The sequence below is a fragment of the Paenibacillus sp. MSJ-34 genome (assembly GCF_018918005.1).
Taxonomy (GTDB): domain Bacteria; phylum Bacillota; class Bacilli; order Paenibacillales; family Paenibacillaceae; genus MSJ-34.
Window position 1 is genome coordinate 115,343 of record NZ_JAHLPR010000001.1, and the last position, 57,671, is coordinate 173,013.

The window sequence follows — 57,671 nt, forward strand, 5'->3', positions numbered from 1 at the left end:
CAACGGCTGGCTGCGGCCTATGTCCGGGAACGGGCCGTCCGCGTGATCGGAGTGACCGGCAGCAACGGAAAAACGACGACCAAAGACATGATCTATTCCGTCTTAAGCACGACCTATAACGTTCATAAAACGCAAGGAAATTACAATAATCATATCGGTCTGCCGCTCACGATCTTGGAAATGGACGAACGAACGGAAATCGCCGTGCTGGAAATGGGCATGAGCGGGCGCGGGGAAATCGAGCTTCTGTCGCGCATTGCGCGGCCGGAAGTCGCCGTTATTACAAATATCGGCGAAGCGCACTTGCTCCAACTCGGATCGCGCGAAGAAATTGCGAGAGCGAAGCTGGAAATCGTCAGCGGCTTGCGGGAAGACGGCGTGCTCATTTATAACGGCGACGAACCGTTGCTGGATCGATGTCTGGCAGAGACGGATTTCGGCCGCTCGGCTCCGCCGGCAAGGGTACGCTTCGGATTATCCGAAACGAACGATCACTATCCGACGGGAATGATGTTTCATACGAGCCGGACGATCTTTACGACGAACGGCGCAAGCGAACAAAGCTATACGATCCCGCTTATGGGACAGCATAACGTCATGAACGCGCTGGCGGCGATCGCGGTAGCCCGACATTTCGGCGTAACGGACGAGTCGATTCGATCCGGGCTCGGCCAACTCGACATGACAGGCATGCGCACGGAAGTGATTCAAGCCGCCAGCGGATTGACGATCGTCAACGACGCATACAATTCCAGTCCAACCGCCGTCCGCGCGGCGATCGACATGTTCGCGCCGATGAAAGGCTATCGCAGCAAAACGGTTGTGCTTGGAGACATGCTGGAATTAGGACAGGAAGAAGAAGAGCTTCATCGGTCGATCGGCCGTTATTTGGACGCCGGCAAAACGGATTACGTCTATACTTACGGTCCGCTCTCGCTACGGATCGCCGAAGGCGCGCTTGAGAATATGCCCGAGGGCAGGGTGTTTTCTTTTACCGATAAAGAGGAATTGATCGGCGCGCTCCTGAAGCAGTTGAGCCCGAGAGACATCGTGCTTGTGAAAGCCTCCCGTGGCATGAGACTGGAAGAAGTTGTTCATACTTTAAGAGATTACCCATTATAATAACCAATAGAAAACGAACTAATAGACATACTTACGAGGCAGTTTCTTCGCCAGGCCTGGAGGTGGCATAGAGTGGACTTTAAATTAATAATGCTTACGATCGGCGTTTCATTCATACTCGCCGTCATCGCGTGCCCGCTGTTCATTCCGCTGTTGAGAAGGATGAAATTCGGACAGCAAATTCGCGACGACGGTCCGCAGGCGCATTTGAAAAAAGCGGGAACCCCTACGATGGGCGGAATGATCATTTTGATTGCATTTACGCTTTCCTTCTTGAAATTTTCCGTCATCAATACGAATTTTGCCATTCTTTTGATTGCGACGTTAGGTTTCGGGCTCGTCGGGTTTCTGGACGATTATATCAAAATCGTATTTAAACGCTCGCTCGGTTTAACCGCCAAACAAAAGCTGATCGGTCAATTGCTGTTCGCCGTCATCATATGCGTACTGCTCGCAATGAACGACCATCCGACGACGATCTCCATTCCGGGAACGTCCGTCGTATGGGAGTTTGGCTGGTTCTACTATCCTTTCATCGTATTGATGATGCTTGCGATCAGCAATGCCGTTAATTTTACCGACGGGGTGGACGGCCTGCTGTCGGGCACGAGCGCCATCGCCTTCGGCGCATTCGCCATTATCGCGATGCAAACGACCGAACATGCGGCGGCGGTATGTGCGGCGGCCATGATCGGAGCGGTGCTCGGTTTCCTGGTGTTCAACGCGCATCCGGCCAAAGTGTTCATGGGCGATATCGGCTCGCTCGGTATCGGGGGAGCGTTCGGCGCGATCGCCATATTGACGAAGACGGAGCTGTTGTTTATTATTATCGGCGGCGTGTTCGTCGTGGAAATGCTGTCCGTCGTCTTGCAAGTCGCATCGTTCAAGACGCGCGGCAAACGTATTTTCAAGATGAGTCCGATCCATCATCATTTTGAGCTTACAGGCTGGTCCGAATGGCGGGTTGTCATCACGTTTTGGGCTGTCGGCATCATTCTTGCCGGGCTTGGACTTTACATCAACAAGGGGTTGTAATCGATGAAATTTCCTGAAGCATATCGGGATCAAGAGGTCGTAGTGCTGGGCCTCGCCATAAGCGGAGTGCAAGTTGCGAAAATATTCCATCAAGCCGGCGCCCGCGTCACCGTTAACGATAAAAAAGAGAGACAACTTTGTCCCGAAGCCGCTGAATTGGAGGCTTTGGGAATTTCTGTTATTTGCGGCGGACATCCCGATACGCTGGTTCATGCAAATATCGCGCTAGTGGTCAAAAACCCGGGCATACCTTATTCGGCCGCGCCGGTCATGCAGGCGCAATCGCTCGGCATCGAAGTCGTCACGGAGGTGGAAGTCGCCTCCTTCCTGTGCCAAGCCCCGATCATCGGCATTACCGGATCTAACGGAAAGACGACGACGACGACATGGGTCGGCAACATATTGAAACAGGCCGGCGCGAAAGCCATCGTCGCCGGCAATATCGGCATCCCGCTCAGCGAAGCGGTGCAGGCGGCGACCGCCGAACATTGGCTCGTAGCCGAATTAAGCAGTTTTCAATTGAAAGGGACGTCGCAATTCCATCCGCGCATCGCTTGTTTATTAAATGTCGGAGAGACGCATTTGGATTACCATGGGACGATGGAGGACTATATCGCTTCCAAGGCGAAGCTGTTCGCCAATCAGACGGAGGAGGATTATGCCGTTCTCAATTGGGACAATGAAGTTTGCCGTTCCTTGGCGGAACGAGTGCGCGCCACGTTGCTGCCTTTTTCCGCCAAGGAACGGCTGGACTTCGGGGTGTATGCCGAGCCGCCGTATTCGGCCGAACCGGACGAACTGCAGCGCAGCGTCGTATACCGGGACGAGCTCGGACAAGTCCATCGCATTATCGACGTCCGGGAAATCGGCATCCCCGGGCGTTACAACGTCGAGAACGCGCTGGCCGCTTCCGCCATATGCCTTGCCGCCGGGATTGATCCCGAACGGCTGCGGCAGCCTCTGGCTTCGTTTGAAGGGGTGGAGCATCGCCTGGAATATGTGCGGACGGTTGACGGAGTGCTGTATTACAACAATTCGAAGGCGACGAATGCGGTCGCGACCGCGATGGCGATCGACGCGTTCGCGGGCGGCATTGTGCTGATCGCGGGCGGGCTGGATCGCGGCTCCGATTATATGGAGCTCGTACCGATCTTCCAGGATAAGGTGAAGGCGGTCGTGACGCTCGGCGAAACGAAGGATAAGATTCGCCGCGTGGCGGAGGCGGCGGGGATACGCGCGATCAAAACCGTCGATACTGGTGAGGACGCCGCCGACACGATTCGGCAAGCGGTCCGGGAAGCGGCCGCGCTGGCCGCTCCGGGAGATATCGTCTTGTTGTCTCCCGCCTGTGCGAGCTGGGATATGTTCGCTTCCTATGAGGAGCGTGGACGAATTTTTAAAGAGGCGGCGCATAGTCTTAAGTAGGGGGGTATCCAAGCCCCGGCATGTTCGATGCCGGCAGGGCAAGCCCCTACAATCGATTGCAGAGGTGTCTCGCCATGTCAAAAGCTCGTTCCGCGCCGGATATTTGGCTTATCGTATCCATTTTGTCGTTACTGGGCATCGGAGTCGTGATGGTCTATAGCGCCGGAGCCGTTCTCGCATTTCACGATTACGGAGATTCGTTCTATTTTGTGAAACGGCAACTGCTTTTCGCCGTATTAGGTTTGGTTGCGATGTATTTTACGATGAACTTGGATTATCTTATTTGGAGAAAATATGCGAAAATTACGCTCATCGTTTGTTTCGTATTGCTGTTGATCGTTCTGATTCCGGGCATCGGCGTCGTGCGCGGCGGCGCGCGCAGCTGGCTCGGAATCAGTTCGTTCGGCATTCAGCCGTCCGAATTTATGAAATTGGCTATGATTTTGTTTCTTTCAAAGTTATTGTCCGATCAACATGCCAAAATCGACTCGTTCACGAAAGGCCTTCTTCCGCCGCTCGGCATAATGGGGGCCGCGTTCGGCCTTATTATGCTGCAGCCGGACCTTGGAACGGGCACCGTAATGGTTGGAGCGTCCTTGCTGGTCATTTACTCGGCCGGAGCGCGATTGAAGCATCTCGCTTCGCTCGCTTTGGTCGGGGTCGCCGGCTTCGTCGGATTAGTGATCGCCGCGCCGTACAGGCTGCAGCGCATTACCGCTTTTTTGGATCCGTGGCAAGACCCGCTCGGCGCAGGCTACCAATCGATCCAATCGCTGTACGCGATCGGACCGGGCGGTTTCGTCGGGCTCGGACTCGGTATGAGCCGGCAGAAGTACAGTTATGTTCCCGAGCCGCAAACGGATTTTATCTTTTCGATTTTGGCGGAGGAGCTTGGCTTTATCGGCGGGATGACGGTGTTGCTCTTATTTCTTATCTTGGTATGGCGCGGCATGAGGGTCGCGCTTACGGCTCCCGATACGTTCGGCAGCTTGCTGGCCGCGGGCATCGTCGGGATTGTCGCCGTTCAGGTCATTATCAACATCGGCGTCGTCATCGGGTTGATGCCCGTAACGGGCATTACGCTGCCGCTCATAAGCTACGGCGGCTCCTCATTGACTTTAATGCTGACCGCGCTTGGCATTCTATTGAATATATCCCGTTATGCGAGGTGATTGATATGCGCGTTGTGTTAAGCGGAGGCGGCACCGGAGGGCATATTTATCCTGCGCTCTCCATTGCCAGGCAATGCCAGGCGCAGCATAAAGATATCGAATTATTATATATTGGCACACAGAAGGGATTGGAGCATACGCTCGTCCCGAAACATAATATTCCGTTCGAATCGATCGACATTACCGGGTTTCGCCGTAAATTATCCGTCGATAATATAAAAACCGTCATGCGTTTCGTTCAAGGAGTCAAGCGATCCAAACAATTGCTGAAGCAATTTCGCGCGGACGTCGTCATCGGCACCGGAGGTTACGTTTGCGGACCTGTCGTATACGCCGCCGCCAAATTGGGCATTCCGACGGTTATTCACGAACAAAACGCGATACCGGGGCTGACAAACAAATTTTTAAGCCGTTATGCCGACACGGTCGCGGTAAGTTTCAAAGAGTCCGAACCGCATTTCAATAAAGCGAAGCGGGTGCTGTTCACGGGCAATCCGTGCGCGTCGGCGGTCGCGCTTGCGGATCGGAAGAGCGGCTACTCTTCGCTCGGCATACCCGCCGGCTCCAGAATCGTGCTTGTAGTCGGCGGGAGCCGCGGGGCCAAAGCGATCAACGAAGCGATGATCGAAATGACGCCGCTTTTGCATCGTTTGGAGGGCGTTTACTTCGTCTACGTTACGGGGGAAAGCTACTATCCCGGCACGAGCGAACGGATTGAACGGGGGAATACGAAGGCTCCGGAACGGTTGAAAGTATTGCCTTACGTTCATAACATGCCGGAAGTATTGGCTGCGACATCTTTGATCGTCAGCCGCTCGGGCGCTTCTTCCTTGGCGGAAATTACGGCGCTGGGCATTCCTTCGATTTTGATTCCGTCTCCCAATGTAACCAATAACCATCAGGAGGCGAACGCCCGCTCGCTCGCCAATGAACAAGCGGCCGAGATGATTTTGGAAAAGGATTTGAGCGGACAGGCGCTGTTCGCGCGAATCGAAGCGATCATCGGCGATGAGAAACGATGGAAGTCGATGTCGGAACGGGCGAAAACGCTCGGCATGCCGGATTCGGCCAAGCAAATTGCAGAAGAAATCGAAAGATTGATTACTTTGCCTAGATAAAGCGACTGGGCGATTGTCACACTCCCGTTCTAATCGACATAAGATACTCTATAATCGTGACAGTCTCCCGAGAGGAACCGGCATTAATGTAAAGGAGGTTCGTTAGATGCAGCAGTTTATTACGGAATTTACGGACGCCAATCTCGGCAGCATTAGCTTCGATGAACCGTTATCCAACCATACGACATGGAAAATCGGAGGGCCTGCAGACATTTTCATCGTTCCCGGCGGCAAGCGGCAGTTGGCTGATACGCTCAAGCTGCTTCGCAAACATCATGTGCCTTGGACGACCGTCGGCAGGGGCTCAAACATGCTCGTTTCAGACAAAGGAATTCGCGGCGCTGTCGTGAAAGTGGGCAAAGGTTTGGACCACCTTCATTTCGACGGGGAAACCGTTCGCGTCGGAGCGGCGTATTCCTTTATTAGACTATGCGTAATGGCGGGGAAACAGGGTCTGGCCGGGTTGGAGTTTGCCGGGGGCATACCGGGCACCGTTGGCGGCGCCGTATATATGAATGCCGGTGCCCATGGATCGGATGTGTCACGCATATTTAAGGAAGCTGAGATTGTACTGGAGACAGGGGAATTGGTTCGGTATAACGCCCAAGATATGCAGTTCCGCTATCGTCATTCCATTTTGCAAGAGCGGCCGGGAATCGTCGTGGAGGCGACATTTCAATTGGCCTACGGGGAACGGAAAGAAATCGCGGCTGCGATGGCATCTTACAAAGACCGCCGAATGCGTACCCAACCGCTGAAAATGGCTTGCGCAGGCAGCGTGTTCCGCAACCCGCCGGGCGATTACGCGGCGAGGTTGATCGAGGAAGCGGGATTGAAAGGACGCCGCGTCGGCGGAGCTCAAATATCCGAACAGCATGCCAATTTCATTGTGAACACCGGGCAAGCGACAGCTGGAGATGTTCTCACCCTGATGAAGGAAATCCAACAGACGATATCATCAAAATATGGCATTTCATTAGTGCCGGAAGTGTTGGTAGTGGGTGAGCGGTAAACTCGGAGGTGATACATTGGACAAATTGGTGATTGAGGGCGGGCGACCACTATCAGGAACCATTCGTATCCATGGAGCGAAAAATGCCGCATTGCCGATTCTTGCAGCAAGCATTCTGGCGAAAGGGAAGGTAGAGCTTCATAACGTTCCAAGACTTTTAGACATTGAAGTCATGCTGCAAATTTTGGAGGAGATCGGTTGCCGTACGGAACATGCTGATGAGAAGGTTATGATCGATACCGCTTTCACACACTCCTCGCACATTCCGGAAGCATTAATGAGACAGATGCGATCCTCGATATTTCTCATGGGTCCGCTGCTCGCACGTTTCGGCGAGGTGCAAATCTATCAGCCTGGCGGATGTGCGATCGGAGAACGGAAAATCGACCTTCATTTGCGGGGGTTAAAAATGTTGGGAGCGCAAATCGTCCAGAAGGATCAAAGGATCATTTGCCGCGCCAAACAATTGAGAGGAGCGGATATTCATCTTGACTTTCCGAGCGTAGGAGCGACGGAGAACATTATGATGGCCGCCGTGCTGGCCAAAGGGACGACGACGCTGACCAATGCCGCCAGAGAACCGGAAATCCAAGATTTGCAAAATTTCCTGAATCGCATGGGGGCGCATGTGATCGGAGCGGGAACCGACACGATTACGATCGACGGCGTCGATTCGCTCACCCCTTGCAGCTATGAAATCATTCCGGACCGGATCGTTGCGGGTACGTTAATGATCGCCGCCGCCGTTACGAAAGGGAATGTGACGCTGACGAATGCGAATCCGTCGCATTTGACTTCGCTCATTCATGTGCTTAGGCGGGCCGGTGTTCAAATCGTAACGGGCGATGATATAATACAGGTGAACTGTTCCGGCAGGCTGAAAGCCGTCGAACGCATCGTGACTTCGCCTTATCCGGCGTTTCCGACAGACCTGCAATCGCAAGTGATGGTATTGTTGTCGCTTGCGGACGGATTCAGCGTGATGAAGGAAAATATTTTCGAAGGTAGATTTAAGCACGTGGACGAATTGACGCGTATGGGAGCGGATATTCGCGTGGATCTAAGCTCGGCGTTCATCCGGGGCGTCAACCGCCTGTACGGCGCGACGGTGGAAGCGACCGATTTGCGGGCCGGCGCGGCGCTCGTTATTGCCGGGTTGGCGGCGCAAGGAAGAACGATCGTCGAACAAGTCCATCATATCGACCGCGGTTACGATCGGATCGAACAGCTGTTTCATCGCTTGGGAGCGTCCATATATCGGCAATCTCCCGTACCCAGACAACTTGATTTTGCAAACTGACCGCCTTCATCCCCTTCCTCGCCGAAGGGGATCATAGGCTTTATAGCGTATGCTTTCGAAGAAGTTTTACTTCGTAAAACTGTGCAGACGCTTTCGAAGATAGTTTTACTCCGTAAAACTTTTGAGGTGAAATGGATGCAAAAATCGATGCCGGTTTTAAAAGAGAAGAAAGTGAAGCCGAGAGGCAATCGCAAGCTTTTATTCATCTTGCTTCTCCTCTTTATTATTTTACTCGCCGTCTTATTTTTTAGATCATCAATCAGTAAAATTTCCGAAGTTCGGTTTGCAGGAAATCGCTATGTATCCAACGAAGAACTATGGAAGACGAGCGGCGTGAAGATCGGCGACCAATATTTCGGCACAAGCAAAGGAACGATTCGCGAACGGCTGCTTGCGATCCCCTCGATCGAGGACGTGAAAGTGGACAAGCATTTCCCCGGCGTCATCGACGTACAGGTGAAGGAGTTCGCCACGGTAGCGTATGAATTGTCACAGACGGACGGACATCTGTCGGCTATTCTAGCGAATGGAACGAACGTCTCGCTAACGGACAAGGACGTCATCGTGGAAAAACCGATTTTGACGCAATGGAAGGCGGACGATCCGAACAAAGCCTTGCTGTCCAAGGAGCTCGCGTTAATTCCGAACGAATTGCTCGCCGATATTTCGGAGATTATTCCGTATCCTTCCCAGTCTTATCAAGACCGCATCAAAATATATACCCGCTCGCAGTTCGAGGTCGTCACAGCCATCTCTCTTCTTCAAGATAAAGTCAGATATTTGAGCGGCATTATCGAAACGCAACAGCCCGGCATCATCACGATGCTGGCGGCCGATTCCTATATACCGTACGAAGGCGCCGCAGATGGCGCGGAGCAAGAAAAAGAGACTACTCAATAAATAGAAATAATGTTAGAATAATAATTATGGGCTGAATGTAGGTGAATTGGAAATAGATTACTAGCAAAAAAATTGTAGAAAAAAGAGGGAAAAAATAAAGTTTGTTGAATATGTAGAGAGTATATTTTCAGGATTTATTATTTTTTAGGTAGAAGTAGGAGGTGCCACGGATTGAGCAGCAATGATATCATTGTTAGTTTGGACATCGGTACATCCAAAGTTCGTGCTATTATCGGGGAAATGAATAATGGAACCCTTAATATTATTGGAGTTGGATCTGCCGACTCGGAAGGTATCCGAAAAGGTGCAATCGTAGATATTGACCAAACGGTTCAATCGATTCGCAATGCAGTCGATCATGCGGAAAGAATGGTCGGCATTCAAATAGCAGAAGTTTTTGTCGGAATTTCGGGAAATCATATCGGATTGCAATCGAGCCACGGCGTCGTCGCCGTTTCGAATGAAGATCGCGAAATCGGCGACGAAGACATCGAGCGCGTCCTCAAAGCGGCGGAAGTGGTAGCAATGCCGCCGGAGCGGGAAATTATCGATGTCGTAGCGAAGCAATATGTAGTGGACGGGCTTGAAGGAATACAAGATCCCCGCGGAATGATCGGCGTACGCCTGGAAGTGGAAGCGACGATCATTACCGGCGCCAAAACGACGATACATAATCTTTTGCGTTGCGTTGAAAAAGCGGGCTTAAAAGTGAAAGATCTGGTGCTCATGTCTTTGTCGGCAGGGCAACTCGCGCTTTCGAAAGACGAGAAAACGATGGGAGCCGTGCTGGTCGATATCGGCGCCGGCGCGACGACGATCGCCGTCTTCCAGAACGGTTCGATGATTGCGACGTCCACGCTGCCGATCGGCGGCGAGTTCGTAACGAACGATATTGCCTACGGGCTGCGCACATTGACGGATCAAGCGGAGAAAGTGAAGCTCAAATTCGGCTGCGCTACGATGCGGGACGCATCGGAGGATCAAACGTTCAAAGTCATTCGAATCGGCAGCAATGTGGAGAAAGAGTTCTCGCAAGCCGATCTTGCGGCCATTATCGAACCGCGCATCCAGGAAATATTCCAAATGGTCCGCGGGGAAGCGAAGCGGCTGGGATACGCGGAGTTGCCCGGAGGCTATGTGCTGACGGGAGGTACCGTCTCCATGCCGGGCGTGCTTGAGATCGCCCAAAGCGAGCTCGATGCAACCGTCCGCATCGCAGTGCCCGATTACATCGGCGTACGCGATCCCGCTTTCACAAGCGGCGTAGGAATTATCCATAGCGTGAGCAGAACGGTAAGAATGCGCAGCGGCGGAGGCGCCGCGAAGAAGACGGTCAATCGCAACAACAAACCGGCTAAGCCTGCAGCGGAATCCCCGGGATTTATCGAACGAGTTAAGAAATTTTTTGAAGATTTTATATAGCGGTTTGAATTGGCCATCCAGGCGCATTGAGGGGGAGATGGAAGATTATGTTGGAATTTGATTTTGAGATGGAATCACTCGCGCAGATTAAGGTCATCGGGGTTGGAGGCGGCGGAAGCAACGCCGTAAACCGGATGATCGAGAACGGCGTGAAGGGTGTCGAATTTATTACGGTGAATACGGATGCGCAAGCTTTGCATTTGGCAAAGTCCGAGCATCGTTTGCAAATCGGCGATAAATTGACGCGCGGTTTGGGAGCCGGCGCAAATCCGGAAGTCGGCAAGAAGGCGGCCGAAGAATCGCGCGAACTGATTATGAACACGCTGCGCGGCGCGGATATGGTATTCGTGACGGCCGGCATGGGCGGCGGCACCGGAACGGGAGCGGCTCCGGTCATCGCGGAGATCGCCCGCGAGTGCGGCGCGCTTACCGTTGGCGTCGTTACGCGCCCGTTCACTTTCGAAGGCCGCAAGCGCCTGTCGCAAGCCGAAGCGGGTATTGAAGCGTTGAAAGAAAAAGTGGATACGCTGATCGTCATTCCGAACGATCGGCTCCTTGAAATCGTAGACAAGAAAACGCCGATGCTGGAAGCTTTCCGCGCGGCGGACAACGTTCTGCGTCAAGCGGTGCAAGGCATCTCCGATCTGATCGCCGTACCGGGGCTAATCAATCTCGACTTCGCCGACGTGAAAACGATCATGACCGAGCGCGGATCGGCATTGATGGGAATCGGCATGGCGAACGGGGAGGATCGGGCCGCGGAAGCGGCGCGCAAAGCGATCATGAGTCCGCTGCTCGAAACGTCGATCGAAGGCGCCCGCGGCGTGATTATGAATATTACCGGCGGAGCGAATCTATCGCTTTACGAAGTGAACGAAGCGGCCGAAATCGTCATTTCGGCGTCCGACCCGGACGTGAACATGATTTTCGGCGCGATCATCGACGAAAGCTTGAAAGACGACATCAAAGTAACGGTCATCGCTACCGGGTTCGAGCATAAGTCGGCGGCGCCGCAGGCGCGCAAGCCTGCCGCCGGCACGGCGCCGGCGGAAACGACGGAGCCCAAAATCAACAATTTGCGCCCGTTCGGCAATCAATCTTCAGGCGATCAATTGGATATACCGACGTTTTTGCGCAATCGTCCGCGCAATTTCGATTAATGGATTCGCTGAATGAATTTCATACAGGCATCACGAGACCCGGCTTCGCTTCCTGTGCAAGGATGCGGAGCCGGGTTTTTGTATGGCCGGGAGATGCCTGGCTTGAACCGGGTCTCCGGGATGGGACGCACGCATGATGGGATGTTGTCCATTGGATTTTATCCAATGCTTGATCCTTGAATTTGGCGAAATACGGTTTTCCATTGGAAATCATACAACGAAATTGTGTTAAATAAGCCTCACGAGTGGAAACGGGGGAAATCCGCTGGACGGTTTCCAACAGAACTCCGATTCAATCAACCGATTAGCCGTTTCTGTTGGATATTTTCCAACGGCCGCGATCTATTTCCACATTTCAAGCGCGGCGAACTAACCTTCCACGCCGCTTCGACAAAAAAAGTACCTGGGCAACGGCGCGTTTAGACAGACTTTGGACTGAAGCTTTACTATACTAGTTTCATCCGTTGTCTAACGATAGGATGAAGACGATTTCATTCAGGCAGGCGGTGAAGTGGACTGGTTGTTTATATCGATCTTATTTTTCTAACAAATTTGCTCATTGACGGAACCGTATTGTGGACAACGGCATGGATGCGGAAAATACGGCCGAAGTTTTGGCGTATCGCCGCCGCGGCTTGCATCGGAGCTTCCTATGTCGTCATGATGTTCGTGCCGGCCCTCTCCTTTATGTTTACGTTTTTGATCAAATTTGTATTCTCCCTTGTTATGCTGTGGACGGCGTTCGGCTTTGGAAGTTTGCAAAACTATTTGCGAAATTTAGGAGCCTTCTACATCGTTAATTTCGCGGCGGCCGGCGGCATATTCGGGGTTCACTATTTGCTGCAAAGCTCGGGCGAAATTTTCAACGGAATTTGGTATTCCTATTCCGGCGGTCTCAGCTTCGAACTGAAAGTCGGTTTTTTATTTACGGCGGTCGGTTTTGCGGCAATGATTCTTTTTTATAAAACGGTCATTCGCTCGCGCGATCACCGGGAGAATATAACCCGATTTACGGCGGAAGTGGAAGTGTCCATCGAAGGAGAGACGGCGCGTTGCACCGGACTGATCGATACCGGCAATCAATTGACCGATCCGCTGACGCGAACGCCTGTCATGATTATGGAGGCGGCGACATGGGGGACAGCGTTGCCCGAGCGTTGGGCTTCCGGGCTGAAGGAGATGCAGGCGGATCAGTTTCTGCTGAAACTGGATGAAGAAGCGTGCAAGTGGAGCGACCGGTTGCGTCTTGTCCCGTATCGCGGAGTGAATCGGGGCACGCAGTTTATGTTGGCTGTCAAACCGGATAAAGTCAGCATTACCTATGAGGGCACGACGGAGGAATGTACGAAGGTTCTGATCGGATTGGACGGCGGCAAGCTGTCGTCCGACGGAACCTATCAAGCGATCATTCATCCGGCATTGCTGCAAACTTTGTCCGAGTAGAGTATAAAACATATAGGAGGAACAGTAATGCGCTTGAAATGGAAATTGATGTTGCAACTGTACTATTACCGTATTTTGTTTCGATTTGGTTTGAAGAGCGAAGAAATCTACTATATCGGCGGAAGCGAGGCCTTGCCCCCGCCGCTCACCCGGGAAGAAGAAGAATATTTGCTCGAACGGTTGTCTTCCGGCGACTCCGCCATTCGCGCGATGCTGATCGAGCGCAATTTGCGCCTTGTCGTTTACATCGCCCGCAAATTCGAAAATACCGGCATTAACATAGAAGATTTGGTGTCGATCGGCGCGATCGGTTTGATTAAAGCGGTCAATACGTTCGATCCCGAGAAAAAAATAAAACTGGCGACATACGCTTCGCGATGCATTGAGAATGAAATCTTAATGTATTTGCGCCGCAACAGTAAAATCCGGACGGAAGTTTCATTCGACGAACCGCTTAATATCGATTGGGACGGGAACGAGTTGCTGCTGTCGGACGTACTCGGCACCGAGAACGACACGATTTACCGCAACATCGAGGAACAGGTGGACCGTAAATTGCTGCATAAGGCGTTAGATAAACTGTCCGAACGGGAACGGATCATTATGGAATTGCGCTTCGGCCTGACCGACGGGGAAGAGAAGACGCAGAAGGACGTAGCCGATCTGCTCGGCATTTCCCAATCCTATATTTCCAGACTCGAGAAAAGAATTATTAAACGATTGCGCAAGGAATTCAACAAAATGGTGTGAGGATAAGATAGATAAAGGGATGTCGAATCGTGCGAATCGTGTCCGATTCGGCGTTTAGAGGAAGGAATAAAAATACAGCCCTCGGAGATAATGAACATTAATGTTTCTCCTTGGGAGGTAGTCACAGTGACCCGAAATAAAGTCGAAATATGTGGTGTTGATACCGCGAAACTGCCAGTTCTGACCAATGCGGAAATGCGCGAATTGTTCGTCGCTCTACAAGAAAATAACGAACGAGCAGCAAGAGAGAAATTAGTGAACGGCAACTTAAGGCTCGTCCTAAGTGTCATTCAAAGGTTTAACAATCGGGGAGAATTTGTCGACGATCTGTTCCAAGTCGGCTGCATCGGGCTAATGAAAGCGATCGATAATTTCGATCTTAGTCAGAACGTTAAATTTTCCACCTATGCGGTGCCGATGATTATCGGCGAGATTCGCCGCTATTTGCGGGACAACAACCCGATCCGCGTATCGCGCTCCTTGCGGGATATCGCCTATAAAGCGTTGCAAGTGCGCGACGCCTTAACGAATAAAAACTCGCGCGAACCGACGATTTTTGAAATTTCCGAAGCGCTTAACGTTCCCAAGGAAGATGTCGTGTTTGCGCTGGATGCGATCCAGGATCCCGTATCCTTGTTCGAGCCGATTTATCACGACGGAGGCGATCCGATTTATGTGATGGATCAAATTAGCGACGATAAAAACAAAGACGTGTCCTGGATCGAAGAAATTGCGCTGCGAGAAGCGATGCGCAAATTGAACGACCGCGAAAAAATGATCTTATCGATGAGGTTTTTTGAAGGGAAAACACAGATGGAAGTGGCCGACGAAATCGGCATCTCGCAAGCGCAAGTATCGCGTTTGGAGAAATCGGCCATTACGCAAATGCAAAAGCATGTGAAGTCCTGACCGGCTGCAAAGAAACAGGTCGCTAAGCGGTGTCCATGACCGCCGGGCGACCTGTGTTTGTATTTAGGTTACACGTTCCTCGCCGAACAACACGCTAATATCAAGATCCTCGGTTCTTTCGTCAAAGACGACGAACCATACGAAGCTTGAACTTGCCTGCGTTAACGAGGCTTCCTTCACGACGCCTAATTTATTAAACCGAATAGACATTTTTTCGGCAGGCCGTTCCGGCAGTCTTCCGAAGTATATCGAGTATGCTTTATTCGCTATTTCCCTCGAAGAATAATGCCATTCGGGAGCTTCGTCATCTTGACTTAAATACCCTCCAATGCCATAAATGTTGTACGTCCTCCCATTCATACTTATGAATGCTACTGCAATGTCTTGTTGGGTGAATCGTTCATAAAAAGCGATTTCGCCATGAGTGACTTCAGCCGTATGGAAGACGGCGAAATTATCGCTTGATTCATAATAGGAGATCGCTTCTTCGATACTTTTATAAGCAGGACCGGAACAAGATGTTGAAATGATTAATAAGATCGATAGAAGCAAGAGAAAAGCGAATTGTTTCATCGCGGATTCCTCCTTTGAGATTGGCTGCTAATTTCAATATTAACCTGAAACGAGAACCAAATCTTCCTTTATTGAGAAAATGGCCAAGCTGTTTTTTGCCAAGTCAGGACATTTTGGAACATTTCCACATATATTATACATGTGGGATGGTGATCGGTCTGATGAAAATTTCCGATTTTCAAACGAAAGACGTAATCAACATTATCGACGGCAAGAAGTTGGGGCAAGTGAGCGATCTGGAGCTGGATTTGCGCCAAGGGCGAATCGAAGCGATCGTAGTGCCGAGCTACAATAAATTTTTCGGCTTGTTCGGCAGCGGGAGCGAAATGATTATTCCTTGGCGCAATATCGTCAAGATCGGGGCGGACGTCGTGCTTGTGAAAATGGAAGAGGCGCGGACGGCGCGCCAAGACGATTACGACTCCATGCCCCAGGAACGATATGAAAGACAGGAGAAGCCGGATCGCAAGTATTATCAAAATTGAAAAAAAGAAAGCATGTTTATGTTACAATAAGGGTGAGGTGAACGCGAATGATGGAACCGTTCGTATTGCGGGAAAAAGCGGACGCACCCGCCCTTTTTTATTTGGAATCGTGGATGAAGCGGGTCGATGGCTTGTCGGCGGGCTTCTCGTCTCGTCTCGGCGGCGTCGGGAGCGGCGCGTGGAGCTCGCTCAACTGCGCCCTGCACGTGAACGATCGTCCCGAAGATGTGATCGAAAACCGCAAACGAATTGCGGCAACGTTGTCGTTTTCTTTCGAAAATTGGACTTGCGCGGAACAAATTCACGGAAACCGCGTATATATTGTTGGCGAATCTGATCGGGGAAGCGGGCGCGAGTCGCGGGAGACGGCGATTCAAAACGCGGATGCGTTAGTAACGAATGTGCCCGATGTTTGGTTAACGTCGTTTTATGCGGATTGCGTGCCGCTATATTTTGTCGATCCGGTAAAACGGGTTGTGGGGCTCGCGCACGCGGGCTGGAGGGGAACGGTTGCGGAGATTGCCAAGGCGACGGTGGAAACGATGCGTCATACATACGACAGCGATCCGAAGGACATACTGGCAAGTATTGGCCCCTCTATCGGGCTGTGTTGTTATGAGGTCGACGAGCGCGTAATGGAGCATGTGAAACCTTTCGCGGCCAATCTCGGCGACGCACTCGCTATGGAAGAGCCGTTCTATACGGATTGCGGAAACGGCAAATCGATGTTAAATTTGAAACAATTGAACCGACAAATGTTGCGAAAAGCAGGAATTTTGCCGACGAACATCGAATATTCAACATGGTGTACAAGTTGTCATGGCGATTATTTTTTTTCGCATCGGCGCGATCATGGGAAGACAGGCCGAATGATCAGTTGGATCGGCTTGGAAAAGAGGTGAATCTTCACTTGACTTTACAGCAAAGAATGGAGCTTGTGGAAGAGCGGGTGAAAGCCGCTTGCGCGCGAAGCGGCAGAAAGCGGGACGAAGTGGAAATGATCGCCGTCACGAAATACGTTTCGCTCGAGAAGACGGCTTCCGTGCTGCGGCACGGCTTGCTTCATATCGGCGAGAATCGTTGGCAGGATGCCGAAGCGAAGTGGAACGCGCTCGGCGATCAAGGAACATGGCATTTTCTCGGCCATTTGCAGACGAATAAAGTAAAGAACGTCATCGGGAAATTTGCATATATTCATTCTCTGGACCGCCTTTCGCTTGCGCAGGAATTGGACAAGAAGGCGGCAGCCGCCGATCTGAATATCCGCTGTTTTATTCAGGTCAACGTATCCGGGGAAGAGTCCAAGTACGGGCTTGAGCCCGAACAGCTCATACCATTTGTCAAAGCGCTGCACTCGATGCCGCGGCTGCAAGTCGTCGGATTAATGACGATGGCTCCGCTGACGAACGAAGCGGAACAAACACGACCGGTCTTTCGCGGATTGCGCACACTTCGAGACGAGCTGAACAAACTCTCGATCACGGAACAACCGATCCCCCATTTGTCGATGGGGATGTCGGGTGATTTTGAAGTGGCCGTCGAAGAAGGGGCGACATGGATTCGCCTCGGCTCAATATTGGTGGGGAAAGAGGAGGAAGTGTAATGGGGGTAATGAATAAATTCATGAATTTTCTCGGGCTGCAGGAAGAAGAGGAAGTCGTCGAACGCGAAAAAATTGTGCAAGAAGAACATGAATATGAAACCCCAAGCTTCGAGTCGCGTAAAAACTTTAAGGGCAGCAACGTCGTTAGCATACATTCGCAAAAAAACGCGAAAGTCGTCCTCAGCGAGCCGCGTTCCTACGAAGAAGCGCAGGAAATCGCCGATCATTTGCGTTCGCGCAGATCGGTCGTCGTCAATTTGCAGCGTGTACGCAACGATCAAGCTTTGCGCATTATCGATTTTTTGAGCGGAACGATCTATGCGCTAAACGGCAGCATTTCGAAATTGGGAGGCAATATTTTCCTATGTACGCCCGATACCGTGGAAATACAAGGCTCCATTACGGAAATGTTTATGGAGGATCAAGACTATAATAGAATGAGGTGACCGGGATTTGGAGCAAGTCACGGAATATGTTTGGATTTTGTATCGAATCTATTTTTACATGATTATCGTCTATGTGCTTCTTTCTTGGGTGCCTAACGCTCGGGAGAGCTTTATCGGTGATATTCTCGGCAAGCTGGTCGAACCGTATTTGACTCCGTTCCGCCGAATTATTCCGGCGATTGGAGGCATGCTGGACATTTCTCCGATCATTGCGTTGTTCGTGCTTCAATACGTTGTTCGCGGGATTCTTGCATTAATCGGTTTGATCGTGCCGTAGGATGGGGGATCTGAATTGACTATTTACGAGCATTTCCATGCGGATGAACATGCGTTTGTGGATCGCGCTTCGGAATGGGTGACGCGGGCGTCTCAGCTGCATGAAGTGCGTCGAACCGATTTTTTGGACCCGCGTCAAGCCTTTATCGTGCAATCGCTCGTTAACAGGCAATCGGATGTGATCGTCCGTTTCGAAGGCGGGTATGCGGAAGCCGAACGCAAACGCGCGCTTATTGCTCCGGAATACCGCGATTTGGACAGCGAAGACGCGGAGATTGCGGTGATCGCAATCACCTCGGACGATCATCGAATCGCTTCGCTGGATCATGGGGATTATTTAGGCTCGGTTCTAGGATTAGGCATCAAACGCGGCAAAATCGGCGACATACAAGTGTCGGATCAGGGCTGTCATTGTTTGGTGGCGGAGGATATCGCGCCTTTCGTGCATATGAATCTTGGACAAGTGCACCGGATACGGGTTCAAACCGAGATTCTTCCTGTGGAACGGTTGCAAAAGGCAAACGTTCGTCTGGAAGAATTGAACCTGACGGTGGCTTCTTTTCGTTTAGACGGCATTGCCAGCGACGTATTTCGGTTGAGCCGCGCCAAAATCGTAAATCCGATCAAAGCGGGACGCTGCCGCATCAATTGGAAAGTCGAGGAAAACCCCGGGACTCAGCTCAAAGCCGGCGATATCGTCTCGCTGCAAGGATTCGGCCGGTTTCAAGTGATCGATATGGACGGAGTGACAAAAAAAGGAAGATACCGCGTAAAAATCGGGAAATTTGTATAAGCGGATGCAGGATTTTAACGGTACTTGTCGAAATGAATAGGCTAGTGGGATACGCGATACGCATTTATGACGTTGTTGATTTTATAGGAGGTGCACCACCATGCCGTTAACACCGCTCGATATACATAATAAAGAATTCGGGCGCAAATTGCGCGGTTACGACGAAGACGAAGTGAACGAGTTTCTGGATCAAGTGATTAAGGATTATGAAGCTATTATTCGTGAGAATAAAGAATTGCACAATCAGTTGATGACGGTCCAAGAGAAGCTGGATCATTTCGCCAACATTGAGGAAACGCTCAGCAAAACGATTATCGTCGCGCAAGAAGCTGCCGATGAAGTGAAGAACAACGCGAAGAAGGAAGCGCAATTGATTATTAAAGAAGCGGAGAAAAACGCGGACCGCATCATTAACGAATCGCTTAACAAGTCGCGCAAAATTACGTTGGAAGTCGAGGAATTGAAGAAACAGGCCTCAATTTACCGCGCGCGTTTCCGCACTTTGGTCGAAGCGCAGTTGGATTTGCTGAATCAAGACGGTTGGGAAGCGCTGGAGCATCGCGAGCGCGAGAAGGAACGGGAGCGCGATCGCGAGCGGGACCGGGAATTGCGTGAAATGTATTAGGATTGACTTTTTTGCGCAAAGAGGATATATTAACTTGTAATATTGAAATTCCATGATGGGAAAAAGTAAGCTATGCGCTTGATCCGCAGAGAGTCGGCATTTGCTGCGAGCCGACGTTCGGGACGTAGCCGAAAATCATCCCGGAGAAGTAAAGCTGAAACTCAAGCGACCAGTAAGCTTTACCGGAGGTCCGCCGTTATACGGAACGCGTATGGCGCACGTACGTTGATGAGGTGCTGTTTTGCCGGTTGTAAGAGCAAGACAGAACAAGGGTGGTAACGCGAGTCGAATCTCGTCCCTTATTAGGGGCGGGTTTTTTTATTTTCTAGAGGAAGTGTCGATGAGCTGTAGGCCGCGATTTTCCGGCTAACGGATGCAGGGGACTCTATTTAAGCAAAATCGCAAATTTTCAAAACGTAACGGAAGTGAAGGACCTTATTTGCAGTCATTCGTTCCTTTTCCGCTGCAAAAACAATGAATAAGAGCGCTCATTTCCGTTACAATCCGAAAAGCCCGCTTTTTACCGCGTTAAGGTCTTCTATATCCGTTACACATTTAGCATGTCGAATTTATGTATCCGCGGTTTATCGACCGGATCATGTTCAATGCGAAGGGCTAGAGGTTATACCATATGTTGGAGGGAGTTAGCATGAGAAAAATTGATGTCAAAGAAAAAGCGCGCGAGCGCGAACTGCGCGTTCTCGCCAAATGGAACGAAGAAAGCACGTTCGCAAAATCGATCGAAAATCGCGCGGGAAAGCCGAATTTCGTGTTTTACGAAGGTCCCCCGACGGCGAACGGCGCGCCTCATATCGGGCATGTGCTCGGCCGGGTAATCAAAGATTTCATTGGCCGATATAAGACGATGGCGGGCTACCGCGTCGTGCGCAAAGCCGGTTGGGATACGCACGGCCTGCCGGTCGAACTCGGCGTCGAGAAGCAACTCGGTATTTCCGGCAAACAGGAAATCGAAAAATACGGCATCGAAGCGTTTGTGAAAAAATGTAAAGCGAGCGTATTCGAGTATGAGAAACAATGGCGCGAATTGACGGAAGCGATCGCGTACTGGACCGACCTGGATCATCCTTATATTACGCTCGATAACAATTACATCGAAAGCGTATGGAACATTCTATCCGCCATTCACGGCAAAGGGTTGCTGTACCGCGGCCATCGGGTCAGCCCATACTGCCCTTGTTGCCAAACGACGCTAAGCTCGCATGAAGTAGCCCAAGGCTACGAGACGGTGAAAGATTTGTCGGCGACCGTCAAATTCAAGCTGCATGACAGCGGCGATAACGTGCTCGCCTGGACGACGACGCCGTGGACGCTGCCCGCGCACGCGGCGCTGGCGATGAATCCGGACATGGAATATGCGCGCGTCAAGCAGGACGGGAGCGTATATATCGTAGCGAAAAATTTGGTTGAAGACGTAATGAAGGAAAACTATGAAGTTGTATCCGTTCATAAAGGATCCGAATTTATCGGGAAAACGTACGAGCCGCCTTTCGGATATGTCAAACCGGAAAAAGGCCATTTGATCGTAGGAGCCGATTTCGTCACCGATTCGAGCGGTACGGGGATCGTGCATATGGCTCCGGCGCATGGGGAAGACGACTACAAAGCTTGCCGCGAGCATGGCATCAGCTTCATTAGCGTCGTTAACCAGCAAGGCCGTTATACCGAAGAAGTAACGGATTTCGCCGGCCGGTTCGTAAAAGATTGCGATATCGATATCGTCAAGAAGCTGTCCGAGCAAGCAACGCTATACAGCAAAGAAAAATACGAGCATAGCTATCCGTTCTGCTGGCGCTGCAAATCGCCGCTGCTCTATTACGCGACCGAAAGCTGGTTTATTCAAACGACGGCGGTCAAAGATCAGCTCATCGCCAACAACAATCAAGTGAATTGGTATCCGTCCCATATCCGCGAAGGACGCTTCGGCAAGTTTCTCGAGGATCTCGTCGATTGGAACATTAGCCGCAACCGGTATTGGGGAACGCCGCTCAATGTGTGGGTGTGCAATTCGTGCCGCGGCGAATATGCGCCGGGCAGCATCGCCGACCTGCGCGCGAAATCGATTCATCCGATTTCCGAAGATTTGGAATTGCATAAACCGTACGTAGACGAAGTGAAGCTTCATTGTCCGCATTGCGAGGGCGGCGTCATGGAACGCACCTCCGAAGTGATCGATGTATGGTTCGACAGCGGCTCGATGCCGTTCGCGCAGTACCATCATCCTTTCGGAGACGAGCGGGAATTTGCGGAGCAATATCCGGCCGATATCATTTGCGAAGGTATCGATCAAACGCGGGGCTGGTTCTTCAGCTTGCTCGCCGTTTCGACGCTATATAACGGAAAAGCTCCGTACAAGGCGGTTATTTCGACCGGTCATATTCTCGATGAAAACGGCCAGAAGATGTCCAAGAGCAAAGGGAATGTGATCGACCCGTGGGAAATCATTAACGAATACGGCACCGACGCGTTCCGTTGGGCATTGCTGTCCGACAGCGCCCCATGGAACAGCAAGCGCTTCTCGAAACAAATCGTCGCCGAGGCAAAATCGAAAGTGATCGATACGATCGTCAATACGCATGCGTTTCTTGCCCTTTACGCCAATATCGACGGCTACGATCCGCAGGCGCATCCGGCGCGTCCGTCGGCCAACAAGCTTGACCGTTGGATTTTGTCGCGGCTGAACAGCTTGATCCAAACCGTAACGAAAGGGCTCGAAGCGAATGATTTCCTCAATCCTGCCAAAGCGATCGAAACGTTCGTCGACGAACTGAGCAACTGGTATATCCGCCGTTCGCGCGACCGCTTCTGGGGCAGTGACATGTCCGAGGATAAGGTGTCCGCTTACCAAACGCTGCGCAGCGTATTGCTTAACCTGTCGAAATTGATCGCTCCGTTCGCTCCGATGCTGGCGGAGGATGTTTACGGCAACTTGGGCGGCGAGGAAGGCGTGCCGAGCGTTCATTTGGCCGATTATCCGGTGGCGGATGCTTCGTTGATCGACGAGTCCTTGGAACAAGACATGGAGACGGCGCGGCAAATCGTGGAGCTGGCGCGCAACGTGCGCAACGAAACCGGAATCAAGACGCGGCAGCCGTTGTCCGAATTAATCGTCTCGATGGACCGCAGCTTCGATCTGGCGGGTTACGACTCGATCATTAAAGATGAAATTAACGTGAAGCGTATTCGAATCGAAACGAGCGACAGCGATTTTGTCGATTTCGCCTTGAAGCTCAATTTGAAAGTGGCGGGCAAGAAATACGGCAAGCATGTCGGGGCGATTCAAGCGCATTTGAAAGCTCTGTCGCCGGATCAAACGCGGGCAGCGGTAGAACAAGGCATGCTCACGTTCACGACCCCGGAACAAGAAACGCTTGAAATTGCGAAGGACGAGCTGCTGATCGACAAATTAGCGAAATCCGGCTTTGCCTCCGCATCGGGATATCAAATTACAGTCGCATTAAATACGGACATCACTTCGGAACTTGAACAAGAAGGCTGGGTCCGGGAAGTTGTACGCGCGATTCAAGATTACCGCAAAAAACTGGATTTGCCGATCGAGAAACGGGTGGATTTGACGCTGGATGCGGATGCGGAACTGCAGGCGGCCATTCAAGCGTTCGAATCCGTATTGCGCGATAACGTGCTTGTGTCGGGATTGGCTTTTGAAGCCGGCGACGGCATGGAACGAGTGGAGATCGGCGGCAAAACGATCGGCATTCGCATTGAATAGGAAGCGATGGAGAATGGCGGCAGCCATTTCAGGGCATAACTAAATAGCAAGCATGTACTCCGCAAACGAGCTCAAGTCGGCGACCAAGAAGGGCCATTCCTTCCCTTCGCGCTTGGGCTCGTTTTGTTATAGACGTAAGGAGAGAGCAATGGTCGACAAGGAAAAGGAAGCGGCGCGAGCGGGCAGAGACAGCGAACCGGCCGGATCGGGAGCGGCGAATCCGCATGAATTGGAACGGACGCTGCAATCCGATCTGACGACAATGGAAAAAATGGTGCGGCATATTCATGACCTGACGGTAAAAGTCGCTCAGGACATGGAAAAAGCCCGGATTGCGGAATATACGGAGCTGCTGTTCAAGCCGTGGAAGCTGATTTGGGTCAATATTTTGGCCGGAACGGCGCGCGGCGTCGGCATCGCGATCGGTTTTACCTTTTTCGCCGCGACCATTTTGTATATTTTGCAAGGGCTCGGAGCTTTGAATTTACCGATCATCGGCGATTATATCGCCGATATTGTGCGGATCGTGCAGCGGCAGCTGGAAGGAAAGACGTATTAATCTTCGATTTCCCGATCCGGCTCAAGCAGCGGATCTCCTTCCTTGTCGGCCAAATATTTATGGTATAGCTTATTGCGGACGACGGTAACGTTCTTGCCGAAAATATCGGTCGCCACAAAGCTTTCGAACGGTTCTACAAAGCCGTCCAGATCGTCGGCCGCTTCGATCTCGATTTCGTCGTAATCCGAAATGTTGTTTCCTTCGGCCATCGCCGGCGTATTGGATGTTCCCCAGCTTGCCACGATTTGCCAAGCGTCTTCGCCGTCGAACCGGTTGGAATCTTCATCGTTTTCGTCAAGACTCGTCCGTCCGAAAGGCGGCTGCAGAAACCGCTCTTCGACCGGCCTGCGCTTCGAAATGCTTTGTTCCGGCGCATGCTCCGCGCAATGCAGAGCGAACGGCACGGCAAGCAGCCGTTCGTATGGGATCGGCCGGCCGCATTCGGCGCATTTGCCGTAGTTGCCGCGGTCGATTTGTTCAAGCGCATGGTCGATTCGCGATAACAGCCGCTCCGTATTTTCCAGCAGCGCGATATCTTTCTGCCGCTCGAACGTTTCCGAAGCGAGGTCGCCGGGATGGTTGTCGTTAACCGACAGATCGCCGGTTTCGTCCCGCAGCGATTCGGCCATGCCGAGATGATCGTTCGCGGTCAAACGCTGCTCAATTTCTTGTTTTTGCGATATAAGGGATTGTTTCAGCGTATTCATCTGATGATCGGATAAATGCGGCATCGTGTTGTTCGCTCCTTTATGAACGGATTGATGTATTTAGGTTGTGCCGGGCCGTACTTTTTTACGACATTCATAATTTATAAATTTTCGTAACAAATGGAAATCGCCCGCCTTTTTTCATGCAAATCTATTGCGTTTGAATTGGACGTTATTCGCAAGGCTGTGCTACAATAACGAAGGACAACGCTGCATAAGAGCGAGTTCAAAAAGTCGTTCTCTTGCAGCCTGTCGACAGAATGGATCGAGGTGACATAGTCAAGGTGATATATTATTTCATCGCTCTTATTGTCTTTTTGCTGGATCAAGGCACGAAATGGATCATTGCCACGCAGATGAGGCTTGGCGAACAACGAAGCGTAATCGGAGATTTTTTCCTCATTACATCGCATCGCAATACCGGTGCCGCTTTCAGCATATTGGAGGGGCAGCGCTGGTTTTTCCTCGTCATTACGCCGATCGTCTTGATCGGAATCGTATGGTATATGCAAAAAATGAAGCAATCCGGCAGCAAAATGCTGTTTCTCGGCCTTTCGCTTATTTTAGGGGGAGCCGTCGGCAATTTTTTGGATCGCGCTTTAACCGGGGAAGTCGTCGATTTTCTGCAATTCAATTTCGGCAACTACACGTTCCCGATTTTTAATATTGCCGATTCGGGCATTGTCATTGGGGTAGGTTTGGTATTGCTGGATTCGTTGCTAAGCGCCAAAAAAGGAGAAAACAATCAAAAAAGCGAGGAATTGCAATGACAGAACATGTTGCGGCCGAAACGGAAACGATCGAATGGACCGTGGCGCCGGAATATGAGAAAGAACGGATCGATAAATATGTCAGCGAGTCGATCGGCGAAGACGTCTCGCGTACGCAAGTGCAGTCGTGGATCAAGGACGGCTGCGTGCTCGTCAACGGGCTAACGGTCAAGCCGAACTATAAATTGTCCGCAGGCGATACGGTAGCGGTAACGGTTCCGGAACCTTCCCCCGTCGATATTGCGGCGGAAGCGATTCCGCTTGACATTGCCCATGAGGACGAAGATGTCATCGTCATCAATAAGCCTCGCGGCATGGTCGTTCACCCGGCGCCCGGACATACTTCCGGAACCGTCGTCAATGCGCTGATGCATCATTGCCGCGATTTGTCCGGCATTAACGGGGAATTGCGTCCCGGCATCGTCCATCGGATCGATAAAGATACGTCGGGCTTGATGATGGCGGCCAAGCACGATAAAGCGCATCTATCGCTCGCCGAACAGCTTAAGCGGCATAGCGTAACGCGCAAATATATCGCTCTCGTTCACGGCAATATCGCACACGACCACGGCACCGTCGACGCGCCGATCGGCCGCGATATGCATGACCGCAAGATGTACACGGTCACGGAACGCAACAGCAAGCATGCGGTAACCCATTTCCTCGTGCTGGAGCGATTTGGCGATTATACGTTAGTCGAATTGAAATTGGAGACAGGCAGAACGCATCAAATTCGCGTACATATGAAATTTATCGGACATCCTTTGGTCGGGGATCCCGTATACGGACGCAACAAAGGGTTGAAAATGGACGGGCAAGCGCTCCATGCGGCGATTCTCGGCTTTGACCATCCGAAGACGGGAAATTATATGGAGTTTGCCGCGCCTTTGCCTTCCGATATGGAACATTTGCTGGCGCTTTTGCGGCAGAGGTAATGATTTGAAGTTGACAAACGAAGCATGTCATGTGATAATTCTAATAGTTGAATATGGACCTTTAAATCAGTCCCGTGAGGCTGGCAAGGTAACGTGAGAGAAGGATCGTTATATAGCGGTGCGCTGTACCGTTGTGTCCTTCCGTATCATTATGCGTGTAAGCAACTCCTTGCCGATTGGGGCAAGGAGTTTTTTCGCGTTTCGATGGTTATCACAATACCAGGCATGCTTTTCGCAAACGAATGGATCAAGCCACATTAAAGGAGGTACCGGCATGACGCAAGAAAGCCATGTCATTATGGACGAAATTGCGATCCGCCGCGCATTGACGCGAATCGCGCATGAAATTTTGGAGAAGAACAAAGGAATCGACAACTGTGTCCTGGTGGGCATTCGCACGCGGGGGATTTATTTGGCGGAACGAATTGCCGCCCGGATTCAAGAAATCGAGCAAACGGAAGTCCCGGTCGGCGAATTGGATGTCACTTCGTACCGCGACGACTTGAAAGCCGACAAAACGTCGGATGCTGCAAATAAAGCCAAAGGGGAGACGCTTTCGTTTCCGATTCAGGATAAGAAGATTATATTGTTCGACGACGTTCTATATACCGGCCGCACGATCCGCGCGGCGATGGATGCGCTGATGGACAGAGGCAGGCCGCAATTGATCCAATTGGCGGTGCTGGCCGACCGCGGCCACCGGGAATTGCCGATACGGCCCGATTATATCGGCAAGAACGTGCCTACTTCCAAATTGGAGCAAATCGACGTAATGTTGACGGAAATTGACGGAATCGATCAAGTGCGGATTATTCAGCATAGGGGGTAAACAGAAGATGACGATAACGGCGACGCAAGTAAAACATAGAAGTTTGCTCGGATTGAGAGAGATGGATAAAAGCGAGATCGAGTCGATTTTGGACCGCGCCGCGTATTGGGAGAGAGAAACGCAAAAGGTGACGCCTGTGCTCGGCGATAAATTTATCGCCAATATGTTTTTCGAGAACAGCACGAGAACCCGCTTTTCATTCGAGGTAGCGGAAAAACGGCTGGGAGCGGAAGTGTTGAATTTTACGGCCGCCGCTTCGAGCGTAGAGAAGGGCGAATCGATCTACGATACGGTGCGGACGCTGGAATCGATGGGAATCGACGCGGGAGTAATCAGACTGAAGCCGATCGGCGTACTCGCCGAATTGGCCGAGAAAATCCGCATCCCGCTTATCAATGCGGGCGACGGCAATAACGAGCATCCGACGCAGGCGCTGCTCGATCTCTACACGATGCGCAAGCAGTTCGGCACGCTCGCCGGACTCAGGGTGTCGATCATCGGCGATATTATGCACAGCAGAGTCGCGCGGTCGGATCTGTGGGCGCTCCGCAAATTCGGAGCGGACGTACGCTTCTGTGCGCCGCCGAATATGGTGGCGGCGGAGCTCTTGGAATATGCGCCGTATGTCGACATCGACGAAGCGCTGCAAGCCGACGTCGTCATGATGCTGCGCGTGCAATTGGAGCGTCATGCGTCGGGCATGATTAAATCGGCGGAGGATTACCGCGAGCGATACGGTTTGACGGAGGAACGGGCAAGCCGCATGGCGAGCCATGCGATTATTATGCACCCGGCGCCGGTCAACCGCAACGTAGAAATCGACGATGCATTGGTCGAGAGCGAACGGTCGAAGATTTTCCCGCAAATGTCCAACGGCGTTCCGATTCGAATGGCGGTTGTCGAGCGGGCTTTAGCATAAAAAGTACGAGAAGGAGCGATAACGACCATGATCGTAATTACAAACGCAAGCGTTCTAAATGCGGACGGGCAATTGGAACGAAAACATATTATGATATCGGACAATAAAGTCGAGGACATCATTGACGGCAACAGCGGATTATCGTTGTTTGCGCCCGAAGGGACGCCGCTGGAAGAAGCGGCGACGGTCGTCGACGCAAACGGCAAGCTCGTGATTCCCGGCTTGATCGACATGCATGTGCATTTGCGCGAGCCCGGCTTCGAACATAAGGAAACGATCGCGACCGGCACCCGCTCGGCGGCGAAAGGCGGCTTCACGACGATCGCCTGCATGCCGAATACGCGCCCGGTTGCCGATACGGCGGAGACGGTGCGCATGGTGCTGGACAAAGCCGAAACGGAGGGCGTCGTGCGCGTGCTGCCGTATGCGGCGATTACGAAGAATGAACTGGGCCGCGAGCTAACCGACTTCGCCGCTTTGAAGGAAGCGGGAGCGATCGGCTTTACGGACGACGGCGTCGGCGTCCAAAACGCGCAAATGATGAAAAACGCGATGGCTTTGGCGAAATCGCTCGGGATGCCGGTCATCGCCCATTGCGAAGACGACTCGCTCGTCGCAGGCGCCGCGGTGACGGAAGGCGAATTTGCGCGCAAGCACGGCTTGAAAGGAATTCCGAACGAGTCGGAAGCGATTCATGTCGGGCGCGATATTTTGCTGGCCGAAGCGACCGGCGTGCATTATCATGTATGCCATGTCAGCACCGAGCAGTCGATCCGCCTCATCCGGCAAGCGAAGCAAATCGGCATTAACGTAACGGCGGAAGTATGTCCGCATCATCTGGTGCTGTCCGACGAAGACATTCCGGGAATGGACGCCAATTGGAAAATGAATCCGCCGCTGCGGACGCCGCGGGATGTACAAGCCTGCATCGAAGGGCTTGAGGACGGCACGATCGATATGATCGTCACCGATCATGCGCCGCATAGCCAGGAGGAGAAAGCGCGCGGCATGGAGCTGGCGCCGTTCGGCATCGTCGGGTTCGAAACGGCATTCCCGCTGCTGTATACGAAATTCGTTGCAACAGGCAAATGGACGCTTCCTTTCCTCGTCGGCAAAATGACGAAGGAGCCTGCGCGGGTGTTCGGATTGCCGTACGGCACGCTGGAAGCGGGAGCGGTCGCGGATGTGACCTTAATCGATTTGGAAACGGAGAAGGCGGTCGATCCGGAGACGTTCGCATCCAAAGGCCGCAATACGCCGTTTACAGGCTGGAAGCTGAAAGGCTGGCCCGTCGCTACCGTCGTCGGCGGAAAATTGGTATGGTCGGAACAAAATGAGTGCAAATAATACTGGATTATTCGCCGAACTATTGATAAAGTATGTAGTAGTGAATATTATTACAGTATAACGAATAAATATTCAATCTTAGGACGGGAAGAAAGAGGAGTGAAATCATAACTATGCAATCATACAAGCAGGCGAGATTATTACTGGAAGACGGCACGCTGTTTACCGGCCGCGCGTTCGGAGCCGACGGGCAATCAACCGGCGAAGTCGTATTTAATACAGGAATTACCGGATATCAAGAAGTCATTTCCGACCCGTCGTATTGCGGGCAAATCGTTACGATGACGTATCCGTTGGTCGGCAATTACGGAATTACGCGCGACGATTTCGAATCGATTCGCCCTTTCATCCACGGTTTTGCGGTACGCAGATACGAACCGATTCCAAGCAACTGGCGGGCTCAATATACATTGGATCAAATGTTGAAAGAATACGGCATCCTCGGCATCAGCGATATCGATACGAGAATGCTCACGCGCATATTGCGCCATCACGGCACGATGAAAGGCATTTTGACGACCGCCTCCGCACCGGTGGAGGAATTGAAGGAAATGCTGGCGGATTCGCCGCTCATGAGAGATCAAGTAGCGCGCACATCGACGAAGTCGGTGTTCAGCTCCCCGGGCGACGGAGAACGGATCGTGCTGATCGATTACGGCGCGAAGAGCGGCATTTTGCGGGAGTTAACGAAACGCGGTTGCGATGTAGTCGTCGTGCCTCATGATACTACGGCGGAAGAGATTCGCCGCTTGGATCCGGACGGCATTCAATTGTCGAACGGGCCGGGGGATCCGAAGGATGTGCCGCATGCGGTGCAAGTGTTGAACGAACTGCTCGGCGAATACCCGATGTTCGGCATTTGCTTAGGCCATCAATTGTTCGCCTTGGCTTCCGGCGCGGATACGGTGAAGCTGAAGTTCGGACATCGCGGAGGCAACCATCCGGTAAAGGAACTGGCTACGAACCGCTGCTATATCACTTCGCAAAATCACGGCTACACCGTGCGCGAAGATTCGATTGCGGGCACCGATCTGATCGTGACGCATATCAACAATAACGACAAAACGATTGAAGGCTTGCGTCATGCCAAATACCCGGCGTTCTCCGTTCAATACCATCCGGAGGCGGCTCCCGGACCATTCGACAGCAGTTATCTGTTCGACGAATTTCTCGACATGATCCGCGATCACCGCAACAACAATCCGAAGGCGCCGCGGCAAGCCGAAATTTCAGCAGCATTGAAAGGAGAACGTTAATATGCCGAAAAACACCCAGTTGAAAAAGATACTCGTCATCGGCTCCGGTCCGATCGTCATCGGGCAGGCGGCGGAATTCGATTACGCCGGAACGCAAGCTTGTCAGGCGTTGAAGGAAGAAGGATTCGAAGTCGTTCTCATCAACAGCAATCCGGCCACCATTATGACCGATACGAACATGGCGGATAAAGTATATATCGAACCGATTACGCTCGATTTCGTGACGCAAATCATTCGCCAGGAGCGCCCCGACGGCTTGCTGCCGACGCTGGGCGGGCAGACCGGCTTGAATATGGCGGTTGAACTCGCTCGGGCGGGCGTCTTGGAAGAGGAGAACGTGAGATTGCTCGGCACGCAGCTTTCCTCGATCGAAAAAGCCGAAGACCGCGACTTGTTCCGCGAATTAATGCGCGAACTGGAACAGCCTGTGCCGGAAAGCACGATCGTCACATCCGTACAGGAAGCGATCGATTTCGCGAACGAAATCGGTTATCCGATCATCGTGCGCCCCGCTTATACGCTCGGCGGAACCGGCGGCGGCATTTGCGCCGACGAGGAAGAACTGCGCGAAGTGGTGGCTTCCGGCATTCGTTACAGCCCGATCGGCCAATGTTTGATCGAGAAGAGCATTGCCGGCATGAAAGAAATCGAATACGAAGTGATGCGCGATGCGAACGATAATTGTATCGTCGTATGTAATATGGAAAATTTCGATCCGGTCGGCGTTCATACGGGCGACAGCATCGTCGTGGCTCCGAGCCAAACGCTGTCGGACCGCGAATACCAAATGCTGCGCTCGGCATCGCTCAAAATTATTCGCGCTTTGAACATCGAGGGCGGATGCAACGTGCAATTCGCGCTCGATCCGCATAGCTTTCAATATTATGTCATCGAAGTAAATCCGCGCGTCAGCCGTTCCTCGGCGCTCGCATCCAAAGCGACCGGCTATCCGATCGCCAAGATGGCGGCGAAGATCGCGATCGGCTATACGCTGGACGAAATCGTCAACCCGGTAACGGGCCAAACGTACGCATGCTTCGAACCGACGTTGGATTATATCGTGACGAAAATTCCGCGCTGGCCGTTCGATAAATTTATCTCCGCCAACCGGAAGCTCGGCACGCAAATGAAAGCGACCGGCGAAGTGATGGCAATCGGCCGCACTTTTGAAGAGTCGCTGCAAAAAGCCGTCCGTTCGCTCGAAATCGGCGTCCATCGCTTGTACTTGAAGGATGCTCATCAGATCGACGACGAAACGCTGCAAGCGCGCCTGATCAAGCCGGACGACGAGCGTCTCTTCTTGATCGCCGAGGCGTTCCGCCGCGGTTACAAGCTGCAGCACATTCAAGATATTACGAAAATCGACTGGTGGTTCCTCGACAAAATCGAAACATTGATTCGTTTCGAGGAGACGCTGAAGCAGCAAAGCGAACTCGATTACGATACATTATACCAGGCAAAACGCTACGGTTTCACGGACCGCGCGATCGCGGAACTGCGCCGGGAAGGAAATAACGGCACACATATCGAAGAAGCGGATGTGCGCAAATTCCGTCAGGAACGCGGATTGAAGCCTGTATACAAAATGGTTGATACATGCGCCGCCGAATTTGAAGCGTCGACCCCTTATTATTACTCGACCTACGAAACGGAGAACGAAGTTATCGAATCGGCGAAACAGAAAGTTATCGTGCTCGGCTCCGGCCCGATTCGCATCGGCCAAGGGATCGAATTCGACTATTCGACCGTACACGCGGTATGGGCGATTCAAGACGCGGGTTACGAGGCGGTCATTATTAACAACAATCCGGAAACCGTATCGACGGACTTCAACACATCGGACCGGCTCTACTTCGAGCCGCTGTTCTTCGAAGATGTCATGAACGTCATCGAACAGGAGCAGCCGATCGGCGTTATCGTGCAGTTCGGCGGCCAAACGGCGATCAACCTGGCGGCGCCGCTCGCGAATGCCGGCGTGCGCATTCTGGGCACGAGCCTGCAAAGCATCGACGAGGCGGAAGACCGCAAGAAGTTCGAAGCGCTCTTATCCCGACTGGATATCGCTCAGCCGAAAGGAACGACGGTCACCTCGGTGAACGAAGCCGTGGACGCGGCCCAATCGCTCGGGTATCCGGTACTGGTTCGCCCTTCGTACGTACTGGGCGGCCGCGCGATGGAAATTGTTTATTCCGACCAAGAGCTGCTTAGCTATATGGAACAAGCGGTTAAGATCAACCCGGACCACCCCGTATTGATCGACCGGTATATGCAAGGGAAGGAAGTCGAGGTCGATGCGATCTGCGACGGCGAAACGGTGCTTATTCCGGGCATTATGGAGCATATCGAGCGAGCGGGCGTCCATTCCGGCGACTCGATCGCGGTCTATCCGCCGCAAAGCTTGGCCGACCACTTGAAGCAGCAAGTGGTGGACATTACGGTGAAAATTGCGAAAGAACTGAATACGGTCGGATTGGTTAACATCCAATTCGTTATCTTCCAGGATAACGTATACGTGATCGAGGTGAATCCGCGCTCTTCCCGTACGGTGCCTTTCCTGAGCAAAGTGACGAACTTGCCGATGGCAAACTTGGCTACGAAAGCGATTATGGGGACCAAACTGGCCGATTTGGGCTATGAAGAGGGAATGTGGCCGGAAGACGAATACGTCTCCGTGAAAGTGCCGGTATTCTCGTTCGCGAAGCTGCGCCGCGTCGAGCCTACGCTCGGACCGGAAATGAAATCGACCGGCGAAGTCATGGGACGCGACTTGCAATATGCCAAAGCGCTCTACAAAGGGCTCGTCGGCTCAGGCATGCGCATTCCGCCGACCGGCGCGATTATCGCTACCGTTGCCGATAAGGATAAGGAAGAAGCGGTGCCGATCTTGCGCGGTTTCTACGATCTCGGATACCGGATCGTCGCGACGGGCGGAACGGCGGACGCGTTGGAGCAAGCCGGGTTGAACGTGGAACGCGTCAATAAACTGAGCGAAGGCTCGCCGAACATTCTTGACTTGATTCGCAACGGAGAGGCGCACTTCGTCGTCAACACGCTCACGAAAGGCAAGACGCCGGAGCGCGACGGTTTCCGCATTCGCCGCGAAGCGGTTGAGAACGGCGTCGTCTGCATGACCTCGCTCGATACGGTTAGCGCTTTGTTAGGCATGCTGCAAACGATCAATTTCGCTTCCCGTCCGATGCCGGTCGTTCAAGCAAGCAAATGAGCCGGCGGTACGATCGGCATAGAATGGGGGCCTAGCAGAATGAATAGAAAAAATGAGATGGCGGGACGCCTGATCGTGGCGCTCGATGTACCGGGCGCCGATCATGCGCGCAAGCTGCTCACGCAGTTAAAGGGCATTCCTTGCTATATGAAAGTCGGCATGCAGTTGTTTTACGCGGCAGGCCCGCAATTTGTCCGGGAACTGAAGGAGCAAGGCTATAAAGTGTTCCTGGACGTGAAAATGCATGATATTCCGAATACGGTGAAAGGCGGCGCCAATAGCGTGACAAAGCTCGGCGTGGATATGTTCAACGTTCACGCCGGCGGCGGCGTCCAAATGATGAAGGCGGCGATGGAAGGCGTCGAAGCGGCGCTATCGGAGCATCCGGATTTGTCCAAGCCTGTCGTGATCAGCGTGACGCAATTGACCAGCACCGACCGAAGAACGTTAAACGAAGAGATTGGCATCGCTGGCGAGGTGGAAGACGCAGTTGTCCGCTACGCCGAATTGACGAAACAAGCCGGTCTGGACGGCGTGGTGGCCTCGCCGCATGAAGTTGCGCTTATTAAGCGGGCGTGCGGAGCGTCGTTCCAGACGGTCATTCCGGGCATCCGTCCGGCGGGCAGCGATCTCGGCGACCAATCCCGCGTCATGACGCCGCGCCAAGCGATGGAGCAGGGAACCGACTACATCGTGATCGGCCGTCCGATCACGGCGGCGCCGGATCCGCGCCAAGCGATCGAATCGATTTTGGAGGAGATGTCGTAACATGATTTCACTAGAACAAATCCCCGCGCAAATCGCGGGCCATCTGCTAAACATCGGGGCGGTAGCTTTACGGCCGAACGAGCCTTTTACATGGACGTCCGGCATCAAATCGCCGATCTATTGCGACAACCGGCTGACGATGTCGTATCCGGACATTCGCGAATCGATCGCGGATGCGTTCGCGGCGATCGTCCGCGAGCGGTACCCGGACGCGGAAGTGATCGCCGGAACGGCGACGGCGGGCATCCCGCATGCGGCTTGGGTCGCGCAAAAGCTGAATTTGCCGATGGCTTATATTCGCGATAAAGCGAAAGGGCATGGCAAGGAGAATCAAATCGAAGGAATCGTCAAGCCGGGGCAGAAGGTAGTCGTGATCGAAGATTTGATTTCGACCGGCGGCAGCTCGCTCAAAGCGGCGTTGGCCGTAAAAGACGCCGGAGCGGAGCCGCTCGCGGTGCTCGCCATTTTCACGTATCAGCTCGACAAGGCGACGAACGCTTTTGCGGAAGCGGGCATCCCGCTTCAAACGCTGTCGAACTACTCGGCATTGATCGACGTTGCCGTACAAACGGGCCGAATCGAGCCGCAAGATTTGGACGTATTGCAAGCTTGGCGCGCCAATCCGGCGGAGTTCGGCAAATAATTGAACGTCTCATTCGGTGATCCCGTTCCGCTCGTACAGTGGAGCGGGATTTTTTATTTTGATCCGCGGTCGGTCTGGACGCAATTCCTCTCCTGCCCGACCAGCAATGCATCCCATCGCAAGGCTGCCTACGGCGAAATGTATTCCGGCAAATGACTTTCTGATTGTAATGCATATATTTTACCGCACTAAAATATATGCACTTTGTTCAGAAGATGCAAATGGGAGAAACCTTTTGCCGGAAAGGGAGAAGCGGCCAGATCGGGGCGAGAAGCAACAACCGAGACGGCGCCGCTATTGCCTTATGGCGGAGCGTCTGGCGCCATTGTTAAAACGGTTTTTGCAGTAATTCCTTGCCGTTACGACTTCGCACCCCAATGCTTCTCGATAAATGCGTCCCGTCCCGACAAATCCCGGTCTTTCGCATAATGCTCAGGCTCTTTCTTATAGAAATCTTGATGGTACTCTTCCGCCGCGTAAAAGGCCGATGCGTCCAAAATCGGCGTAACGACGGGCTTGTCGAACCGGCCGCTGGCGTCAAGCGCCCGCTTGGACGCTTCGGCAAGCTTCCGCTGTTCCTCGTTATGCACGAATACGGCCGCGCGATAGGAATCGCCCCGATCGTGAAATTGACCGCCGTCGTCGGTCGGATCGATTTGCGCCCAGAATACTTCAAGCAGCTTGTCATACGGAAAAACGGACGGATCGAACGTAATTTGCACCGCTTCGTAATGTCCCGTCTTCTGGCTTTTGACTTGCTCGTAAGTAGGGCGTTCGACATGACCGCCGGTATAGCCGGAAACGACCCGCTGAATGCCCGGCCATTGATCGAAGGGCTTGACCATGCACCAGAAGCAGCCGCCGGCGAACGTAGCCGCTTCGTAACGGGTTGCCGCTTCGGATCGCGAGCGGTCCGGCGATTGCCGATTGCCGGATTCGAATGGATGCGTTGTCATATTTCTCTTCCTCCAGTATCGTAAAGTTCATGCATACTAGTATAAAACGCTGTTCTCTTTCCCGCAAATCGGTCTTGGGACCGATGGAAAAACATTCCACAGACCGTGTTGCGGCGAAGGGTCGTGCGGTAACATGATAGCGAAAGAGCAAGCGAGCAGGTTCGATGTAATTGTTGGGGAGGAGACGGGTATGCCGGTTTTGCAAGTGGTTGATTTGCGGAAAACGTTCGGATCGGTAACGGCCGTCGATTCGATCAGTTTCGAGGTTGAATCGGGCGAAGTATTTACGATTATCGGTCCGAACGGCGCGGGGAAAACGACGACGCTGGAAATGATTGAAGGGTTGCAGCAGCCCGACCGGGGCGAAGTAAGCATCGCGGGCATGCAATGGAACAAGCATGGAGAGAAAATCAAACAAATCATCGGCGTCCAGCCGCAATCCAGCGCGTTATTCGATTTATTGACGGTAGAGGAAAACTTGGAGGTGTTCGCCAGTTTCTACGAAAAGACTCGTGCCGTCCCGGAAATTATGGAGTTAATTAATTTGACCGAACATAAGGGGAAAAAAGTGAAAGCTTTGTCGGGAGGGCAGAAGCAGCGGCTGGCGATCGGACTTGCCTTCATTAACGATCCGGACATCATTTTTCTCGACGAGCCGACGACGGGCCTTGATCCGCAGGCGCGCCGCAATATTTGGGATATTGTGCTGACGTTGAAATCGCTCGGCAAAACGACGATTTTAACGACGCATTATATGGAAGAAGCGGAAAAGCTGAGCGACCGGGTATGCATCGTCGATCAAGGACGCATTATCGCCTTGGATACGGCTAAAAACTTGATTCATCGATTGACGGAGGAGAGGGAGATTCGTATCTCGTTCGAAGCGGGCAGCGAGACGGCTGCCGCTATGCGGGACATCGTGCGGGACGCCGAGGCGGTTGCAAGGACGGAGCTTAACGGCGACCAACTGCATATTTGGTCGGTTCGCCCGGAGGAAACGCTGTTCCATCTATTCAAATATACGACCGAGCAGCGGGTATCGGTCGAACAAGTGTCGATTAAGGAGATGAGCCTGGAAGACGTGTTTATCGCGTTTACGGGAAAGGAGTGGCGCGATTGATGAGCGGATGGAATCAATTCAAGAAGCTGTTCGGCATGCATTTCAAATCGACGTTCCGGGAAAAGCAAGTATGGTTTTGGTCTATTTTTTATCCGGTATTGTTAATGATCATTTTTATTATGATTTTCGGCGGCAACGGAAGCGATTCGTTCTCGGCCAAAATTGCGGTTGTGGAGACGAACGCGAACGCGGTTTCCGGACAATGGAAAGAAACGATTCGGCATATTCCGGTCCTGGAATGGGAGAACGAATCGCAAACGGATCGCGATCGGGCGGAACAGATGTTGAAAGATAAAGACGTCGACGCCGTCCTCATCCTGCCGGAATCCGATCAAGAGCGGAACATTACGCTCCTCTTCAACCGCGAGAAACAAAATTCGGCGACTGCGCAAGCGCTAGGGAGCATTTTCAAGGATATCGTCAATCAAGTCAATTTTGACGTCAGCGGCGTAACCCCGCAATTTCGCTTGCAAACGGATTACGTATCGGCGGGAAGCCAAAATTTAAAATATAGCGATTTTTTGCTGACTGGGTTAATCGCCCTATCGATTTCGCAATCCGGGTTGTTCGGGATGGTCGGTTTGGTTGAAATGCGCCGCAACGGTTTAATGAAACGTCTGAAAATGACGCCGATGAATATGAAGCTGTTCGGCATCGGGGATATCAGCGTGCGGTTTATTTTATCGGTTGTGCAAATCATTCTGCTTTCCGCTTTGGGGCTCATTTTCTTCCAAGCTCATTTTAATATTAATATTTTGTCCTTTTTATTGATTTTTGTGATCGGCACCCTCTCGTTCGCGGGCATCGGCTTTTTGATCGCCTCTGTCAGCAAGTCTATCGAAAGCTATATGGGGATCGCCAACCTGCTCAGCTTTTTAATGATGTTTTTGAGCGGCATCTTTTTCGATATCAATGCGCTTCCCGCTTTTATTAAACCGATCTCGACCGTGCTTCCTTTGACATATTTCGCCAATGGCGTGCGGGACGGGATGGTATTTGGCGCCGGGATTGAGGAACCGTCGCTCTGGATCAATTGCGGCGTCATGGCGGCATGGGGGCTGGCGGCGATGCTGCTCGCGTCGCGGTTGTTCCGCCGGAAAGGGGAAACGAAATAGGATTCTGTATAAGAAGAGCGCTTCGCTATGCGGCGGGCGCTTTTCTGCGTCTCTGCAAATCTAGTGCTTTTGTCTTAATTTCAAAAAAAACTGTTTTTTTCGAAAATCGATTAAAATGATTGTAACTTTTTGCGAAGATAGATCGTCTATAATTCTAGAGTGTACCGTCTCGCTATAAAACTGTAAAAATGAAAAATATTGGAGGGGGAGCGGAAAAATCGATGGCTTGGTTCCGAAAACGCAACGCAGTGAAAGACATAAAAAACGATAAGCCTGCAACGAAAGAAAAATCCGATGCCGATTACATAGCAGATGAACTTGAAACAAATCAGCCGGAGGCCATGCTCCCAGCAAGGGAATTGGATCGGGATCCGATCCTGGTCGTAAAAGATGTCGAACGTTTTTTTCCGGTAGGCGGCGGTCAACTCCATGTACTGAAAGGCATCAATATGCAGGTTCTTCCCGGACAGCTCGTCATGCTGAAGGGCAGATCCGGATCGGGGAAAACGACGCTGCTCAATATGCTGGGCGGACTCGACCAGCCTTCCAAAGGCGAAGTTTTCTTCCGCGGCAATCCGTTTCATCAATGGGACGACGATCGCCGCACTTTGACGCGCCGCAAAGATATCGGCTTTATTTTTCAGGCGTATGCGCTTATGCCGCTCATGTCGGCGTGGGAAAATGTCGAACTTTCTTTGCGCATGGCGGAATATCCGCGGGACCAGTGGAAATCGCGGGTTACTCATTGCCTGGAATTGGTCGGATTGGGGAAACGGATGTTTCACCGTCCGTTCGAAATGTCAGGGGGGGAGCAGCAGCGGGTCGCCATCGCGAAAGCGATCGCGCACAGGCCGCGGCTTTTGCTGGCTGACGAACCGACGGCGGAGCTGGATTCGCAGATGGGTGCGCAAGTAATGGCCGTATTCAAAAACATTATTCAAACAGAACAAGTCTCAATATGCATGACAACACACGATCCTACAATTTTGGAGGTAGCGGACCATGTCTATGAAATGGTTGACGGGAAATTCATCTCATGATCCCGGTCAAAGAATACGCCGCGTTGTTGCGGCATCCTTATGCGGCGCTCTGATCTTCGCCTCGGGCTGCTCGCTGTTGCCGAAGGAGGATGAAGAAGAAATATTGCCGCCGATTACGCCGCCGGTCATATCCAAAAGGCCGGAATACGAAGTGACCAAAGGCACGCTCGAGCGGACAGCGTCCGGAACGGGCAAGCTGATGTCGGCGCAGGAGGAAACGTTGTTCTTCACCGAGGACAGCAACAATCGCGTCAAGGCGATCCACGCTAAAGTCGGCGATAAAGTAACCGCCGGCCAGCTGCTGGTGGAATTGGATGTCGAAAGTCTGGAGAAGGATCTACGCAAAAAAAAGCTTGAGTTTCGCAAGCAAGAAGTAACGATGAAAGAGACGCTGCGCGAGAAAGATCAGATGGATGAGCTCGATTTCGAACAGGCGATGATCGTCTTCGAGGAAGCGCGCCAAGCCATCGTCGATTTGGAGACTCAAATCGCCAAAGGCAAGCTGGTCGCTCCGTTCGCAGGCACGCTCGTTTCGCTTAAAGTGGAAAAGGGCGGCACGATCAAAGCTTACGATCCGATCGCTACCATAGCGGACACGTCCCAATTGGTCGTCACCGCGAAGCTTAGCAAAGACGATTTGAAAAATGTGGCGGTCGGCATGGAGGCGCTGGTCGATATTAACGGCGTCGGCGCGGTAAAAGGGAAAGTTAAGGCGCTGCCATCCGTCGAGACCGAGCAGGACAACGGAGGCGGCGGCAATCAGAACAGGCCGGAACGAATCGAAGATTTCCTGATCGTTCAATTGGATAAAACGCCGGAAGGGCTGAACCGCGGCACGCCGCTGAGCGTGAAAATCATTACGCAACGGAAAACGGATGTTACCTTGATTCCGCTCGCTGCGCTGCGTTCGATCGGTTCGCGCACGTATGTGCAAGTCGTCGACGAAAACGGCAAACGCGAAGTGGACGTCGAAGTCGGACAACAATCCGCAACGCATGCAGAGATCGTCAGCGGATTGACCCCGGGGCAGAAAGTAGTGGGTCGCTAATGGGCATGCCGTTATTGCGTTTTTTATATCGTAAAATGTGGAATACGAGATGGCTTACCCTTAGCACGCTGCTCGGGCTCGTAGTGGCCGTCTCGTTTACAGTAAGCATTCCGATGTACGCTGACGGCTCATTGAAGCGCGTTGTCGCCAAATCGCTCCAGGAGAAAAGCACCGGCTTGCCTGCCGGCTCGCTGTTGATGCGTTATCAAGCGGCGGGAGGGAGCAAGACAGATCTGGGCTCGTTGGAATTGGTCGACGAGTTCATTCGGAATGGCGTTCCTGAACAGGTCGGTTTCCCGTTCGACGTATTCGTCAATAGCCGGTCGATTCGTTCGGCGCAGCTGTCGCCGGTCGATCCGACCACGGTGGATGCGAGCAAGATGAGGACGATGGCGATCTCCTCAATGACGGGCTTGCCGGACAAAGTGGAAATGAGCTTGGGCAATCCCTATTCGGATCAGGTGAAAGACGGTCTCGTCGAAGCCGTCGTTCTGGAAGAGGCGATGTACCGCAACGACTTGCATGTCGGGGATATATTCGAATACCCGGTGTCCGGCGGATCGAATCTCGTGCTAAGGGTGAAAATCGTCGGCGCGTTCAAAGCGTTGAACGAGACGGAGCCTTATTGGTACCAAGGCTTCGAAAGCATGATGAATTCGCTGTATATCAGCTCGAACGTTTTTAACGATTATTTGCTACAACAATCCAAAGTGCCGCTACATAACTCCAGTTGGTACTACGCATTCGATTTGCGCGAGGTCAAAACGAGCCAGTTGACTCCGCTAGGAAGCACTTTGGACCGGCTTCAAATCGAGCTCTTTCAACGTCTGAAAGAGACGAAAGTCGAAATTTCCTTTGCCGATACGCTCGCCGAATTCAGAAAGCAAAGCCTGCAGCTGCAAACGCTGCTGTTTACGCTCGCGATGCCTATGATCGCGATGGTGTTCTATTATATTGCGATGAATGCCCGCCAATCGCTCGACAAGCAGCGCAGCGACATCGCCGTGCTGCGCAGCCGCGGAGCGGGAACAAATCAAATCATTATGATTTATTTGCTGGAAGGCGTCTTTCTCGGTCTTGTCGCTCTGGTGATCGGGCCGTTATTGGGCTGGTTTATGGCGAAGAGCATCGGTTCGGCGAACGGATTCCTCACGTTCGTGGACCGTAAATCGATCCCGGTCGGATTGAATACGGACGCGGTGCTGTACGGTCTCATCGCCGTATTGATCGCCATTATTGCCAGCGTCATTCCGGCGGTCGTATTCGCGAAAGCTTCGATCGTCAATTATAAGCAAAAGCTCGCCCGTTCGGACCGGAAGCCGGTCTGGCAGCGTTGGTTCCTTGACGTTGCGCTGCTGGGGGTAGCGGGTTACGGTTATTATTTGTTTAACGAACGTCAAATGCTCTCGTTCCAAACCGGAATGACGACCGATCAATTGCAGGTCAATCCGTTTCTGTTTTTTGTGCCGGCACTATCCATTTTCGCGTTCGGTCTGTTCTTTTTGCGCGTCTTCCCATGGGTATTGCGGCTGATCGGATGGATCTTCAAGAAGCTGATGCCGGTACCGTTCTACTTAACGTTGACGCAATTGTCGCGTTCGTCAAGCTCCTACTATCCGCTTATGATTTTGCTGATCTTGACGTTAGGGCTTGGGGTGTATAATTCATCCGCCGCCCGTACGATCGATTTGAACTCAACGGAGCGCACGTTGTATAAATACGGCACCGACGTTCGGATCAAGACGGTATGGGAAGGCACGCCGGAGGTTAAGCCGAAAGGCAACAACAGCGGAGGCGGGGGTGGAGGCCAAAATCCGAACAATCCTGGCAATCCGGGAGGCCCCGGAGGTCCCGGCGGACCCGGGGGACCGGGAGGGCAAGCGCCGACCAAATGGTTATATTCCGAGCCGCCGTTTGAAATCTTCCGCGAATTGGACGGCGTAGAAGCCGCCGCTCGCGTCTTGTTGACGAAAGGCAGCGTGAACGTATCCGGCCGTTCGATCGGCCAAGGCATGGTGATGGGCATCGATAATGTGGACTTTGCCAAAGTGGCATGGTTCCGCAACGATTTATTTCCGCATCATCCGAATAATTACTTGAATTTGCTCGGCGCGTTCGAGCATGCGGTCATCATTCCGACGAATATCGCGGAGAAATATCAGCTTAAGCAGGGCGACTTGGTTTCCATCGCTTTGCAGGATCAAATGGTGGAGTTTGTCGTTGTCGGCATATTGCCGTATTGGCCTAGCCAATATCCGGATCAAACGCCGTTCTTCATCGCCAATCTCGATTATATTTACGATCAGGTTCCGATCATGCCTTACGAAGTATGGCTGAAGATGAAGCCGAACGCCCTTGTCAAACCGATTATGGACCAACTGACAGCGAGCGGCATCGAGATCGCGTCGATCGAAGACGTGCGCACCGACTTGGTAACCCAAAGCAAACATCCGACGCGCGGAGGCGTATTCGGAATTTTAAGCTTAGGATTCCTCGTATCCATTATCATTTCGTTGATCGGATATGTATTGTACTGGTTCTTCAATCTGTCCGGACGGGTCGTGCAATTCGGGGTGCTCCGGGCGATGGGCTTGTCGCGGAAGCAATTGACCGGCATGCTGCTGCTGGAACAAATCTTTACGGCCGGATTGTCGATTGCGCTCGGCGTACTGATCGGCAAGCTGTCGAGCAAGCTGTTCCTGCCGTTCCTGCAAACCGCCGACAACGTCAAAACGCAAGTGCCGCCGTTTCGCATCGTTTTCGAAGCGAGGGATACGTTGCAGTTATATATCGTAGTCGGAGTGATGATGCTTACCGGGGCAACGCTGCTGTTTATGCAAATTCGCAGACTTCGCGTCCATCAAGCCGTCAAAATGGGAGAGGAGCGTTAACCGATGATTCATTGCGAAGGACTTGTCAAAATTTTCAAATCGGATGAAATCGAAGTCGTGGCGCTTCAAGGACTGAATCTTTCCGTCAAGGAAGGCGAAATGATGGCGATCATCGGCAATAGCGGAAGCGGCAAATCGACCTTCCTGAACATACTGGGGGGGCTCGACCGCCCTTCCGCCGGCCAAGTGCGGGTCGGACCGTGGGATTTGCTCAAAATCACCGACGACCAGCTTGTTGAATATAAACGAAATACGGTAGGATTTATCTGGCAAAATAACGCCCGAAACTTGCTTCCGTATTTGACGGCGATCGAGAACGTAGAGATGCCGATGATGCTGAACGGCAAAGTCGACCGCGCCTATGCCGAACAGTTGCTGGAATGGGTCGGGCTCAAGGAGCGTATGCACAATAAGCTGCATCAACTGTCCGGCGGGGAGCAGCAGCGGGTCGCGATCGCGATCTCGCTCTCGAACCGCCCGAAATTGCTGCTTGCCGACGAGCCTACCGGCTCGGTCGATACGCAAACTTCGGATATGATCATGAACATTTTCCGCAAAATGAATCAAGAACTGGGCGTTACGATCGTCATCGTTACGCATGACCTGTCTCTTGCCGGCAAGGTGGATCGGGTCGTGGCGATACGAGACGGCTTAACAAGCACCGAATTCATTAAGCGGAATCCGAATTTGGATGCGGCCGGGGGCGAGCAGGGGCATAACAGCGCCCTGCAACAAGTGCACGAAGCGTACGTCGTCGTGGATCGCGTCGGGCGGCTGCAAGTGCCGAGAGAATATTTGGAAGCCTTGGAGATTAACGATAAGGCGTCTATGGAATTTGACGGTGATACGATTATCATTCGAGCACCTAAATCATTGGAGGGGTAACGTAAATGACTAACAGGAAATTATTCGTTCGCAAACTAATCACGGTATGCTTCACACTAACGCTGCTTGTGCCGCTGCTCGCGGCATGTACCGGTTCGAAAGGCGGCGACGACAATAATAAGGAACGCGTCCTTCGAATCGGCACGGTATGGAATTACGGCGGAGACGATTCTTATCTACGCCAGCAATATACGGATATATTCGAATATGCGAATCCGAATATTAAAATCGAGTTCGTAGGAGCGATTGACAACAGCGATTATATGTATACCGATCCGAACAATCCGCCGGAACGGCCTGACGAGTTGGAAAGTATGAAAAAATTGCTGACAGGCGCCAATCCGGTAGACGTCGTGATGCTGGACTCGGGAATGTACAAAAAACTCGTTAACGAAAATATGCTGCAACAGCTTGATCCGTTGATTCAGAAGGACAAATACGATATTACGGATTTCGTGCCGACCGTGATCGACGGCATTAAAGATTTGGGCGACAGCAACTTGTACGGTTTGGCTCCGACATTCGGCGCCTCCGCACTATTTTACAATAAGCAAATGTTCTTGGACGCGGGCATTCCGGCTCCGCAAGACAATATGACATGGGACGATATTTTCGATCTCGCTCGCCGCATTAGTACGGGAGAAGGAGAAAACCGCCAATTCGGCATTCAATTGAACCGGTGGGGCGGCGATCCGTGGTGGGATTTGAACACCTATATGTCCGCGCTGCAACTGCGCACGTTTGACGACAAAGCGGAAAAAATGACGGTCGATACGCCGGGGTGGGAGAAAGCGTGGAGTACGATCGCCAAATTAAGCAAGGATAAAATCATGCCGAACGGAAGGGAAAATTTCGCCCCGCGGAAAGAAGGAGTTTGGAATCGGTATGACGGAGATAATTTCTTGTCGAGCCGAGTGGCCATGACGATTGCCGATTATGGATATATTACAGAATTAATCGACGCCAATAAAAATGTAGAGAAAATTGATGGCATGAAAAAAGTGGATTGGGATGTCGTGACGATGCCTACCCATCCGGAAGCGCCGGGAATCGGCGGCAATATTTATTTAAGCAACATTATGGCGATCAATGCGAAAGCGCAAAATCCGGACGACGCTTGGGCGTTTGTGAAATTTCTGAACAGTCCGGAATGGGCAAAACTGAAATCGCGCAGCAGCTATGAACTTGTATCGCGCAAATCGTTCATTCAGCCGCGCGAAGGATTGAGCTATAACACGGCTGCTTTCTATACGTTAAAACCGCTGCCTCCGGTAGACGATGATAATGAGTTGTACCGGAAATATGAGAACTTGTGGCAAGTGACGCAAAAAGGGCAAGAGTATTTCCAACAAGTGATTGAAGATAAGAAAACGTCTGCCGAAGCATTGAAAGAGTGGCAGGCGAAAGGCGACGCCATGCTGCAGGAATTGAAGAAAGATCCGAAGAAACAGTTCGATATGGGCGGCGGTATGGAAACGTTCGGTACGGTTTACTCTGACTAATGGATCAACTTGGAGGGATGCAGCATGAAACGGAGAGTGCATAGCCAAGAAATCAAGGATGCCGCCCTGGCCAAATTGGCGGAACGCGGCGTGACGATTCGCGATATTGCCCAAATTGTATACGAGATGCAATCTCCGTACAACGAAGATTTGCAATTGAACGAATGCGAAGAGAGCGTCCGGTCGGTACTGCTCAAGAGAGAATTGCTGCATGCGCTGCTCGTTGGAATCGAACTCGATGTGCTGGCGGAAAAGGGTCTGCTGTCCGAACCGCTGCAGTCGATCGTCGCCTCGGATGAAAGCTTGTTCGGCTGCGACGAAACGTTGGCGCTCGGCTCGGTGCTGGGGTATGGCAGTATCGGCGTTACGACGTTCGGTTATTTGGATAAAAATAAAATCGGCATTATTAAAAAACTGGATACGAAGTCCGGCAAGCAAGTTCATACGTTTCTGGACGATCTCGTCGCCAGCATCGCCGCTTCCGCCTCAAGCCGGCTCGCCCATCATTACCGGGACGCCGAGGAACGAGCGAACGATCGGCAGGAAGATGCGGATGAACATGCCAGTTAGATAAGTTTATGATGTGCGATTCGGCCCCGATTCCTTCATGGAACGGGGCTTTTTTACGCGTAATGCCGGGATCCGAGTTAGAGCGGATGGATGCGGCGCTTTGACAGCCGATGACAAGCTGTAAGCGCAGCCGCGAAATTTTCTCATAAATTTTGGGTATTCTATTCGTAGTCAAGTTCCATGGAGGTGGCAATATGATGAAATGGGTATATTGGGGAAGGCTCTATAATACGAAATTTCAAGCCGGATGCATCGTGAAACGGATCGAACACGACTCATGGCTTTATGGTTACGACTGTCCCCGGGAAATTGAAATCTTTCGCTCGCGCACGGGCCGATATGGCGTTCGATTTATGCCTTAACCCGGCATGTTGGATATGTAAATAATTGCCATCCCTTTTTCCATGGTTTCCTACTTGACTTTACAAGCCGAAATAGTGTATATTTATTTTTGTCGCTGTTCGATTTAGTTTAGGCAGTGTGCATCGATGTCGCGGGGTGGAGCAGCTCGGTAGCTCGTCGGGCTCATAACCCGAAGGTCGCAGGTTCAAATCCTGCCCCCGCAACCAAATTACTAAGAATAGGATCTTGAGATATAAGGGCCCTTAGCTCAGTTGGTTAGAGCGGTCGGCTCATAACCGATTGGTCGGGGGTTCGAGTCCCTCAGGGCCCACCATTGTCATCCTTGATCTATCATTGGCAGCAATTTGGTTGATAGATAAGCGCAATAATACATAGAGATCGTCACAATTCTCAAAAAAATGATTGACATCACAACATAATCTTGGTATTATAATTAAGCGTCTTATCGCTATGATCTGTTAGCTCAGCTGGGAGAGCACCATCTTGACAGGGTGGGGGTCAGTGGTTCGAGCCCACTACAGATCACCATACTTAAAAGCCGAAACCCCTTGATACACAAGGGGTTTTTTGTTTGCGAAAATTTATTGCGTTACAGAGGCTCTTTAAAAATCAAAGCTAAGATTGTACAGATGAATCAATCATGTGAACACATACCGGAATTCAATCGTTATAGGGGCGATGATCTTAAAATTGATTATTAGTTTTCCATATTTTATTTTTAACAATCATATGGTATATTAGTTATAAGAACTGCCTACAATGTAAAAGGAGTCGGTTGCAGCCGACTCCTAGCACAATAGCCGCTTTTAAGGGCGGAGGGCTTACTTTAAGTTAGGCGAAATAGACCGCATACCTTTGTCGAGGGCGGTCTATTTTCGTTTAGCGAGATATATCAGCAGCGTAATAACTAGGGTTATTAACGCAAGTATCCAAAGTCCGAATTGGAGCATTACGGATAGTGCTTCATATACGCTCATTGGCATCACCTCCCTTCCGGGAGATTAGCCGACCGCCCTTGTAAGCCATTCTATTGTACTAGCCAAATTATAGCATAATGTTTGTTAGCTAAAATTTGATCATGGTCTCCAAGAAAGTAGAAACATGATTTGGGGACGAATTGGGGACATTTTTCTATCTTCTCTAACGGGCAGATACTGTTATGTAACTATAGTCTGTTACATTTTATTTGCGATAGGGAACCATCCTGGAGTATTGATGATTTTCAGCCATAACGAATCAGCAATCCCCAATTTTTCTTGATCATTTAAAGTTAACTCCGTACGAATTTCGTTTTCCTTACCCAAAGTTACTTTTTCAACCCAATCTGGATCGATAATCAGTTCTCGTCCAAGAGCAATCAATGGAACTCCCGATTGTAACGCTTTAAGCGCCTCGTCGGGCGTACGGATCGATCCTACGCCGATAATGGGAACTCTTTGTTTGACGAGCTCGTAAATAATCTCCATTCTGGAACGATTGTCCTCTACTCCACGTCTAGGCTTAGACCAAAAATCCATTAAAGAGACATGCAAATAATCCAAATCTTTATATGCGAGGGCATCCACCAATTTAAGTGTATCGGCCATTGTAATACCGGGCGTCGATTCTTCTTCCGGCGATAACCGATATCCCACAAGAAACGGCTGTTTGGCATGCTCAGCCGCCACTTTTATCACTGCATCTACAACAGCGAGTGGAAATGCCATACGTTTGTCTATATTTCCTCCCCATCGATCATCGCGTCGGTTTGTGTATGGGGAGAAGAATTGTTGAATGAGAAACCGGTTTGCCCCATGAATCTCTACCCCGTCGAAACCAGCCTCGATTGCCCTACGAGTGCTATCGCCAAATGCGCGAATAATCTCCACAATTTCTTTCTCTTGGAGTGCTCGAGGGATCACGCTCAAGCCTTCTTTAGCAACCGCACTCGCACTTACAATCTCGCTGAATGGTACCAATTCCGGCGAACTTTCGCGACCGCCATGAAAAATTTGCAGAATGGCTTTTGCCCCACGTTTCTTAATGGCTGTTGCCAGGCGTTGCAAACTCGGGATCATATCATCGCGATCAGCCGCTAATTCGCCGCCAAACACCTTGGCGTTTGGTGTGATGATTGTGCTCCCAGTGACAACGATTCCCACTCCGTGCGAACGACTTTCGTAATATGCGATTAACTCATCAGATACTGTACCGTCTTGCTTAGAATAAGATATCGTCATTGGTGCATGAACGATACGGTTCTTTGCTTGGATACCATTCTTAAAACGAAACGACTCCATTAAAGGTTGATATTTACGGTTCATTGATGTCCACTCCTACTTTTTAATAATTGCAGTTCAGATCCGATCCCCGCCCTAGGCGTCGGTTAACTGTGTGAAATATCGAGTTGGCTCGAGTCCAATATACATTTTCCTCCTTCCTATGGTCAGGACAATTCTCCCTGTTAGAGCTAATCATAGAAGTTGGAGTCGAATCCAAGTCAAGGTGCGAAAACAAAGGAGGTGCCCAGGGAAAAGAGATAGGAGAATCAATTTGACTTGGAGTCGGGTCCAAGATGTATAATGGTCAAAATGCAATTTAGGGAGGGAACGCAATGGAAGAACTAACGTTTACGATCAAGCAAACCGCCGAGCAAACCGGAATTTCCGAGGATACGATTCGATATTACGAAAAGATCATGCTGCTGCCTCGGGCGGATCGGAAGGAAAACGGGCATCGCGTCTATCGAAAAGAGGACATCTATATGATCAAACTGATATCCTGCCTAAAAAAAACGGGTATGCCGCTCGAGGCTATGCGACCATTTTTGGCGGCTTCAGCCAACACTGATTCCGCGGAATATACGGAGTTGGTGGATCAATTAAGAAGCCATCGTGATAATATTGTGAACCAAATCTCCTCACTTCAACGGATCGTTGATTTTATTGATATCAAGTTGAAAGAAGGGAGACCTCGCCAGGAATGCTCGGATAAAAGTCAAGACGACGTTTTAGAAGAAGAGAAGGAGAAAGCAAAAACAAAGCCCATTTCCGTCGTGGAAATGAGTTATTTTTCGGCATCTGCGAAAACGAACAAGTTACAAAATTCGATTAGATAGAAGGCGAGGGAGAGGCGTTATTTGAGCTCGCTAGCATCATGGACCTGTACACGAAACAAATCGTGGGTTGGAAGTTGCGATCGCATGACGACTGATCTTGTACTGGAAGCATTGCAACAGGCAGTCACCGCAAAAAAGCCGAAGAAGGGTTACATTCATCACTCCGAACGAGGTTCTGAGTATGCCTCTAAAGCAGGAATTCATTTATCCCAGACCAAAAATTTAAAACCAAGGAAGAAGCGCAGCAGAAGTTATACCGCGATCGCGAGTTTTTACGATCCAACAGCACCATAGGCTACATGTCGCCGATACGCTTTGAGCAACTGTACTACGAACGCGTTGCTTAACTTAGAGGTGTCCACTTTCCTGACAGAGGAGCATCTTTTGGCTCGCAAACGAAACTAACGATCCTTATTGGGCTCCAATTGAAGATGTTGTCATCCTAACGAAAGTACGCATCGCTATTCATTGGAAATGGGCGATTGTATCGCCTATTTCCCCTCATTAGCGTGTTTGAGTTTCGTTAGACATTGCAACATGATGATTTACAGGCTATTAGCGTGTATCCGTTTCGTTAGCCCGCTCGGGCGAATCGTCAGCCGCCAGCGGTATGATGAAGTGGACTCTGATCGCAGGCTTTACCTTTTTTACCCCACGGGAATCGCTTGCCAGCACGCTATACAGCTTCCATAATCTCTGCGGCAAACGATCGTTCAGAACTGCATGCAGCAATCCAATCCCGCTCCGTATGTAATAATCCCTGCATCTGAACGAGGGGGATTTTCACAGAAGAGGGCCGGCAAAACGCTTCCTCGGGCTTGAAGAGCAGCAATACGCTCGATGCAACGCTAATGCAATTATCCATTAATTTTTCGATAAAACCCGATTTTTGAGCATAGTAACTGCAATTATCCAGCTAATCGAGCCGCTTTAATCCGAATTTATGGTTTTTGGGCGGAAATAACTGGAAAATTGCAGTTGCTCGAGCGAAATTCGCCTAAATCGACTTTTGTAAATGGATTTTTGTAGTTACATTGCGGGGGAGCGAGCAAGTAGCTTCCAAGGGGTCATAAGGTGATGTCCGTTATCTTCGCAAGAACAACGCCTTGCAACATATAATAACGCCCTCGCGCCCGTTAACGCCTATGCGAACCGGCTTGACGTTCAAGAAAATGACTTCGCACAAACATCATGGGGCGCAAGGGCGAATCAGTACAACGAAAACGGCAGGCACTACAAACGGCCGCTCACGGGAATCGATCGATTACGCAGCTCACTGCACGCGCCAGCGTTACAGACTCGTACAGTCCCGCCGTTCCAGACTCATACACGCGTCAGGCAGGCCGAGCCAGCGCCTTCCCAAACACTTCATTCGTCGATGCCGAGATGAATCATCTCTTCGTACCGGATTTGCCCGGTAAGGGGCAAGCCGTGGTCTTTCTGGTAACGCATGACGGCCACTTCCGTCAACCGGTCGAACCGGCCGTTGCAGATGCCTTGGTAGTACCCTGCCGCTTGCAGCCGGTTCTGGACCATTTGGACGAGCGCGCCCCGGGAACCGTTGACCAGGATGCGGTAGGTAACGTCCGGAGACCCTGTAATGGGACCGTCGATCGTAACTTTCGTTCCGATGCGAACATGCTCGTACAGTTCCTCTACTTGATGATCGTACATCCGGATACAGCCTTCGCTGACGAACCCGCCGATGGAATACGGCTTATTCGTACCGTGGATGCCGAACGTTCCCCACGGAACGCTCAGCTCCATCCAGCGCGATCCGAAGCCGTCGTACCAATTTTTCCGTTTGTCGACGATGTTGAATATACCCATGGGAGAAGGCGTATCCTTCGTGCCGACACCGATATTGTACGTTTTGACGACTTTCCCGTCCTCCAGAAGCTGCAATTTCCGTTTCCACAAATTGATATGAATTTCCGTATCCGCATGCGTAACGCTGGGGAATGTCGCCAGCAACATTGATGCGAGAGCGATATTGAGCAGCCATTTCATTCGATTCACCTTATCTTTTTGTTTTCTAATTACGATTTCCAAAACGTTGAAATTCATGTAAATGCTCTTCGATTTGAATAAATCTCCGGCCGTAAAGGGAAATTATTACAGGAGAGAGGCCGTTTCGAACGGGCCGGCCAATAAACTATACGGAGGAGATTATAATGCGGATCACAAAAGTTGCGGCTGCACTTATGCTGGCCGTCACGATAGGGATGCATGGGGGTGCGAATTTACACGCAATGGGAGTAGAATCGCAGCGAATCAACGGCATGTCGCGGGAAGATTATCCCGAAGGCGCCAAATCGGTGAAGAAAGCGGTGAAGGAATTCGAGAAACTGCATAACATTAAAATTATGCTGCCGGTAAAATTGCCGTTTGACGATACGCGAAGCTTCGGCTTTATCGCCAACGATAAATTGGAATTGGAATTCTCGAACGAACGGATCCGGAAAGTTTGCAAAATCTATATATGGACGATCGATAATAAGCCGGACCAAGCGATGCCGTACAAAACGATTTCGTTAAAAGACGGGACGCAAGCGAAGTTGAACGAGAACGAACAATTTTGTTTCCTCAGCTTCGAGAAAAACAATTTGTACTATAATATCGGGATCAACAAGCAAAATCAAACGACTGACGATTTGATCGCCGTTGCGGAATCCCTTATCAAGTAAGGGTTGTTCGCCCAAACACATTGTATTTGACAAACATACAATACCTTGGATTACAAATCAGTTATGAAAGGAGCATAAAAATGGGAGCAGTCGGAGAAGTAGGCGGCTACTACGGTGGCGTGTTTACTAGCGTGGGTGTCATTTTAGTCCTTTTCATACTTCTGGTTATCGTGTCGCGTTCGATTTGCGGATATTAAAAAAATGGCACATAGCATTTCGTTCCGGAACATGCAATAAGGTGCTCCTTGAGAGCACCTTACCTCATGAAAAGGCATGATCAGCCGCGCGAACCGAGAATCGATTTCACGACAAATTGGCATTCCGACTTCGGAAACTGGCGTCCGTCTGTCATCGTAACCGTATCCTCGGAATGTTCGGCTATAATTCCTTCCAGAACAAGCATCCGGTTGTCCTTCCATACGGAAACGGCGGAACGGAACAGGATCGCATTATCGAACTGAACGGAGTTTCGCATGACGAATCGAATGTTTCCTGCATGATAGGAGGGGGCGGGAGACTCGGCAATACGGTCAACTGCTTCCAGCAATTCGATTTTGGCGATATCTTGAAACTGCAGAACGATGCCTTCCGGCTCCAGGCGGACGTACTGCCCATTCTCGTCCCATTCGTCAATGGTGCCGCTCACTTTATATTGCATATGATCGCCGTAAAAGATTTGAACTCTTTTGCCTATCAGATCGTTCAATGTTCAGGTCCCCCTTGCAGCTTGCAATTTTGCCGAATCGGCAATATTCGTTTTCATTAGATCGTATGACTTTCACTTTTGTCTTTATCTTAACAAAAATATAGATATTTTCAACATTTGGATGCATTGCGGACCTTGCCGGTACATAAGTTGAAGTAATAGATTGTGCGGGAGGGATGCGGGCGTGGAGCAATTCGGTTTATTTATCGGATGGATGATCGGGCTGTTCGGACTTGTTATTCTCGTTGCGTGGCTGACGGCGATATTCATCGAGCGGGACAGCATGTCCTATGACGAGCAGTTCGTATGGCTCAGGAAGGTGGACTCCGATCAATAAACGAGCGGAGTGGAAATCTTTCATTCGCGGTTAAAAAGAAACGCTTTTGTCAATACTATACTTATATCATTATGGCGACAAAAGTGGAGTGAGATCATGAAAATACTGAAATGCATACTGATTGCGGCGGTTGCGGCTGGGCTTACAGCTTGTTCGCCAGCGGAACAAAACGAGGGACCGGAGGCGGGGATGAAGCCGATTATGGTGCGGAACGGCCCTCCGAGCGTAGTGAGAGACGTCTACGAAAAAGGAATGGCACCGGTGTACGATTAATATGAAGTTGAAAAAGCCTGCGACCTGACGCAGGCTTTTGTCGTTTTCACATGCCGAACTATACATGCAAATAAATGTTTTGTATAATTACTGCGTCCATATATTGTCCAGTAGAGGTGAAAGCGATGGCTGTCGAAATGATTCATGTTACAACGGAACAACAATTGAAACAATGCCTTGAAATAAGAAATGAAGTGTTTGTGCGGGAGCAACGAGTGGATGAATCGTTGGAATACGACGATTACGACCGCCTCGACGCGCAATCTTATCATATGCTTGTGTTGGATGAGGAGAGGGCGGCTGCGACCGGAAGGTTGATCCTATACGGCGACAATGCAGCGAAGATGCAGCGCATTGCCGTACGCAAGACGCATCGGGGCACCGGTCTGGGACGCGTCTTGTTGCTCGCGCTGGAGCAGCTTGCCCGGGATTTGGGATTGAAGGAATCGATTTTGGACGCGCAATGCCAAGCGGAGCAATTTTATGCGAAATTAGGATACGCCGTCGTTTCCGAAGAACCGTTCTATGATGCGGGAATCCTTCATGTCCGTATGAAAAAGCAATTGTAGGCGCATGCTAACATCAAGAAAGCGGAAGGAGGCGTTTCAATTGGCAGAAGCGGATCAAAGGGAAACATTCGTAGCGGTGCAAAAAAACGGAGACGGCGACCTTACTCGTTTTAAAACTTCGTCCGGCCGCGTGCTGGAGTACGAGCAAGCTCTTCAGGAAGTACAGAACGGGCGGATCGCCGGGGCGAACGCTTTTAAAGGGCGTGACGGCGAGACTTACATTCGCGGAGATGCGGATGGGGATCCGTCCAATAATTTGGACAATTTGCCCAGCTTCGAATAAAAAAAGGTTGTAAAGTCCGCAATCGGCGCTCGGCCGGTGCGGGCTTTTCTTTTTAGGCGGATGCGGAAGTCGGGGCGGCGCCTTTTTTCATATGTTGTTAGAAGACTGAAAGAAATGAACTTCTAATGAATGAAAAGAGGTGTGGCCATGGCAAAAACGCTGAAAAAGAAAAAATTAACGTCTTCGGACCGGAACGTATATACGATGAAAATCGTAACCTCCGAGACTTGCCACGTATGCAAGCAGCAATGCGCAAGAGGATTGCGTTATTTGGAGAGAATGTCGCAGCCTGGTGCCGTAGGCAACGGGGTGCCGTGCATATTGACGCGCGTGAAAGTCAGCAAATAACGGCCGCGGGAAATGGGAGCGGCGCCTGTTTTCATTTCCCGGGTATTCGCATAATTCAACAACATAAGCCGACAATTGGCGACGATCCTTTACGTTTGGGACAAGGGATTTGTCTAATAAAAAATACCGCTTTCGACCGCAACTCTTCGAGCATCCCGGAGTATAAAGTAATAACAGTAATCGCAATGGAGGGTATGCACGCATGAAAGCAAGAAGAGTGATTTTGTTAGCGCTAGCGTTTTCCTTAATGGGCGGCTCCTTAATGTTTGCCGATTCCGTCTCGCAAAAAGTTCGCCTCCTCGTAAACGGACAAGAGTCGAGCGAAGGAGGAATTCTGGTGAACGGAAAGGCGTATATCCCCGTCAAACAAATTTCCGATTCGCTGCAAGCGATGGTAGATTGGGACGAGAACGCCAAGAAAGTAACCGTATATAAACCGAATGTACATATGTTGACTTTCTCCGGCAAAGATATATTCGGCATTGTGAAGAAAGGCGAGAAGAAAAAATTTAACGTATTGGTATCGGGCGACAATATGGTTGCCGACGTCGACTCTTTCCGCGTGTCGATTACCGATCCGGCCGGCAAATCGACGACGATTCAAGAACTAAACGTGAAGGAGAAGACGGAATATTTTACGTTCCAAACGGAGGAACTGGTATACGACTTTGCGGCAACCGGCAAATATACGGTCGGCTTCTATATTAAACAATCGAAAACGAGCGATTACGTGCTCGTATCCGAAAAAGTAATTAACGTCATCTCGTAAAATGACGATTCGTCGCTGCGGTTTGACCTCCCAATTGGAACATGGTACGATACGGAAGGAACGTTAAAATTACTGAAATGAGGTATACCGATGAGCGATCATAAACATGACGACTGCGGATGCGGCCATGATCACAGCCATGACCACGATCACGAACACGAAGATTTCGTGCTGACTTTGACGGATGAAGACGGGAAAGAAGTGGAAATGGCGCTTGTAGAAACATTCAATTGCGACGACAACGTCTACGCCCTTTTGTTGGAACGCAACAACCCCGAAGCGGACGGCGTCATCTTGCGCATTGAAGAAGAGGACGAGGAAATGGTCCTGTACAATATCGAAGACGAAGCCGAGTGGGAACGTGTGCAACAGGCTTACGAAGAACTCGTTGCGGCGCATGAACATAATTGAAGAACCAAGCGAAAGCCCTAATTCCGGAAGATCGGAGTCAGGGCTTTCTTTTGCTAGAAAATGCCGATTATTTGCGCGGATTGTAGTAGATCGTTCGTCCGTTGAACATCTTCAATTCCGCTTTATGCTTGCGGGCCAAATATTTGCACAATTCGTTTCCTTTTGCTTTGTCCCCGTGCGTAGCGTCGTCCGGCAAGACAACCTGCACAAAATTGCGGGACTTGTCTGCTTCTACTTTCGTTCCTACGCCGAATACGATGTATTTATATAACGGATTTTTGCCTTTTAAATAAAACCAACGTTCTTCTTCGCCGGGTTTGGTCTCGATCGTATACGGAAATGCGGCTTCTGCATAATCCCAATCCAATTGCTTGCCGGTTAACGCGGTTTGCTCTTTGTAATGCAGCAACGCCTCTTTCAGTTCGCTTAGCGTCATCCCCGAGACGGCGGACCCTTCCGCGAATGTTATGTAAGCGCTTTGACTCATTGGCACACCACCTTCGTATATGTCTTCCAAGCGTTATATCGCTTCCATTCCATATTATACAATGTAAGAGAATGCAAAACCATACGCTTTTTCGAAAAAGTTTTTTTATTGCCGACGGCATAAAATGGCATTTTTTTGTTGCTTGAACAAACATTTCCGTGTTATAGTAGTTAAAATATTCAGAAAATTTGAGTGGATCGACATTTGAAAGGAGGAATGTAACGTGTTTGAACATCTGTATGATGAAACAGAGCAAGCGAATGTAAGTTTTGTAGGTTGTATTTCCGAGAGAGCGAGATATGATTTTTCCATTATTTTCACGAACCATTTTTTCGGCAAGCCTTTGGTCGTTTGCATGCAGACAGGGAGATCCGCCGTCATAAGTGCCGACGATCTGGATCATGTCGACTATTTGCAGAAAATGTTTCATATTACGGATGACAAGGTCGGCGAAGATTTATCGGTATTTCTGAAAACGCGGATACCCGTCATGGGATATCACGATCAATATTGAAATCGCATTCATCATCTGATAAGAAGCCCGGAACGATTGACGTTCCGGGCTTCTTGCCGGCGGAGAAGCGGAACTAGAATATCGCTTCCGTCTCCACGATCACTTTAATGTGCTGGATCGAGCGGTCCTCGGGACCTTTTACGGGCAAACCGACTTCGACATGCTCCATAATATAGTCGATATTTTCCTGCGAAATGACTTCCCCCGGCAGCAGAATCGGGATGCCCGGCGGATAGACGTAAATGAACTCGGCGATTATTCTGCCGGCCGATTCACGGAAAGGAATCACTTCGGTATCGCCGTAGAAAGCATCGCGCGGTATTAACGAGAGCTGCGGTATTTCCGGTATTTTCACGATCAGTTCCTTCGCTTCGTTAACGTTATAATATTGCTCGGATAAACGGCGCAAGGCGGCGAGAAGGATATC

At 51.1% G+C, this 57,671-nt stretch carries 62 protein-coding genes, 3 tRNA genes and 1 other annotated feature (2 of these 66 running past the window's edge); of the genes, 55 read left to right on the top strand and 10 right to left on the bottom strand.

The annotated features are described in order from the left end of the window. The 13 genes from KQI79_RS00540 to sigG all read left to right on the top strand — a co-directional run. A protein-coding gene (locus KQI79_RS00540) for a UDP-N-acetylmuramoyl-tripeptide--D-alanyl-D-alanine ligase (protein ID WP_216536253.1) crosses the window boundary here: on the top strand, positions 1-1,122 show its 3' portion. 291 nt of this gene lie to the left of the window's left edge; the window shows 1,122 of its 1,413 coding nt (coding positions 292-1,413); its start codon lies off the left edge, out of view; the stop codon is at positions 1,120-1,122. A gap of 72 nt (positions 1,123-1,194) precedes the next feature. Then, positions 1,195-2,157, top strand: a complete 963-nt coding sequence (mraY, locus tag KQI79_RS00545) for a phospho-N-acetylmuramoyl-pentapeptide-transferase (RefSeq protein WP_216536254.1) — start codon at positions 1,195-1,197, stop codon at positions 2,155-2,157. A gap of 3 nt (positions 2,158-2,160) precedes the next feature. After that, entirely contained in the window at positions 2,161-3,582 is a 1,422-nt protein-coding gene (gene murD, locus KQI79_RS00550) for a UDP-N-acetylmuramoyl-L-alanine--D-glutamate ligase (protein WP_216536255.1), read from the top strand. A gap of 74 nt (positions 3,583-3,656) precedes the next feature. Further along, complete coding sequence (gene spoVE / locus KQI79_RS00555) at positions 3,657-4,754, top strand: stage V sporulation protein E (protein WP_216536256.1); 1,098 nt, start codon at positions 3,657-3,659, stop codon at positions 4,752-4,754. Between the two features lie 5 nt (positions 4,755-4,759). Next, positions 4,760-5,872 carry an undecaprenyldiphospho-muramoylpentapeptide beta-N-acetylglucosaminyltransferase gene (murG, locus tag KQI79_RS00560; RefSeq protein ID WP_216536257.1) on the top strand — a complete coding sequence of 371 codons (1,113 nt, stop codon included), beginning with the start codon at positions 4,760-4,762 and terminating at the stop codon, positions 5,870-5,872. Positions 5,873-5,978: 106 nt separating this feature from the next. Further along, on the top strand, positions 5,979-6,884 hold the full coding sequence (murB, locus tag KQI79_RS00565) for a UDP-N-acetylmuramate dehydrogenase (protein WP_216536258.1): 906 nt from the start codon (positions 5,979-5,981) through the stop codon (positions 6,882-6,884). 16 nt (positions 6,885-6,900) lie between these two features. Beyond that, positions 6,901-8,184 (top strand): UDP-N-acetylglucosamine 1-carboxyvinyltransferase, encoded by a 1,284-nt coding sequence (murA, locus tag KQI79_RS00570; protein WP_216536259.1) that lies wholly within the window; start codon positions 6,901-6,903, stop codon positions 8,182-8,184. Positions 8,185-8,331: 147 nt separating this feature from the next. After that, positions 8,332-9,084, top strand: a complete 753-nt coding sequence (locus KQI79_RS00575; RefSeq protein ID WP_483311358.1) for a cell division protein FtsQ/DivIB — start codon at positions 8,332-8,334, stop codon at positions 9,082-9,084. 171 nt (positions 9,085-9,255) lie between these two features. Then, complete coding sequence (ftsA, locus tag KQI79_RS00580; RefSeq protein ID WP_216536261.1) at positions 9,256-10,506, top strand: cell division protein FtsA; 1,251 nt, start codon at positions 9,256-9,258, stop codon at positions 10,504-10,506. A 47-nt stretch (positions 10,507-10,553) separates the two neighbouring features. Next, positions 10,554-11,666 (top strand): cell division protein FtsZ, encoded by a 1,113-nt coding sequence (gene ftsZ, locus KQI79_RS00585; protein ID WP_216536262.1) that lies wholly within the window; start codon positions 10,554-10,556, stop codon positions 11,664-11,666. 528 nt (positions 11,667-12,194) lie between these two features. Further along, positions 12,195-13,109, top strand: a complete 915-nt coding sequence (gene spoIIGA, locus KQI79_RS00590; protein WP_367398121.1) for a sigma-E processing peptidase SpoIIGA — start codon at positions 12,195-12,197, stop codon at positions 13,107-13,109. 27 nt (positions 13,110-13,136) lie between these two features. Next, positions 13,137-13,859 (top strand): RNA polymerase sporulation sigma factor SigE, encoded by a 723-nt coding sequence (sigE, locus tag KQI79_RS00595; RefSeq protein ID WP_216536263.1) that lies wholly within the window; start codon positions 13,137-13,139, stop codon positions 13,857-13,859. A gap of 126 nt (positions 13,860-13,985) precedes the next feature. Continuing rightward, on the top strand, positions 13,986-14,768 hold the full coding sequence (gene sigG / locus KQI79_RS00600) for an RNA polymerase sporulation sigma factor SigG (RefSeq protein ID WP_216536264.1): 783 nt from the start codon (positions 13,986-13,988) through the stop codon (positions 14,766-14,768). A 63-nt stretch (positions 14,769-14,831) separates the two neighbouring features. Here sigG and KQI79_RS00605 read toward each other — a convergent pair whose 3' ends face one another. Then, positions 14,832-15,341 carry a hypothetical protein gene (locus tag KQI79_RS00605; RefSeq protein ID WP_216536265.1) on the bottom strand — a complete coding sequence of 170 codons (510 nt, stop codon included), beginning with the start codon at positions 15,339-15,341 and terminating at the stop codon, positions 14,832-14,834. A gap of 161 nt (positions 15,342-15,502) precedes the next feature. Here KQI79_RS00605 and KQI79_RS00610 point away from each other — a divergent pair, with 161 nt between their 5' ends. From KQI79_RS00610 to KQI79_RS00650, 9 genes are all read left to right on the top strand, one after another. After that, complete coding sequence (locus KQI79_RS00610; protein ID WP_216536266.1) at positions 15,503-15,826, top strand: YlmC/YmxH family sporulation protein; 324 nt, start codon at positions 15,503-15,505, stop codon at positions 15,824-15,826. A gap of 50 nt (positions 15,827-15,876) precedes the next feature. After that, positions 15,877-16,728 (top strand): peptidoglycan editing factor PgeF, encoded by an 852-nt coding sequence (pgeF, locus tag KQI79_RS00615; protein ID WP_216536366.1) that lies wholly within the window; start codon positions 15,877-15,879, stop codon positions 16,726-16,728. Positions 16,729-16,736: 8 nt separating this feature from the next. Then, entirely contained in the window at positions 16,737-17,429 is a 693-nt protein-coding gene (locus tag KQI79_RS00620) for a YggS family pyridoxal phosphate-dependent enzyme (protein ID WP_216536267.1), read from the top strand. After that, a complete protein-coding gene (locus tag KQI79_RS00625; protein ID WP_216536268.1) occupies positions 17,429-17,875 on the top strand; it encodes a cell division protein SepF in 447 nt (148 codons plus the stop codon). The genes KQI79_RS00620 and KQI79_RS00625 overlap by 1 nt, the downstream gene beginning before the upstream one ends. Before the next feature lie 7 nt (positions 17,876-17,882). Further along, a complete protein-coding gene (locus KQI79_RS00630) occupies positions 17,883-18,152 on the top strand; it encodes a YggT family protein (RefSeq protein ID WP_216536269.1) in 270 nt (89 codons plus the stop codon). A 15-nt stretch (positions 18,153-18,167) separates the two neighbouring features. Next, on the top strand, positions 18,168-18,944 hold the full coding sequence (locus KQI79_RS00635; RefSeq protein ID WP_216536270.1) for a YlmH family RNA-binding protein: 777 nt from the start codon (positions 18,168-18,170) through the stop codon (positions 18,942-18,944). A 100-nt stretch (positions 18,945-19,044) separates the two neighbouring features. Beyond that, a complete protein-coding gene (locus KQI79_RS00640; RefSeq protein ID WP_216536271.1) occupies positions 19,045-19,569 on the top strand; it encodes a DivIVA domain-containing protein in 525 nt (174 codons plus the stop codon). Positions 19,570-19,612: 43 nt separating this feature from the next. Beyond that, positions 19,613-19,872, top strand: a binding site (T-box leader). Positions 19,873-20,218: 346 nt separating this feature from the next. Then, positions 20,219-23,317: an isoleucine--tRNA ligase gene (ileS, locus tag KQI79_RS00645; RefSeq protein WP_216536272.1), complete on the top strand. Its 3,099-nt coding sequence runs from the start codon at positions 20,219-20,221 to the stop codon at positions 23,315-23,317. Between the two features lie 262 nt (positions 23,318-23,579). Next, a complete protein-coding gene (locus KQI79_RS00650) occupies positions 23,580-23,876 on the top strand; it encodes a DUF5665 domain-containing protein (protein ID WP_216536367.1) in 297 nt (98 codons plus the stop codon). Here the strand turns inward: KQI79_RS00650 and KQI79_RS00655 are convergent. Further along, positions 23,873-24,607, bottom strand: a complete 735-nt coding sequence (locus tag KQI79_RS00655) for a TraR/DksA C4-type zinc finger protein (protein ID WP_216536273.1) — start codon at positions 24,605-24,607, stop codon at positions 23,873-23,875. The two genes, KQI79_RS00650 and KQI79_RS00655, sit on opposite strands and share 4 nt — an antisense overlap. Positions 24,608-24,867: 260 nt before the next feature. On the opposite strand from KQI79_RS00655, the gene lspA reads away from it, so the two are divergent. From lspA to pyrE, 9 genes are all read left to right on the top strand, one after another. Continuing rightward, positions 24,868-25,353, top strand: a complete 486-nt coding sequence (gene lspA / locus KQI79_RS00660) for a signal peptidase II (RefSeq protein WP_216536274.1) — start codon at positions 24,868-24,870, stop codon at positions 25,351-25,353. Further along, entirely contained in the window at positions 25,350-26,288 is a 939-nt protein-coding gene (locus KQI79_RS00665; protein ID WP_216536275.1) for an RluA family pseudouridine synthase, read from the top strand. The genes lspA and KQI79_RS00665 overlap by 4 nt, the downstream gene beginning before the upstream one ends. A 274-nt stretch (positions 26,289-26,562) precedes the next feature. Further along, on the top strand, positions 26,563-27,117 hold the full coding sequence (pyrR, locus tag KQI79_RS00670) for a bifunctional pyr operon transcriptional regulator/uracil phosphoribosyltransferase PyrR (RefSeq protein WP_216536276.1): 555 nt from the start codon (positions 26,563-26,565) through the stop codon (positions 27,115-27,117). 7 nt (positions 27,118-27,124) lie between these two features. After that, complete coding sequence (locus KQI79_RS00675) at positions 27,125-28,036, top strand: aspartate carbamoyltransferase catalytic subunit (RefSeq protein WP_216536277.1); 912 nt, start codon at positions 27,125-27,127, stop codon at positions 28,034-28,036. 27 nt (positions 28,037-28,063) lie between these two features. Continuing rightward, positions 28,064-29,383 carry a dihydroorotase gene (locus tag KQI79_RS00680; RefSeq protein WP_216536278.1) on the top strand — a complete coding sequence of 440 codons (1,320 nt, stop codon included), beginning with the start codon at positions 28,064-28,066 and terminating at the stop codon, positions 29,381-29,383. A 113-nt stretch (positions 29,384-29,496) separates the two neighbouring features. Then, complete coding sequence (carA, locus tag KQI79_RS00685) at positions 29,497-30,639, top strand: glutamine-hydrolyzing carbamoyl-phosphate synthase small subunit (RefSeq protein ID WP_216536279.1); 1,143 nt, start codon at positions 29,497-29,499, stop codon at positions 30,637-30,639. Position 30,640: 1 nt separating this feature from the next. Continuing rightward, a complete protein-coding gene (carB, locus tag KQI79_RS00690) occupies positions 30,641-33,862 on the top strand; it encodes a carbamoyl-phosphate synthase large subunit (protein WP_216536280.1) in 3,222 nt (1,073 codons plus the stop codon). A 39-nt stretch (positions 33,863-33,901) separates the two neighbouring features. Further along, positions 33,902-34,630: an orotidine-5'-phosphate decarboxylase gene (gene pyrF, locus KQI79_RS00695; RefSeq protein WP_290370077.1), complete on the top strand. Its 729-nt coding sequence runs from the start codon at positions 33,902-33,904 to the stop codon at positions 34,628-34,630. A gap of 1 nt (position 34,631) precedes the next feature. Beyond that, positions 34,632-35,273, top strand: coding sequence for an orotate phosphoribosyltransferase (pyrE, locus tag KQI79_RS00700; RefSeq protein ID WP_216536281.1), 642 nt, complete (start codon positions 34,632-34,634; stop codon positions 35,271-35,273). Positions 35,274-35,632: 359 nt separating this feature from the next. On the opposite strand, the gene msrA is transcribed toward pyrE, so the two are convergent. Beyond that, the gene (msrA, locus tag KQI79_RS00705; RefSeq protein ID WP_216536282.1) at positions 35,633-36,229 is read right to left on the bottom strand and encodes a peptide-methionine (S)-S-oxide reductase MsrA; all 597 of its coding nucleotides are present in this window, start codon (positions 36,227-36,229) and stop codon (positions 35,633-35,635) included. A gap of 190 nt (positions 36,230-36,419) precedes the next feature. On the opposite strand from msrA, the gene KQI79_RS00710 reads away from it, so the two are divergent. The 12 genes from KQI79_RS00710 to KQI79_RS00765 all read left to right on the top strand — a co-directional run bounded on the left by KQI79_RS00710 (position 36,420) and on the right by KQI79_RS00765 (position 47,291). Then, positions 36,420-37,349: an ABC transporter ATP-binding protein gene (locus KQI79_RS00710; protein WP_216536283.1), complete on the top strand. Its 930-nt coding sequence runs from the start codon at positions 36,420-36,422 to the stop codon at positions 37,347-37,349. Further along, positions 37,349-38,464: an ABC transporter permease gene (locus tag KQI79_RS00715; RefSeq protein ID WP_216536284.1), complete on the top strand. Its 1,116-nt coding sequence runs from the start codon at positions 37,349-37,351 to the stop codon at positions 38,462-38,464. Before KQI79_RS00710 ends, KQI79_RS00715 begins: the two co-directional genes overlap by 1 nt. 221 nt (positions 38,465-38,685) lie before the next feature. Further along, the gene (locus KQI79_RS00720; protein ID WP_216536285.1) at positions 38,686-39,504 is read left to right on the top strand and encodes an ABC transporter ATP-binding protein; all 819 of its coding nucleotides are present in this window, start codon (positions 38,686-38,688) and stop codon (positions 39,502-39,504) included. After that, positions 39,467-40,552 carry an efflux RND transporter periplasmic adaptor subunit gene (locus KQI79_RS00725; RefSeq protein ID WP_216536286.1) on the top strand — a complete coding sequence of 362 codons (1,086 nt, stop codon included), beginning with the start codon at positions 39,467-39,469 and terminating at the stop codon, positions 40,550-40,552. The genes KQI79_RS00720 and KQI79_RS00725 overlap by 38 nt, the downstream gene beginning before the upstream one ends. Next, positions 40,552-43,443, top strand: a complete 2,892-nt coding sequence (locus KQI79_RS00730; protein ID WP_216536287.1) for an ABC transporter permease — start codon at positions 40,552-40,554, stop codon at positions 43,441-43,443. The genes KQI79_RS00725 and KQI79_RS00730 overlap by 1 nt, the downstream gene beginning before the upstream one ends. 3 nt (positions 43,444-43,446) lie before the next feature. Continuing rightward, positions 43,447-44,328 (top strand): ABC transporter ATP-binding protein, encoded by an 882-nt coding sequence (locus KQI79_RS00735; RefSeq protein ID WP_216536288.1) that lies wholly within the window; start codon positions 43,447-43,449, stop codon positions 44,326-44,328. 5 nt (positions 44,329-44,333) lie between these two features. After that, positions 44,334-45,830: an ABC transporter substrate-binding protein gene (locus tag KQI79_RS00740; protein ID WP_216536289.1), complete on the top strand. Its 1,497-nt coding sequence runs from the start codon at positions 44,334-44,336 to the stop codon at positions 45,828-45,830. Between the two features lie 24 nt (positions 45,831-45,854). Further along, positions 45,855-46,400 (top strand): phosphatidylglycerophosphatase A family protein, encoded by a 546-nt coding sequence (locus KQI79_RS00745; RefSeq protein ID WP_216536290.1) that lies wholly within the window; start codon positions 45,855-45,857, stop codon positions 46,398-46,400. Between the two features lie 194 nt (positions 46,401-46,594). Continuing rightward, a complete protein-coding gene (locus KQI79_RS00750; protein WP_216536374.1) occupies positions 46,595-46,762 on the top strand; it encodes a hypothetical protein in 168 nt (55 codons plus the stop codon). A 130-nt stretch (positions 46,763-46,892) separates the two neighbouring features. Further along, positions 46,893-46,969, top strand: a tRNA-Met gene (locus KQI79_RS00755). 30 nt (positions 46,970-46,999) lie between these two features. Next, positions 47,000-47,076: transfer RNA gene (locus tag KQI79_RS00760), tRNA-Ile, on the top strand. A gap of 139 nt (positions 47,077-47,215) precedes the next feature. Then, positions 47,216-47,291: transfer RNA gene (locus KQI79_RS00765), tRNA-Val, on the top strand. A 341-nt stretch (positions 47,292-47,632) separates the two neighbouring features. On the opposite strand, the gene KQI79_RS28110 is transcribed toward KQI79_RS00765, so the two are convergent. Together KQI79_RS28110 and KQI79_RS00775 are read right to left on the bottom strand one after the other, a co-directional pair. After that, positions 47,633-47,746, bottom strand: coding sequence for a putative holin-like toxin (locus KQI79_RS28110; protein WP_356710600.1), 114 nt, complete (start codon positions 47,744-47,746; stop codon positions 47,633-47,635). Positions 47,747-47,938: 192 nt separating this feature from the next. Next, positions 47,939-49,066, bottom strand: coding sequence for an NADH-dependent flavin oxidoreductase (locus KQI79_RS00775; RefSeq protein WP_216536292.1), 1,128 nt, complete (start codon positions 49,064-49,066; stop codon positions 47,939-47,941). Between the two features lie 290 nt (positions 49,067-49,356). Here KQI79_RS00775 and KQI79_RS00780 point away from each other — a divergent pair, with 290 nt between their 5' ends. Further along, the gene (locus KQI79_RS00780; RefSeq protein ID WP_216536293.1) at positions 49,357-49,860 is read left to right on the top strand and encodes a MerR family transcriptional regulator; all 504 of its coding nucleotides are present in this window, start codon (positions 49,357-49,359) and stop codon (positions 49,858-49,860) included. An 84-nt stretch (positions 49,861-49,944) separates the two neighbouring features. Then, entirely contained in the window at positions 49,945-50,154 is a 210-nt protein-coding gene (locus tag KQI79_RS00785) for a hypothetical protein (protein ID WP_216536294.1), read from the top strand. 261 nt (positions 50,155-50,415) lie between these two features. Here KQI79_RS00785 and KQI79_RS00790 read toward each other — a convergent pair whose 3' ends face one another. Both KQI79_RS00790 and KQI79_RS00795 read right to left on the bottom strand, forming a co-directional pair. After that, positions 50,416-50,592 (bottom strand): hypothetical protein, encoded by a 177-nt coding sequence (locus KQI79_RS00790; RefSeq protein ID WP_216536295.1) that lies wholly within the window; start codon positions 50,590-50,592, stop codon positions 50,416-50,418. Positions 50,593-51,228: 636 nt separating this feature from the next. Further along, the gene (locus KQI79_RS00795) at positions 51,229-51,927 is read right to left on the bottom strand and encodes a L,D-transpeptidase family protein (protein WP_216536296.1); all 699 of its coding nucleotides are present in this window, start codon (positions 51,925-51,927) and stop codon (positions 51,229-51,231) included. A gap of 107 nt (positions 51,928-52,034) precedes the next feature. On the opposite strand from KQI79_RS00795, the gene KQI79_RS00800 reads away from it, so the two are divergent. Continuing rightward, positions 52,035-52,547, top strand: a complete 513-nt coding sequence (locus tag KQI79_RS00800; protein ID WP_216536297.1) for a hypothetical protein — start codon at positions 52,035-52,037, stop codon at positions 52,545-52,547. 80 nt (positions 52,548-52,627) lie between these two features. After that, positions 52,628-52,744 (top strand): sporulation protein YjcZ, encoded by a 117-nt coding sequence (locus KQI79_RS27410; RefSeq protein ID WP_230191909.1) that lies wholly within the window; start codon positions 52,628-52,630, stop codon positions 52,742-52,744. Between the two features lie 80 nt (positions 52,745-52,824). On the opposite strand, the gene KQI79_RS00805 is transcribed toward KQI79_RS27410, so the two are convergent. Next, positions 52,825-53,253 carry a hypothetical protein gene (locus KQI79_RS00805; RefSeq protein WP_216536298.1) on the bottom strand — a complete coding sequence of 143 codons (429 nt, stop codon included), beginning with the start codon at positions 53,251-53,253 and terminating at the stop codon, positions 52,825-52,827. 184 nt (positions 53,254-53,437) lie between these two features. Here KQI79_RS00805 and KQI79_RS00810 point away from each other — a divergent pair, with 184 nt between their 5' ends. The 7 genes from KQI79_RS00810 (at position 53,438) to KQI79_RS00840 (ending at position 56,243) form a co-directional block, all read left to right on the top strand. Then, complete coding sequence (locus KQI79_RS00810; protein WP_216536375.1) at positions 53,438-53,590, top strand: hypothetical protein; 153 nt, start codon at positions 53,438-53,440, stop codon at positions 53,588-53,590. A gap of 96 nt (positions 53,591-53,686) precedes the next feature. Continuing rightward, the gene (locus KQI79_RS00815) at positions 53,687-53,863 is read left to right on the top strand and encodes a hypothetical protein (protein ID WP_216536299.1); all 177 of its coding nucleotides are present in this window, start codon (positions 53,687-53,689) and stop codon (positions 53,861-53,863) included. A gap of 125 nt (positions 53,864-53,988) precedes the next feature. Next, a complete protein-coding gene (locus tag KQI79_RS00820; protein ID WP_216536300.1) occupies positions 53,989-54,432 on the top strand; it encodes a GNAT family N-acetyltransferase in 444 nt (147 codons plus the stop codon). A 40-nt stretch (positions 54,433-54,472) separates the two neighbouring features. Next, entirely contained in the window at positions 54,473-54,715 is a 243-nt protein-coding gene (locus KQI79_RS00825; protein WP_253297875.1) for a DUF3892 domain-containing protein, read from the top strand. A 147-nt stretch (positions 54,716-54,862) separates the two neighbouring features. Next, positions 54,863-55,063: a hypothetical protein gene (locus KQI79_RS00830; RefSeq protein WP_216536302.1), complete on the top strand. Its 201-nt coding sequence runs from the start codon at positions 54,863-54,865 to the stop codon at positions 55,061-55,063. A 202-nt stretch (positions 55,064-55,265) separates the two neighbouring features. Next, entirely contained in the window at positions 55,266-55,832 is a 567-nt protein-coding gene (locus KQI79_RS00835) for a stalk domain-containing protein (RefSeq protein WP_216536303.1), read from the top strand. 90 nt (positions 55,833-55,922) lie between these two features. Then, complete coding sequence (locus tag KQI79_RS00840) at positions 55,923-56,243, top strand: DUF1292 domain-containing protein (RefSeq protein WP_216536304.1); 321 nt, start codon at positions 55,923-55,925, stop codon at positions 56,241-56,243. Between the two features lie 67 nt (positions 56,244-56,310). Here KQI79_RS00840 and KQI79_RS00845 read toward each other — a convergent pair whose 3' ends face one another. Then, the gene (locus KQI79_RS00845; RefSeq protein ID WP_216536305.1) at positions 56,311-56,730 is read right to left on the bottom strand and encodes a DUF1885 family protein; all 420 of its coding nucleotides are present in this window, start codon (positions 56,728-56,730) and stop codon (positions 56,311-56,313) included. Positions 56,731-56,953: 223 nt separating this feature from the next. On the opposite strand from KQI79_RS00845, the gene KQI79_RS00850 reads away from it, so the two are divergent. Next, complete coding sequence (locus KQI79_RS00850) at positions 56,954-57,244, top strand: DUF3055 domain-containing protein (protein WP_216536306.1); 291 nt, start codon at positions 56,954-56,956, stop codon at positions 57,242-57,244. Positions 57,245-57,317: 73 nt separating this feature from the next. Here KQI79_RS00850 and KQI79_RS00855 read toward each other — a convergent pair whose 3' ends face one another. Next, on the bottom strand, positions 57,318-57,671 hold the 3' portion of the coding sequence (locus tag KQI79_RS00855) for an aminotransferase class I/II-fold pyridoxal phosphate-dependent enzyme (protein ID WP_216536307.1). It continues 1,122 nt past the right edge of the window; 354 of the gene's 1,476 nt are visible here — the last part of the coding sequence; its start codon lies off the right edge, out of view — the gene reads right to left on this strand; it ends in the stop codon at positions 57,318-57,320.

Coding starts and splice junctions, on each gene's coding strand:
- murD (WP_216536255.1), top strand. CDS start 2,161: ATGAAATTTCCTGAAGCATATCGGGATCAAGAGGTCGTAGTGCTGGGC.
- spoVE (WP_216536256.1), top strand. CDS start 3,657: ATGTCAAAAGCTCGTTCCGCGCCGGATATTTGGCTTATCGTATCCATT.
- murG (WP_216536257.1), top strand. CDS start 4,760: ATGCGCGTTGTGTTAAGCGGAGGCGGCACCGGAGGGCATATTTATCCT.
- murB (WP_216536258.1), top strand. CDS start 5,979: ATGCAGCAGTTTATTACGGAATTTACGGACGCCAATCTCGGCAGCATT.
- KQI79_RS00575 (WP_483311358.1), top strand. CDS start 8,332: ATGCCGGTTTTAAAAGAGAAGAAAGTGAAGCCGAGAGGCAATCGCAAG.
- ftsZ (WP_216536262.1), top strand. CDS start 10,554: ATGTTGGAATTTGATTTTGAGATGGAATCACTCGCGCAGATTAAGGTC.
- sigE (WP_216536263.1), top strand. CDS start 13,137: ATGCGCTTGAAATGGAAATTGATGTTGCAACTGTACTATTACCGTATT.
- KQI79_RS00605 (WP_216536265.1), bottom strand. CDS start 15,341: ATGAAACAATTCGCTTTTCTCTTGCTTCTATCGATCTTATTAATCATT.
- KQI79_RS00610 (WP_216536266.1), top strand. CDS start 15,503: ATGAAAATTTCCGATTTTCAAACGAAAGACGTAATCAACATTATCGAC.
- pgeF (WP_216536366.1), top strand. CDS start 15,877: ATGGAACCGTTCGTATTGCGGGAAAAAGCGGACGCACCCGCCCTTTTT.
- KQI79_RS00625 (WP_216536268.1), top strand. CDS start 17,429: ATGGGGGTAATGAATAAATTCATGAATTTTCTCGGGCTGCAGGAAGAA.
- KQI79_RS00640 (WP_216536271.1), top strand. CDS start 19,045: ATGCCGTTAACACCGCTCGATATACATAATAAAGAATTCGGGCGCAAA.
- ileS (WP_216536272.1), top strand. CDS start 20,219: ATGAGAAAAATTGATGTCAAAGAAAAAGCGCGCGAGCGCGAACTGCGC.
- KQI79_RS00650 (WP_216536367.1), top strand. CDS start 23,580: ATGGAAAAAATGGTGCGGCATATTCATGACCTGACGGTAAAAGTCGCT.
- KQI79_RS00655 (WP_216536273.1), bottom strand. CDS start 24,607: ATGCCGCATTTATCCGATCATCAGATGAATACGCTGAAACAATCCCTT.
- KQI79_RS00665 (WP_216536275.1), top strand. CDS start 25,350: ATGACAGAACATGTTGCGGCCGAAACGGAAACGATCGAATGGACCGTG.
- pyrR (WP_216536276.1), top strand. CDS start 26,563: ATGACGCAAGAAAGCCATGTCATTATGGACGAAATTGCGATCCGCCGC.
- KQI79_RS00675 (WP_216536277.1), top strand. CDS start 27,125: ATGACGATAACGGCGACGCAAGTAAAACATAGAAGTTTGCTCGGATTG.
- KQI79_RS00680 (WP_216536278.1), top strand. CDS start 28,064: ATGATCGTAATTACAAACGCAAGCGTTCTAAATGCGGACGGGCAATTG.
- carA (WP_216536279.1), top strand. CDS start 29,497: ATGCAATCATACAAGCAGGCGAGATTATTACTGGAAGACGGCACGCTG.
- carB (WP_216536280.1), top strand. CDS start 30,641: ATGCCGAAAAACACCCAGTTGAAAAAGATACTCGTCATCGGCTCCGGT.
- pyrF (WP_290370077.1), top strand. CDS start 33,902: ATGAATAGAAAAAATGAGATGGCGGGACGCCTGATCGTGGCGCTCGAT.
- pyrE (WP_216536281.1), top strand. CDS start 34,632: ATGATTTCACTAGAACAAATCCCCGCGCAAATCGCGGGCCATCTGCTA.
- msrA (WP_216536282.1), bottom strand. CDS start 36,229: ATGACAACGCATCCATTCGAATCCGGCAATCGGCAATCGCCGGACCGC.
- KQI79_RS00710 (WP_216536283.1), top strand. CDS start 36,420: ATGCCGGTTTTGCAAGTGGTTGATTTGCGGAAAACGTTCGGATCGGTA.
- KQI79_RS00715 (WP_216536284.1), top strand. CDS start 37,349: ATGAGCGGATGGAATCAATTCAAGAAGCTGTTCGGCATGCATTTCAAA.
- KQI79_RS00720 (WP_216536285.1), top strand. CDS start 38,686: ATGGCTTGGTTCCGAAAACGCAACGCAGTGAAAGACATAAAAAACGAT.
- KQI79_RS00725 (WP_216536286.1), top strand. CDS start 39,467: ATGTCTATGAAATGGTTGACGGGAAATTCATCTCATGATCCCGGTCAA.
- KQI79_RS00730 (WP_216536287.1), top strand. CDS start 40,552: ATGGGCATGCCGTTATTGCGTTTTTTATATCGTAAAATGTGGAATACG.
- KQI79_RS00735 (WP_216536288.1), top strand. CDS start 43,447: ATGATTCATTGCGAAGGACTTGTCAAAATTTTCAAATCGGATGAAATC.
- KQI79_RS00740 (WP_216536289.1), top strand. CDS start 44,334: ATGACTAACAGGAAATTATTCGTTCGCAAACTAATCACGGTATGCTTC.
- KQI79_RS00745 (WP_216536290.1), top strand. CDS start 45,855: ATGAAACGGAGAGTGCATAGCCAAGAAATCAAGGATGCCGCCCTGGCC.
- KQI79_RS00750 (WP_216536374.1), top strand. CDS start 46,595: ATGATGAAATGGGTATATTGGGGAAGGCTCTATAATACGAAATTTCAA.
- KQI79_RS28110 (WP_356710600.1), bottom strand. CDS start 47,746: ATGCCAATGAGCGTATATGAAGCACTATCCGTAATGCTCCAATTCGGA.
- KQI79_RS00775 (WP_216536292.1), bottom strand. CDS start 49,066: ATGAACCGTAAATATCAACCTTTAATGGAGTCGTTTCGTTTTAAGAAT.
- KQI79_RS00780 (WP_216536293.1), top strand. CDS start 49,357: ATGGAAGAACTAACGTTTACGATCAAGCAAACCGCCGAGCAAACCGGA.
- KQI79_RS00785 (WP_216536294.1), top strand. CDS start 49,945: ATGACGACTGATCTTGTACTGGAAGCATTGCAACAGGCAGTCACCGCA.
- KQI79_RS00795 (WP_216536296.1), bottom strand. CDS start 51,927: ATGAATTTCAACGTTTTGGAAATCGTAATTAGAAAACAAAAAGATAAG.
- KQI79_RS00800 (WP_216536297.1), top strand. CDS start 52,035: ATGCGGATCACAAAAGTTGCGGCTGCACTTATGCTGGCCGTCACGATA.
- KQI79_RS27410 (WP_230191909.1), top strand. CDS start 52,628: ATGGGAGCAGTCGGAGAAGTAGGCGGCTACTACGGTGGCGTGTTTACT.
- KQI79_RS00815 (WP_216536299.1), top strand. CDS start 53,687: ATGAAAATACTGAAATGCATACTGATTGCGGCGGTTGCGGCTGGGCTT.
- KQI79_RS00820 (WP_216536300.1), top strand. CDS start 53,989: ATGGCTGTCGAAATGATTCATGTTACAACGGAACAACAATTGAAACAA.
- KQI79_RS00830 (WP_216536302.1), top strand. CDS start 54,863: ATGGCAAAAACGCTGAAAAAGAAAAAATTAACGTCTTCGGACCGGAAC.
- KQI79_RS00835 (WP_216536303.1), top strand. CDS start 55,266: ATGAAAGCAAGAAGAGTGATTTTGTTAGCGCTAGCGTTTTCCTTAATG.
- KQI79_RS00840 (WP_216536304.1), top strand. CDS start 55,923: ATGAGCGATCATAAACATGACGACTGCGGATGCGGCCATGATCACAGC.
- KQI79_RS00845 (WP_216536305.1), bottom strand. CDS start 56,730: ATGAGTCAAAGCGCTTACATAACATTCGCGGAAGGGTCCGCCGTCTCG.